This is a genomic window from Rhodoplanes elegans (assembly GCF_016653355.1).
Classification (GTDB): domain Bacteria; phylum Pseudomonadota; class Alphaproteobacteria; order Rhizobiales; family Xanthobacteraceae; genus Rhodoplanes; species Rhodoplanes elegans.
The window spans coordinates 1-57,346 of the sequence record NZ_NHSK01000106.1; the positions used below are offsets into that span (position 1 = coordinate 1).

At 67.7% G+C, this 57,346-nt stretch carries 48 protein-coding genes, 1 tRNA gene and 1 pseudogene; 34 read left to right on the forward strand and 16 right to left on the reverse strand.

The genetic code is table 11. The annotated features are described in order from the left end of the window. Nucleotides 1–831: 831 nt before the first annotated feature. The 7 genes from CCR97_RS13955 (at nt 832) to CCR97_RS13985 (ending at nt 10,015) form a co-directional block, all read left to right on the forward strand. Nucleotides 832–1,758: an HlyD family secretion protein gene (locus CCR97_RS13955; RefSeq protein ID WP_420826076.1), complete on the forward strand. Its 927-nt coding sequence runs from the start codon at nt 832–834 to the stop codon at nt 1,756–1,758. Further along, nucleotides 1,755–4,484 (forward strand): ribosome-associated ATPase/putative transporter RbbA, encoded by a 2,730-nt coding sequence (rbbA, locus tag CCR97_RS13960; RefSeq protein WP_111355103.1) that lies wholly within the window; start codon nt 1,755–1,757, stop codon nt 4,482–4,484. The genes CCR97_RS13955 and rbbA overlap by 4 nt, the downstream gene beginning before the upstream one ends. 1 nt (nt 4,485) lies before the next feature. Then, complete coding sequence (locus CCR97_RS13965; RefSeq protein WP_201159580.1) at nt 4,486–5,667, forward strand: ABC transporter permease; 1,182 nt, start codon at nt 4,486–4,488, stop codon at nt 5,665–5,667. A 555-nt stretch (nt 5,668–6,222) separates the two neighbouring features. Further along, nucleotides 6,223–6,516 carry a hypothetical protein gene (locus tag CCR97_RS13970; RefSeq protein WP_111355104.1) on the forward strand — a complete coding sequence of 98 codons (294 nt, stop codon included), beginning with the start codon at nt 6,223–6,225 and terminating at the stop codon, nt 6,514–6,516. Nucleotides 6,517–6,842: 326 nt separating this feature from the next. Then, nucleotides 6,843–8,036, forward strand: a complete 1,194-nt coding sequence (locus CCR97_RS13975; RefSeq protein ID WP_111355105.1) for an MFS transporter — start codon at nt 6,843–6,845, stop codon at nt 8,034–8,036. 129 nt (nt 8,037–8,165) lie between these two features. Then, nucleotides 8,166–8,966 carry an SDR family NAD(P)-dependent oxidoreductase gene (locus CCR97_RS13980; RefSeq protein ID WP_111355106.1) on the forward strand — a complete coding sequence of 267 codons (801 nt, stop codon included), beginning with the start codon at nt 8,166–8,168 and terminating at the stop codon, nt 8,964–8,966. Nucleotides 8,967–9,061: 95 nt separating this feature from the next. Then, nucleotides 9,062–10,015 (forward strand): GlxA family transcriptional regulator, encoded by a 954-nt coding sequence (locus CCR97_RS13985; protein WP_111355107.1) that lies wholly within the window; start codon nt 9,062–9,064, stop codon nt 10,013–10,015. A 79-nt stretch (nt 10,016–10,094) separates the two neighbouring features. On the opposite strand, the gene tehA is transcribed toward CCR97_RS13985, so the two are convergent. From tehA to CCR97_RS14000, 3 genes are all read right to left on the reverse strand, one after another. Next, nucleotides 10,095–11,105 (reverse strand): dicarboxylate transporter/tellurite-resistance protein TehA, encoded by a 1,011-nt coding sequence (gene tehA / locus CCR97_RS13990; RefSeq protein ID WP_111355108.1) that lies wholly within the window; start codon nt 11,103–11,105, stop codon nt 10,095–10,097. Between the two features lie 109 nt (nt 11,106–11,214). Continuing rightward, nucleotides 11,215–13,407: a xanthine dehydrogenase family protein molybdopterin-binding subunit gene (locus CCR97_RS13995; protein ID WP_111355141.1), complete on the reverse strand. Its 2,193-nt coding sequence runs from the start codon at nt 13,405–13,407 to the stop codon at nt 11,215–11,217. Nucleotides 13,408–13,485: 78 nt separating this feature from the next. Further along, entirely contained in the window at nt 13,486–13,932 is a 447-nt protein-coding gene (locus tag CCR97_RS14000; protein WP_111355109.1) for a (2Fe-2S)-binding protein, read from the reverse strand. Between the two features lie 859 nt (nt 13,933–14,791). On the opposite strand from CCR97_RS14000, the gene CCR97_RS32525 reads away from it, so the two are divergent. Further along, nucleotides 14,792–14,983 (forward strand): DUF5681 domain-containing protein, encoded by a 192-nt coding sequence (locus tag CCR97_RS32525; RefSeq protein WP_420826077.1) that lies wholly within the window; start codon nt 14,792–14,794, stop codon nt 14,981–14,983. 97 nt (nt 14,984–15,080) lie between these two features. Here the strand turns inward: CCR97_RS32525 and CCR97_RS14005 are convergent, their stop codons facing one another. Beyond that, complete coding sequence (locus CCR97_RS14005; RefSeq protein ID WP_111355112.1) at nt 15,081–15,986, reverse strand: LysR family transcriptional regulator; 906 nt, start codon at nt 15,984–15,986, stop codon at nt 15,081–15,083. Between the two features lie 116 nt (nt 15,987–16,102). Here CCR97_RS14005 and CCR97_RS14010 point away from each other — a divergent pair, with 116 nt between their 5' ends. After that, on the forward strand, nt 16,103–16,474 hold the full coding sequence (locus tag CCR97_RS14010; RefSeq protein ID WP_111355113.1) for a nuclear transport factor 2 family protein: 372 nt from the start codon (nt 16,103–16,105) through the stop codon (nt 16,472–16,474). Nucleotides 16,475–16,579: 105 nt separating this feature from the next. Here the strand turns inward: CCR97_RS14010 and CCR97_RS14015 are convergent, their stop codons facing one another. Next, nucleotides 16,580–17,056: an Lrp/AsnC ligand binding domain-containing protein gene (locus CCR97_RS14015; RefSeq protein ID WP_111355114.1), complete on the reverse strand. Its 477-nt coding sequence runs from the start codon at nt 17,054–17,056 to the stop codon at nt 16,580–16,582. A gap of 143 nt (nt 17,057–17,199) precedes the next feature. On the opposite strand from CCR97_RS14015, the gene CCR97_RS14020 reads away from it, so the two are divergent. The 10 genes from CCR97_RS14020 to CCR97_RS14065 all read left to right on the forward strand — a co-directional run bounded on the left by CCR97_RS14020 (nt 17,200) and on the right by CCR97_RS14065 (nt 28,108). After that, nucleotides 17,200–17,961 (forward strand): alpha/beta fold hydrolase, encoded by a 762-nt coding sequence (locus tag CCR97_RS14020; protein WP_111355115.1) that lies wholly within the window; start codon nt 17,200–17,202, stop codon nt 17,959–17,961. A 162-nt stretch (nt 17,962–18,123) separates the two neighbouring features. Further along, nucleotides 18,124–19,806, forward strand: a complete 1,683-nt coding sequence (locus tag CCR97_RS14025; protein ID WP_111355142.1) for a GMC family oxidoreductase — start codon at nt 18,124–18,126, stop codon at nt 19,804–19,806. Nucleotides 19,807–20,152: 346 nt separating this feature from the next. Continuing rightward, nucleotides 20,153–20,971: a response regulator gene (locus CCR97_RS14030; RefSeq protein ID WP_111355116.1), complete on the forward strand. Its 819-nt coding sequence runs from the start codon at nt 20,153–20,155 to the stop codon at nt 20,969–20,971. Between the two features lie 226 nt (nt 20,972–21,197). Continuing rightward, a complete protein-coding gene (locus CCR97_RS14035) occupies nt 21,198–21,632 on the forward strand; it encodes a c-type cytochrome (RefSeq protein ID WP_111355143.1) in 435 nt (144 codons plus the stop codon). A 97-nt stretch (nt 21,633–21,729) separates the two neighbouring features. After that, nucleotides 21,730–22,707, forward strand: a complete 978-nt coding sequence (locus CCR97_RS14040) for a cytochrome-c peroxidase (protein WP_244670451.1) — start codon at nt 21,730–21,732, stop codon at nt 22,705–22,707. After that, nucleotides 22,704–25,202 carry a two-component system VirA-like sensor kinase gene (locus CCR97_RS14045; protein WP_111355117.1) on the forward strand — a complete coding sequence of 833 codons (2,499 nt, stop codon included), beginning with the start codon at nt 22,704–22,706 and terminating at the stop codon, nt 25,200–25,202. The genes CCR97_RS14040 and CCR97_RS14045 overlap by 4 nt, the downstream gene beginning before the upstream one ends. A gap of 319 nt (nt 25,203–25,521) precedes the next feature. Then, nucleotides 25,522–25,785: a hypothetical protein gene (locus CCR97_RS14050; protein WP_111355118.1), complete on the forward strand. Its 264-nt coding sequence runs from the start codon at nt 25,522–25,524 to the stop codon at nt 25,783–25,785. A 584-nt stretch (nt 25,786–26,369) separates the two neighbouring features. Next, nucleotides 26,370–27,251 carry a DNA-methyltransferase gene (locus tag CCR97_RS14055; RefSeq protein WP_245428675.1) on the forward strand — a complete coding sequence of 294 codons (882 nt, stop codon included), beginning with the start codon at nt 26,370–26,372 and terminating at the stop codon, nt 27,249–27,251. Continuing rightward, on the forward strand, nt 27,248–27,607 hold the full coding sequence (locus tag CCR97_RS31710) for a DUF5681 domain-containing protein (RefSeq protein WP_111355120.1): 360 nt from the start codon (nt 27,248–27,250) through the stop codon (nt 27,605–27,607). The genes CCR97_RS14055 and CCR97_RS31710 overlap by 4 nt, the downstream gene beginning before the upstream one ends. Nucleotides 27,608–27,685: 78 nt before the next feature. Continuing rightward, the gene (locus tag CCR97_RS14065; protein WP_111355121.1) at nt 27,686–28,108 is read left to right on the forward strand and encodes a hypothetical protein; all 423 of its coding nucleotides are present in this window, start codon (nt 27,686–27,688) and stop codon (nt 28,106–28,108) included. A 190-nt stretch (nt 28,109–28,298) separates the two neighbouring features. Here the strand turns inward: CCR97_RS14065 and CCR97_RS14070 are convergent, their stop codons facing one another. The 5 genes from CCR97_RS14070 to CCR97_RS14090 all read right to left on the reverse strand — a co-directional run bounded on the left by CCR97_RS14070 (nt 28,299) and on the right by CCR97_RS14090 (nt 36,662). Continuing rightward, nucleotides 28,299–29,303, reverse strand: a complete 1,005-nt coding sequence (locus tag CCR97_RS14070) for a helix-turn-helix domain-containing protein (protein ID WP_244670453.1) — start codon at nt 29,301–29,303, stop codon at nt 28,299–28,301. Between the two features lie 137 nt (nt 29,304–29,440). Further along, nucleotides 29,441–31,201 (reverse strand): hypothetical protein, encoded by a 1,761-nt coding sequence (locus CCR97_RS14075; protein ID WP_111355123.1) that lies wholly within the window; start codon nt 31,199–31,201, stop codon nt 29,441–29,443. A gap of 8 nt (nt 31,202–31,209) precedes the next feature. Beyond that, the gene (gene flgK / locus CCR97_RS14080) at nt 31,210–33,045 is read right to left on the reverse strand and encodes a flagellar hook-associated protein FlgK (protein ID WP_111355124.1); all 1,836 of its coding nucleotides are present in this window, start codon (nt 33,043–33,045) and stop codon (nt 31,210–31,212) included. A 31-nt stretch (nt 33,046–33,076) separates the two neighbouring features. Next, complete coding sequence (locus CCR97_RS14085) at nt 33,077–34,477, reverse strand: flagellar hook protein FlgE (protein ID WP_111355125.1); 1,401 nt, start codon at nt 34,475–34,477, stop codon at nt 33,077–33,079. A 220-nt stretch (nt 34,478–34,697) separates the two neighbouring features. Next, a complete protein-coding gene (locus CCR97_RS14090) occupies nt 34,698–36,662 on the reverse strand; it encodes a hypothetical protein (RefSeq protein WP_245428672.1) in 1,965 nt (654 codons plus the stop codon). A gap of 256 nt (nt 36,663–36,918) precedes the next feature. Here CCR97_RS14090 and CCR97_RS14095 point away from each other — a divergent pair, with 256 nt between their 5' ends. From CCR97_RS14095 to CCR97_RS14115, 5 genes are all read left to right on the forward strand, one after another. Next, nucleotides 36,919–37,605, forward strand: coding sequence for an outer membrane protein (locus CCR97_RS14095; protein ID WP_111355127.1), 687 nt, complete (start codon nt 36,919–36,921; stop codon nt 37,603–37,605). 363 nt (nt 37,606–37,968) lie between these two features. After that, nucleotides 37,969–38,643, forward strand: coding sequence for a response regulator (locus CCR97_RS14100; RefSeq protein ID WP_111355128.1), 675 nt, complete (start codon nt 37,969–37,971; stop codon nt 38,641–38,643). Beyond that, nucleotides 38,640–40,004, forward strand: a complete 1,365-nt coding sequence (locus CCR97_RS14105) for a sensor histidine kinase (RefSeq protein ID WP_111355129.1) — start codon at nt 38,640–38,642, stop codon at nt 40,002–40,004. The genes CCR97_RS14100 and CCR97_RS14105 overlap by 4 nt, the downstream gene beginning before the upstream one ends. Nucleotides 40,005–40,297: 293 nt before the next feature. Continuing rightward, nucleotides 40,298–40,639 carry a hypothetical protein gene (locus CCR97_RS14110; protein ID WP_111355130.1) on the forward strand — a complete coding sequence of 114 codons (342 nt, stop codon included), beginning with the start codon at nt 40,298–40,300 and terminating at the stop codon, nt 40,637–40,639. Between the two features lie 358 nt (nt 40,640–40,997). Next, nucleotides 40,998–42,467, forward strand: coding sequence for a glycosyltransferase family 39 protein (locus CCR97_RS14115; protein WP_245428673.1), 1,470 nt, complete (start codon nt 40,998–41,000; stop codon nt 42,465–42,467). Between the two features lie 200 nt (nt 42,468–42,667). On the opposite strand, the gene CCR97_RS14120 is transcribed toward CCR97_RS14115, so the two are convergent. From CCR97_RS14120 to CCR97_RS14130, 3 genes are all read right to left on the reverse strand, one after another. Then, nucleotides 42,668–43,252 carry a GNAT family N-acetyltransferase gene (locus CCR97_RS14120; protein ID WP_338049081.1) on the reverse strand — a complete coding sequence of 195 codons (585 nt, stop codon included), beginning with the start codon at nt 43,250–43,252 and terminating at the stop codon, nt 42,668–42,670. Between the two features lie 327 nt (nt 43,253–43,579). After that, a complete protein-coding gene (locus CCR97_RS14125) occupies nt 43,580–46,747 on the reverse strand; it encodes an efflux RND transporter permease subunit (RefSeq protein ID WP_244670454.1) in 3,168 nt (1,055 codons plus the stop codon). Next, on the reverse strand, nt 46,744–47,961 hold the full coding sequence (locus CCR97_RS14130) for an efflux RND transporter periplasmic adaptor subunit (protein WP_111355132.1): 1,218 nt from the start codon (nt 47,959–47,961) through the stop codon (nt 46,744–46,746). The genes CCR97_RS14125 and CCR97_RS14130 overlap by 4 nt, the downstream gene beginning before the upstream one ends. A gap of 314 nt (nt 47,962–48,275) precedes the next feature. Here CCR97_RS14130 and CCR97_RS14135 point away from each other — a divergent pair, with 314 nt between their 5' ends. From CCR97_RS14135 to CCR97_RS14145, 3 genes are all read left to right on the forward strand, one after another. Then, a complete protein-coding gene (locus CCR97_RS14135) occupies nt 48,276–48,461 on the forward strand; it encodes a hypothetical protein (protein ID WP_244670455.1) in 186 nt (61 codons plus the stop codon). A 210-nt stretch (nt 48,462–48,671) separates the two neighbouring features. Further along, on the forward strand, nt 48,672–49,358 hold the full coding sequence (locus tag CCR97_RS14140) for a response regulator (RefSeq protein ID WP_111355133.1): 687 nt from the start codon (nt 48,672–48,674) through the stop codon (nt 49,356–49,358). Then, entirely contained in the window at nt 49,355–50,485 is a 1,131-nt protein-coding gene (locus tag CCR97_RS14145; RefSeq protein ID WP_111355134.1) for an ATP-binding protein, read from the forward strand. Before CCR97_RS14140 ends, CCR97_RS14145 begins: the two co-directional genes overlap by 4 nt. A gap of 62 nt (nt 50,486–50,547) precedes the next feature. Here the strand turns inward: CCR97_RS14145 and CCR97_RS14150 are convergent, their stop codons facing one another. Then, nucleotides 50,548–52,017, reverse strand: a complete 1,470-nt coding sequence (locus CCR97_RS14150) for an amidohydrolase family protein (RefSeq protein WP_201159582.1) — start codon at nt 52,015–52,017, stop codon at nt 50,548–50,550. 175 nt (nt 52,018–52,192) lie between these two features. Here CCR97_RS14150 and CCR97_RS32530 point away from each other — a divergent pair. Both CCR97_RS32530 and CCR97_RS32085 read left to right on the forward strand, forming a co-directional pair. Continuing rightward, a pseudogene (locus CCR97_RS32530) lies at nt 52,193–52,399 on the forward strand (DUF892 family protein); the annotation flags it as partial. Nucleotides 52,400–52,449: 50 nt separating this feature from the next. Beyond that, nucleotides 52,450–52,659, forward strand: a complete 210-nt coding sequence (locus CCR97_RS32085) for a DUF892 family protein (protein WP_111355135.1) — start codon at nt 52,450–52,452, stop codon at nt 52,657–52,659. A 102-nt stretch (nt 52,660–52,761) separates the two neighbouring features. Here the strand turns inward: CCR97_RS32085 and CCR97_RS14165 are convergent, their stop codons facing one another. Then, complete coding sequence (locus CCR97_RS14165; protein WP_146618605.1) at nt 52,762–53,001, reverse strand: hypothetical protein; 240 nt, start codon at nt 52,999–53,001, stop codon at nt 52,762–52,764. A 133-nt stretch (nt 53,002–53,134) separates the two neighbouring features. Between CCR97_RS14165 and CCR97_RS14170 the strand changes: the two genes are divergently transcribed. The 4 genes from CCR97_RS14170 to CCR97_RS14185 all read left to right on the forward strand — a co-directional run bounded on the left by CCR97_RS14170 (nt 53,135) and on the right by CCR97_RS14185 (nt 56,401). Next, nucleotides 53,135–53,326, forward strand: coding sequence for a hypothetical protein (locus CCR97_RS14170; protein ID WP_111355137.1), 192 nt, complete (start codon nt 53,135–53,137; stop codon nt 53,324–53,326). Nucleotides 53,327–53,640: 314 nt separating this feature from the next. Then, complete coding sequence (locus CCR97_RS32090) at nt 53,641–54,282, forward strand: DUF3489 domain-containing protein (RefSeq protein ID WP_111355138.1); 642 nt, start codon at nt 53,641–53,643, stop codon at nt 54,280–54,282. Between the two features lie 2 nt (nt 54,283–54,284). Next, on the forward strand, nt 54,285–54,758 hold the full coding sequence (locus CCR97_RS14180) for a DUF2924 domain-containing protein (protein WP_111355139.1): 474 nt from the start codon (nt 54,285–54,287) through the stop codon (nt 54,756–54,758). Nucleotides 54,759–54,778: 20 nt separating this feature from the next. Further along, nucleotides 54,779–56,401 carry a recombinase family protein gene (locus CCR97_RS14185; RefSeq protein WP_111355147.1) on the forward strand — a complete coding sequence of 541 codons (1,623 nt, stop codon included), beginning with the start codon at nt 54,779–54,781 and terminating at the stop codon, nt 56,399–56,401. A gap of 237 nt (nt 56,402–56,638) precedes the next feature. Here the strand turns inward: CCR97_RS14185 and CCR97_RS14190 are convergent. Next, nucleotides 56,639–56,714 (reverse strand) — tRNA-Ile (locus tag CCR97_RS14190). Between the two features lie 407 nt (nt 56,715–57,121). Here CCR97_RS14190 and CCR97_RS14195 point away from each other — a divergent pair. Then, the coding region (locus CCR97_RS14195) for a hypothetical protein (RefSeq protein ID WP_201159583.1) at nt 57,122–57,346 on the forward strand (225 nt) is incomplete at its 3' end.

Here is a 57,346-nt window from a genome sequence, read left to right on the forward strand (position 1 = left end):
GCCGTGGCCAAGGCCGCGGCGCCGGCCGCGCCGCGCGGCTGAGGCGCGGTTCGGCGAGCCGAGACGGTCGCGGCGCTGAACGGCCAGCACCCCGGTGGATGTGATCGTCGGGCCGAGCAGGCCGGTGAGGTTCCGGTACGTGCGGCGAGGCTTGCGGAGCGACCGATGCCGAGATCGCCGTAGGTCTCCCAGACGCGCCGCGTGCTCAACTGGCTCGCCAGCGTCCGCATCTGCGCCGTGAGGGCGACGTGGCAAGGCGCCACGCGTCTGCAACGCAACATTGCCCGTCCGGCCGGGCAAAACATGCGTTCCGCCGGGTGAGCGTCGACCCAGGGGGGCGGTCTTCATGCGGGCAAGGCATCGCGACACCTCCCTGCGCCGGCGGATCGCTGATCGATGGATGCTGCGGCGTCGGGTGAGCCGCGGCAGGTGCGGCTTGTGGAGCGAGCTCTCCCGCCTGGCTGGATCGACAGCAAGACCGTGCCATGCGTGCAGGGTCGAGAGCGAGGTCGCGCCCCGCCAATACCTGCGGCGCGCTGGTCGTCGGGAGCTCACGTCGCGCGAGCAGCACAAGCCGCATCTGTCGGGACACCGGCGTCGTAACGGCGTATGATCCGGTCCGGGACGGTGTCGCGAACCGTGGTGGGCGTCGGGACGCGATCGTCCCTGGAGGCCCCGATGTCCGTTCGTGTTGCCGTTATCGTCCTTGCCGTGCTCGTGCTCTTCGACGCCCTCCCGACAGCCGGGCCGGCCCTGGCCCAATCGGCTCAACCGAGCCCCACCTCGCCGAGCTCTGCACAACCCGGTCCGGCGGCTCGCGCCGAGGCCGCCGTGCGCGCCCTGATCGCGCGACTGCGCGGCAACACCTTGCCAGACGGCATCGTCAAGTCGAACGGCCGGATCGAGGCCACTCAGGTCGACGTCGCGGCGAAGTACGGTGGCCGGCTGGCGTCCGTGACGGTGGAAGAGGGCGACGAGGTGACGGCCGGTCAGGTGGTCGCCACCATCTCGGCGCCGGAATACGAGGCGCAGCTCCGCGCCGCCCAGGCGCAGGTGCTGCGCGCCAAGCAGGCGCTGGCCGAGGCCGTCGCGCTCATCGCCCAGCGGACCAGCGATCTGACTTTCGCGCGGACCGAGCTGGAGCGTGGGAGGAGTCTGCTCGAGAAGGGCAGCATCACCGAACAGGCCGTCGACCAGCGTCGGAACAAGTTCGAGGCGGCCGATGCCGCCTTGCGGGCGGTGACGGCCCAGCGCGAGCAGGCGCATTTCGCCATCAACATCGCCGAGGCGGATGTCGAGCGCCTGCAGTCGGTGCTGATCGATCTCGTGCTGGTGTCGCCACGCAGCGGCCGCGTCCAGTACCGGCTCGCCCGCGCCGGCGAGGTGGTCGCGGCCGGCCAACGGGTTCTCACGATTCTGGATCTCAAGGACGTGTACCTGACCATCTATCTTCCGGCCGAGGACGCCGGCAAGCTGACGCTCGGCGACGAGGCCCGGATCGTCGCCGACCCGATTCCCGAATACGTTATCCCGGCCACCGTCGCGTTTGTCGCCACCGAGGCGCAGTTCACGCCGAAGAGTGTCGAGACCGCCGAGGAGCGCCAGAAGCTGATGTTTCGGGTCAAGCTGCAGGTCGATCCGGACGTGCTTCAGAAGTACCATCGCCAGGTGAAGACCGGCGTGCGCGGTGTCGGCTTCGTGCGCACCAGCACGCGCATCGCCTGGCCGGACGAGCTCGCGGTGAAGCTGCCGCAATGACGGACACGGTCGCCCGCTTCGCCGCCGTCACGCACCGCTACAGGGCGAGGAACGCCCTCGACGACGTCAGCCTCGACATCCCGGCACACCGCATGGTCGGGATCATCGGGCCGGACGGCGTCGGCAAGTCGACGCTCCTCGCGCTTCTCGCCGGAGTGCGAAAGCTCCAGGTCGGGTCGGTCACGGTGTTCGACGGCGACATGGCTGATGCGGAGCACCGACGGGCCAGCTGCGGCCGCATCGCCTACATGCCACAGGGCCTCGGCCGCAATCTCTATCCGACGCTCAGCGTCTACGAGAACGTCGATTTCTTCGGCCGCTTGTTCGGACAGTCGGCGGACGAGCGCCGCGCCCGGATCGCCGACCTCACCCGCGCCACCGGCCTCGATCCGTTCGTCGGGCGTCCGGCCGGCAAGCTCTCGGGCGGCATGAAGCAGAAGCTCAGCCTGTGCTGCGCGCTGATGCATGACCCCGACCTTCTGGTGCTCGACGAGCCGACGACCGGCGTCGACCCGCTGTCGCGCCGGCAGTTCTGGGAGCTGATCGACACGATCCGGGCGCGGCGTCCGCAGATGAGCGTGGTGGTCGCCACCGCCTACATGGAGGAGGCGGCGCGCTTCGACTGGCTCGCCGCCATGGACGAGGGTCGCGTGATCGCGCGCGGCACCCCGTCCGAGATCCTGGCGCAGGCGCACGAGACTTCGCTGGAGAGCGCCTTCATCGCGCTGCTGCCGGAGGAGAAGCGCGCCCGCCACGCGGGCGTGGTGGTGCGCCCGCGGGTCACCGGCGATGACGACGTCCCGGCGATCGAGGCCGAGGGGCTGACGCGACAGTTCGGCGATTTCGTCGCCGTCGATCATGTCAGCTTCCGCATCGGCCGCGGCGAGATCTTCGGCTTCCTCGGCTCCAACGGCTGCGGCAAGACCACCACCATGAAGATACTCACCGGCCTGCTGCCGGCGAGCGAGGGGCGGGCCGCGCTGTTCGGCGAGCCGATCGGCGGCGACGACATGGGGATGCGCCGCAAGGTCGGTTACATGTCGCAGGCGTTCTCGCTCTACACCGAGCTGACGGTCCGCCAGAATCTCGATCTGCACGCCCGGCTCTATCATCTGCCGCCGGCCGAGATCGCGCCGCGGATCGCCGAGCTGCTCGCCCGCTACGACCTCAACGACGTCGCCGACGCCCGGCCGGATCAGTTGCCGCTCGGCATCAAGCAACGGCTGCAGCTCGCCGTCGCGGTGCTGCACCGTCCGGCCGTCCTGATTCTCGACGAGCCGACCTCGGGCGTCGACCCGATCGCGCGCGATGCGTTCTGGCGCACCCTGATCGACCTGTCGCGCGACGACGGCGTGACCATCTTCCTGTCGACCCACTTCATGAACGAGGCCGAGCGCTGCGATCGCATCTCGCTGATGCACGCCGGCAAGGTGCTCGCCGTCGGAGCGCCGGCCGAGCTGACCCGCGAGCGCGGCAGCGAGACCCTCGAGGGCGCGTTCGTGTCCTATCTGGCCGAGGCCGGTGGCGTCGGCGAGGTCGCGACGGATTCGGCGGTGAAAGCTGCACCGGCGGCGGACTCGTCGATGTCCGCGCCGAAGCGGTTCGATCCGGGGCGCCTGTGGGCCTATGCAAGGCGCGAGGCGACGGAGCTCCTGCGCGACCCGATCCGCCTGATCTTCGCCTTCGTCGGCCCGCTCGTGCTGATGCTGGCGTTCGGCTACGGCATCTCCTTCGATGTCGAGAACCTGAGCTGGGCGGCGTTCGATCAGGACCGGACTCCGGAAAGCCGCGCGCTGCTCGAAACCTTCTCCGGCTCCCGCTACTTCACCGAGCGGCCGCCGGTCCGCACCACGGCCGAGATGGATGCACGGTTCAGGAGCGGCGAGCTGGCGCTGGTCGTCGAGGTGCCGCCCGGCTTCGGCCGCGACCTGCAGAGCGGACGCGTGCCGCAGGTCGGCGTCTGGATCGACGGCGCCATGCCGTTCCGCGGCGAGACCACCCGCAGCTACGTCTCGGGCCTCGCCCTGCAATACGCCAAGCAGCGCGCCGTCGAGACGGTCGGGCCGAACGCCGCCGTCGTTCCGGTGAGCATCGAGACCCGCTTCCGCTACAATCAGTCGTTCAAGAGCGTCAACGCGATGGTGCCGAGCATCATCGTGCTGATGCTGATCCTGATCCCGGCCGTCATGTCGGCGGTCGCCGTGGTGCGCGAGATCGAGACCGGCTCGATCGCCAATTTCCATTCGACGCCGACCAGCAAGGTCGAGTTCCTGGTCGGCAAGCAGCTCCCCTATGTGGCGGTCTCGATGGTGAGCTTCGTGCTGCTGGTGCTGCTGGCCATCATCGTGTTCGGTGTGTCGATCGCCGGGTCCTTCGCCACGCTCGCATTCGGTACGTTGCTTTACTGCTTCGCGACGACCGGCTTCGGCCAGCTCGTGTCGACCTTCACGCGCACCCAGGTCGCGGCCGTGTTCGCCACGGCCATTCTGGCCGTGGTGCCGGCCGTGAACTTTTCGGGCCTGCTGGTTCCGGTGTCGTCCCTGTCGGGCGGCGCGCGGTTTCTCGGCCTGACCTTTCCGGCCGCCTGGTATCAGCCGATCAGCGTCGGGACCTTCGCCAAGGCGCTCGGTCTGTTCGCCTTGTGGCCGGAGATGCTGATGCTCGCGTTGTTCGCGGTCGTCTATCTTCTCGCCGCGCGCCTGTTCTTACGCAAGCAGGAGGCGTGAGGTGGCGGCGCAGAGGGCGGATGCGACGCGCAAGCCGGCGATCGACCGCCTCGGGATCGGTCGTCACCTCGCGAACATCTGGCGACTGACCATCAAGGAGTTGCGCAGCATCCGGGCCGACCCGGTGATGCTGATCCTGGTCGTCTACGCCTTCAGCATCAACGTCTACACGGTCGCGACCGGAGCCTCCGTCGAGGCGAACAACCTCGCGGTCGCCATTGTCGACGAGGACCGCTCGGCGCTGTCGCGGCGCATCGCCGACGGCCTCACGCCGCCCTTGTTCAGGCCGGCCGTGGAGATCTCGGCGCGTGACATCGACGGCGAGATGGGCGCCGGGCGCTACGTCTTCGTCATCGAGATTCCACCGCGGTTCGAGGCGGATGTGCTGGCCGGCCGCAGCACCTCGGTGCAGCTGAATGTCGACGCCACCGCCATCACCCAGGCCGGCAACGGTTCGGCCTACATCCAGACCATCATCCTGAACGAGGTCGCCGCCTTCAGGGCGGGACGCGACGGCGTCTCGACGAACCCGGTGGACGTGGTGATCCGCGCCAACTCCAATCCCAACCTGAAATCGAGCTGGTTCACCTCGGTGATGCAGGTGATCAACAGCATCACCATGCTGACCGTGATCCTCACCGGCGCGGCGCTGATCCGCGAGCGCGAGCAGGGCACGGTCGAGCATCTGCTCGTCATGCCGGTGGTGGCGAGCGAGATCATGCTCGCGAAGATCCTGGCCAACGGCGCCGTGACGCTGGCCGCGGCCGGGCTGTCGCTGGTGCTGGTCGTCGAGTGGTGGCTGCAGGTGCCGATCGTCGGATCGATCCTGCTGTTCCTCACGGGCGCCGCCGTCTACGTGTTCACGGTCGCGGCGCTCGGCATCCTGCTCGGCACCATCGCCAACACGATGGGCCAGTTCGGCCTGCTGGCCATTCCGGTGCTGCTGGTGACGCAGCTCCTGTCGGGCAGCGCCACCCCGCTCGAAAGCATGCCGATCTGGCTGCGGTGGATCGTGTGGATCGTCAGCCCGACGCCGCATTTCGTGACCTTCGCGCAGGCCGTGCTGTATCGCGGCGCCGGCTTTGCTGCGGCGACGCCGCCGCTGCTCGCCGTCGCCGCCATCGGCGGCGTCTATCTGGCCGTCGCCTTACGGCGCTTTCGTCGTGTCGTCCTCGGCGGCTGAGGAACCCCGCGCGAGGGGAAGCCTCCTGCTCCGCCGCATCCGCCATTGAGCCGAGTTCCTAAACGAATGGACCTGAACCGGAGCCGCACGTGTGAGTCTCGGGCTCGATCGTCAAGCGCAGCGACCGAAAGGCAGTTGCCGAGACATGGAGTTGGTCACCCGTGACCGGTCCGTCCGGTGGTTCTCTTCGGCTGGGTGGTGGTGCAGGCAGTCCCTATCGGACACCTCTCACCTGATATTCGCTGTTCCTGCCGGCAAAACTCCTGCTCGGCCGGAATGGCGGGTGGATGTGCCGAAAACCCTCGGAATTACGAGAAGGAACTCGCCGAGGAGATCGAGACGCCGCAAGCGTCGTGGCGACGATATATCGAGCGGTACAGCTTGCCTGGTGCGATCATCCCGAGAGGTCTCCCTCACCCGGAGGACGTGATCATCGCGCCGGGGCAAGCCGGCGCGGTTCCGGTTCGGCGTCGAACCGGAGGAGGCGGAGAAGCACTGTCGAACTTTTTGTCGGTTCCGAGATGCGTTCCTGGTCCAGGCAGAGATCGACGATCGATGTCACAGGAAAAGAAGGACGCCTGGATACGATCACAAGGTTCCGGTGTCCTGGTTCTCGCGATCTGCGCGAACTTGATGCTGCCGAACCGGCACAGGTACGACCAAGATGTCTTCGGCGCGGTGCAACTGACCCATATGAACCTGCGGCAGAGCGAACTCGAGAAGCGGCATCAGGAAGCGTTTCGTGCGATCGGGCTGAACGGGGCGAGGATGTTCATCATGCCTCTGATCAGCAAGCAGGAGGTCGAGCAGATGACCAACGAGATCAAAAGCAGACACGGCGTCGAGTAGCGCGCCGTCTACGGTCCGATCGTTCCGGGTCGGCTCCGCGGCGCCGTCTTGAACCTTTCGGAACGGGTGAAGTAGACGAACGTCTCCGCTGCCGGCTCCAGAGCGGCTCGCACCTCGGGGGCATCGTCGAAATAGCGCGCCAAGCCGATCCGGAGGGCGGTGCCGTTTTGGCGATGGCGGTCTCGTAATCCCTGATCGGAAAAGTAGCGGTCGAGACATGAAGGCAAATGGCACGAAGTGACGTGTCGATGACATTCAAGACATGAGCCTTCGTCCCTAGAGTCCCGTTCGACGCGCCCACGGCGGCGCAACAGGACTCCCCAGCCATGTCTTCGAAAGCCCCCCTCTACTGGATGGCACTCGGCGCCTTCGCGGTCGGCACCGAGAGCTTCATGATCGCCGCGGTCCTGCCCGACATCGCCGCCGACCTGGCGGTGAGTGGCCAGGCCGCCGGCCAGCTCGTCACCATCTTCGCGCTGACCTACGCCCTGACCTCCCCGGTCCTGACAGTGGCGACCGGCGCGGTGTCGCGCCGGCTGTTGCTGGTCGGCACCATGGCGGCTTTCGCGGTCGCCAACCTCGTCGCCGCGGTGGTACCGAGCTTCGCCGGCCTGATGGCGGCGCGGGTGCTGCTCGCCCTCGGCGCCGGCCTGTTCGTGCCGAACGCCAGCGCGGTCGCCGGCAGCCTCGTGCCGCCGGCGGAGCGCGGACGGGCGCTGTCGATCGTCACCAGCGGGCTGAGCCTCGCCATCGTGTTCGGAGTGCCGCTCGGCGCCGTCGTTGGCGCGTCTCTCGGCTGGCGCGCAACCTTCGTCGGCGTCGCGGCGCTCGCCGTCGTCGCGACCATCGGCCTGCTTGTCGGGTTGCCGCGCTCGCTCGGGACCGCGGCGCCGGTGGTCGGCCTCGGCGCCCGCCTCGTCGCCTTCAAGAATCCGGCGGTGCGGCGGCCGCTCGCCGTCATGCTGCTGTGGGCGATCGGGCCGTTCACGGTCTACCCGTATCTCGCCATCCTGGTCCGCGACGTGACCGGGCTCGACGGCGCGGCGATCGGCATCGTGCTGCTGGTGTGGGGCTTTTCCGCCTTCGTGGGTCTCACGGTCGGCGGCCGCCTGACCGACCGGGTGGGACCCGGCCGGGTGGTGCGGGCGAGCCTGCCGCTGCTGGCGCTCGCCCTGGCGGCCCTGTCGGTCGCTGCCCACGCCCTGCACGGCGTCGCCGCCCTTGCCCTGCTGCTCGCCGGCATCGTCGTCTGGGGCTTCACGGCGTGGAGCTTTTTCCCCGGTCAGCAGGCCCGCCTGATCGCCATCGCCGGGGTCGCCAACGCGCCGGCGATTCTCTCGGCGAACGCCTCCGTCCACTACTTCGGGTTTTCGCTCGGGGCGGCGCTCGGGTCGGCGGTCATCGCCTGGGGCTCGATCCGCGAGGTCGGCTGGGTCGGGGCCGTGTGTGTGGCGCTCGCCGTGATCCTGGAGCTCTCGGCGGCCCGCGACCGCTGTCCGGCCCTCGCACCGGCGGCCTGATCGGCCGCCGCCCGGCTCGGGGCCGGCATGTCCGAAAACGCCGGTTATTCGACATTAAAGACAGACACCTGCGCGACTATCGTTCGTCTCACCCCCGCCGACTCGGCGGTCGACCAAGAGGACATCATCATGGGTACCAAAGGAACCGCCGTCGTCACCGGAGCCTCGTCCGGCATCGGCGCCGTCTACGCCGACCGGCTCGCCGGTCGCGGCTACGACCTCGTCGTCGTCGCACGCAACGCCGCGCGGCTGGAGAGCCAAGCCGAGGCGCTGCGTCGCCGTCACGGCGTGACGGTGCGGGCCGTCGCCGCCGACCTCACCGACCGGGCGGATCTTCGCCGTGTCGAGGATCTGCTGCGCACCGACGCGAGCGTCACGCTGTTGGTCAACAATGCGGGTTTCGGTGGCGCCGGCGAGTTGCTGCAGTCCGATGTCGACCGGATGGAGGAGATGGTCGACGTCAACGTCACCGCCGTGATGCGACTGACCTACGCGGCCGTGCCGGGCTTCGTCGCGCGCCGCGGCGGAACGATCGTCAACATCGCCTCGATCGTGGCGATCGGGCCGGAGATTCTCAACGGCGTCTACGGCGGCTCGAAGGCCTTCGTGCTCGCCTTCAGCCAGTCGCTCAGGAAGGAACTCGCCGACAAGGGCGTGCGCGTCCAGGTGGTGTTGCCCGGCGCGACCGCGACCGAGTTCTGGACGCATGCCGGCCTGCCGGTCGACAACCTGCCGACCGCGTGGGTGATGACGCCGGAAAATCTCGTCGATGCGGCTTTGGCCGGGCTGGACCGCGGCGAGTTCGCCACCATCCCGTCGCTGCAGGACGGCGCCGAGTGGGACGCCTACGAGGCCGCCCGCCAGGTGATGCTGCCGCATCTCTCCAACACCGGGGTCGCGCCGCGCTATCGCACGATCGCTGCGGTGTGACGTTCGGTGCCGGGGCGGCCGGCGCGTCGCACTGGCGCGCGGAGCCGCCCATAGGCCAAAATCAGCGTCGGTGCCGCCAGGAGAGGATCGAGATCATGCCGGCGATCGGCCTCGTCGTGTTCGACGGTTTTCAGGTGATGGGGCTCGCCCCGCTGTCGGCGTTCGAGCTCGCCAATGCGGTCGCCGGCCGGAAGGTCTACGACGTGCACGTGCTGTCGGAGGCCGGCGGACCCGTGCACAGCTCGCTCGGCTTTGCGATCGACACGGTGCGGTTCGGGAGCAAGATCTACGACACGACGTTGGCGATCGGCTCGCTGATTCCGCGGCCCTCGTCCCCGGCGCTCCTGCGTTATCTCGTGAAGGCGGCGGAAAAGTCGCGTCGCCTCGCCGGTGTCTGCACCGGTGCCTTCGTTCTCGCCGAAGCGGGGCTGCTGGACGGACGACGCGTGACGACGCATTGGGCGCACGCCCGCAATCTGCAGAAGCTCCATCCCGGAATTCTCGTCGATCAGGATCGGATCTTCATCCGCGACGGGCGGATCTGGACGTCGGCCGGCATGACCGCGGGCATCGATCTCGCGCTCGCGCTGGTCGAGGACGATCTCGGGCGCGAGGTCGCCAAGACGGTGGCGCAGAAGCTGGTGGTGTATCTCCGGCGCCCCGGCGGACAGTCGCAGTTTTCGGCACTGCTCGCGCTGGAGCCGAAGTCCGACCGGATTCGTCGCGCCCTCGTCCACGCCCGCGAGAACCTCACCAACGCGCTGAGCGTGGAGGAGCTTGCGGAGCAGGCGAGCCTCAGCCCGCGGCAGTTCAGCCGCGTGTTCCGGCAGGAGACCGGACAGTCGCCGGCCAAGGCGGTCGAGCAACTGCGGCTCGAGGCGGCGCGGACCTTCATGGAGGAGGGGCGCCTGTCGATGGAGGAGATCGCGCGCGAGACCGGCTTCGCCGATCGCGACCGGATGCGTCGCGCCTTCGTGCGCGCCTTCGGCCAGCCGCCGCAGGTGCTCAAGCGGGCGACCGAGACGCAGCGGCCCGCCGTCCTGCAGTGATGCCGCCACACGGTGCGGCCGGACACGCCGTCTGCGACGGACGCCGCGTTCCTGCCGAGCGTTCTACGCATCCGGGCGATCATCTCGTGCCGGCGAGCGGAACGGCTGCCGCGGCCGGCACCGTCGGTGTCGCGGGCGGCAGCAGACGACCCGCAACCAGTAGCCACAGCGTGCGGAGTGCGAGCCCGGCGATCGCGATCGTCACCAGCGTCAGCACACCGGGCGCCAGCACCGCCATTGGTCCGGTGTCGCCGCGGCCGACCAGCCTCACCATGGTGCCGGCCAGTGCCGTCAGGCCGAACGTGACGCCCCAGGCCGACGCCCCGACGCCCCCGGCGAAGATCCAGCGCGACAGGCGCACGAGCAGCAGGAGCTGCACGAGGCCGTAGCCGACCAGCACGAAGGCGATCAGGTCCGGCGGACCTGACGTGACACTCAGATAGGCCGTCGCGCCGACCGTCGGCGGCGCGAGCTGGATGCCGAGCGTCGGCCGCAGCGGGACCGGCATCTCGGGCGCTGTGTAGAGCCGAAACAACAACACCGACTCGATCGCGAGCCAGGAGAGCACGCCGGCGCCGAAGCACAGCCGACCCCACTCGGGATGACCGAGCGCGGACAGGCCGATCGCCATCACGGAGGAGCCCGCGACCGTCGGCAGATAGAGCACCGGCGTGCTCGCGGCGGGATCGCGGGCGCCCTGCCACAGCACACCGGTGCGCCACAGGCCGAAGGCGAGCGTGAAGGCGGCGCCGACCGTGAACATGGCGAGCGCGGCCGGGCGGGCATAGGGCTCCAGCGCGATCCCCACCAGCATGGTCGCGACTCCGGCGAGGCCGATGAAGCAACACTGGACGGGGTGGCGCGCCTCGGCTGCCGCATCGTCGGGGGTGACGAGCCACTTGGCCGCGAACAGCACGACCAGCACGGCCCAGACGAGGCCGCCCGCGAGCATCAGCGCTTCGCCGACCACAGCCGGCAGGCCCCACACCTGATGCGCAGCCCGCCACGCGCTGCCGAGGCCGACGAGGCCGAGGACCATGCCGAAGAACGAGGCGGGGACACGTGAGACCAACGATCGAGGGCCACTCATCAGGAGTCTCCGCGTGCGGCCGTGAGGCTCGGCGGGACGCCGACGGCGCAGTCGAGGCGCCGCCGCGTCGCCGTGGCCGGCGTTGGAATCGGAACCGCCGGTCCGGACGTCAAACGCCGAACTTCGTCTTGGCGAGCGGCAGGCTGCACACGCGGCGCCGGGTCAGCGCCGCAACGGCGTTGACCACAGCCGGCGGCACGCCGGGAAGTCCCGGCTCACCGACGCCGCCCATGGGCTCGCCGCTCTCGACGATCTCGACATGGACCTGCGGCATCGCGGTGCGCGACAGAACCGGATAGTCGTCGAAATTGTGCGACTGCCGGACGCCGTCCTTGTAGACGAGCTCCTCGAACAGTGTGGCCGAGACGCCGAGCGCGGCTGCGGATTCCACCTGCGCCTTCACGATCGCCGGATTGACGACGCGGCCGGGGTCGAAGGCGATCCACAGATGGTGGACCTTAACCTCGCCGCCTTCGATCGACACCTCCGCGATGGTCGCGGTCTCCGAGCCGAACGGTGACGCCATGGCGACGCCGCGGGCCCGCTTGCCGCCGTCCGCGTCGTACGGACCGCGCTTCCAGCCGCCCGACATCGCCGCGACGGTCTCCAGCAGCTTCAGGTGACGCGGCTTGCCGCGGAGCAGCTCCACGCGCAGGCGGAACGGGTCCTGCCGGCCCGCATCGGCCATCTCGTCGAAGAAGCTCTCGTAGAAGAAGTCGTTCATCGAGTGCCCGACGGAGCGCCAGAACGCGATCGTCACCGGGTGGCGGACCTTCACGTAATCCATGCTGCGGTTGGGGATGGCGTAGGGCTTCTCGACGATGCCCTCGACGGCGGAGCTGTCGACGCCGGCGTCTCCTCCGGCGCCGAAGTAGCGTCCCAGCGGCCCTTCGCCCGCCGTCCGCACCGCGATCGCGGTCGGCCTGCCGTCGGCGCCGATCGCCGCGCGGAAGCGGCTGAAGCTCAGGGGCCGCAGCGCGTCGCGCTTGAACTCCTCCTCGCGGGACCACAGCACCTTGACGGGCCGGCCGGTGGCCTTGGCGAGCAGGATCGCCTGCTGGAACGGATTGCCCGGCCCGTAGACGAAGTGCCGGCCGAAGAAGCCGCCGAGCATCGGCGAGTGAACCATCACCTTCTCGGGCGGCAGGCCGGCCGTCTGCGCCGCGACCGACTGGAACAGCTCCGGCATCTGGTTGGGGATCCACAGTTCCAGCGTACCGTCCGAGTTGAAGCGGGCGATCGAGGAGGGCGGCTCGAGCTGGCCGTGCGCCAGATAGGGCGCGTCGTACTCCGCCTCGATCACCTTGGCGGCCACCGCGAAGGCGGCGGCGGTGTCGCCCGCCTGCTCGGCCGGGACGCCGGGCCCGGCGTGGCCGGCGAGGGCGGCGCGCAGCCCCACCGACGAGAAGTCGGCAGCGACCGCGTCGAGCCCGGTGGCCGGCGGCTCGGACCAGGTCACCTCGGCGCTCTCGACCGCCTTGCGGGCGCGGTACCAGGTGTCCGCCGTGACGGCGACGGCGCCCGGCAGGCGGTGCACGCCATGCACCCCCGGCATGGCCGCGACGGCGGCCTCGTTGGCGATGCGCACCGGCTCGGTTCCGAGCACCGGCGCGTGCTGGACGGCGGCATGGAGCATGCCGCCGACCTTCAGGTCGATGGCGTAGACGGCCTTGCCGGTCGCCTTGGCGCGGATGTCGATGCGAGCCACCGGCTTGCCGAGCCAGCGAAACGTCGCCGGGTCGCGGAGCGCCACCTCGGTCGCGGGCTCCAGCGCGAGCGCCGCCGCGGCGAGGTCGCCGTAGGGAACTGCGCGCCCGGACGGCGGGTGGATCACCCGGCCGTCCTGTGTCGTCAGGCTCGCTTGAGGCACCTTCAGACGAGCGGCGGCGGCGCGGATCATCATCTCGCGGGCGGTCGCGCCGAGCCTGCGCATCGGCTCGTAGCTGGAGCGCGTCGAGTAGCTGCCGCCCGTCATCCGCAGTCCGTCGATCAGGGCGTAGTCGGGACCGGGCGGCGCGCACTCGACCTCGAAGCGGGCCGGGTCGACGTCGAGCTCTTCGCCGATCGTCTGGGCGATGCCGGTGGCGATACCCTGGCCACCTTCGACGAACGGGCTGAGAATCTTGAAGCGGCCATCCGGGCCGATCACCAGAAAAGCGCCCACGCGCGTGCCCGGTTTCACGGCGGCGGCAGCCTGTGCCCGCGCCGGGACCGACGGGAGCAGCGCGCCGAGCACCAGGGTCGCCGCGCCGAGCCCGAGCAGGCGGCGGCGGGACAGGTTGGTAACGCCCTCGTGGCGCATGTGCGGAAGCGCGACGGTGGCGAGGTCGAATGCGCCGGGCTTGAACGAGGCGAATGCGCTCACGACGATGTCCTCCCGTCAGCCCGCGGCGTGCCGGATCGCGGCCGCGATCCGGTTGTAGGTGCCGCAGCGGCACAGGTTGGTCATCGCGTCGGCGATGTCGGCGTCACTCGGCGCGGGCGTCTGCTCGAGCAGCGCGGTTGCGGCCATCACCTGGCCGGACTGGCAGTAGCCGCATTGCGGCACCTGCTGGGCGACCCACGCATCCACGACTTTGCGGCCGACCGGGCTCTCCTCGATCGCTTCGATGGTGCGGATCTCGGCGCTGCCGACGCTGTCGAGGGGGAGCTGGCACGAGCGGGTGGCCTGGCCGTCCATCAGCACCGTGCAGGCGCCGCACGCCGCGATGCCGCAGCCGTATTTGGTGCCGGTGAGCCCGAGCACGTCGCGCAGCACCCACAGCAACGGCGTGTCAGGCTCGGTGGCGACGTCGTAGGCGCGTCCGTTGACGGTGATCGATGTCATGGGCAAATCCTGGTCGGTCGGAGGTGGAGATCAGGGCGACACGCGGTTTCGGCGGCGACTGCGCGCGGACGGGTGATCACACCCGATGCGGGTGATCCGTTCGCTGACCCTGAAGAGATGAAGGCGTGCTCGACTGTCCCGCGCGCGAGAGCCTAGCGCCCCGCTCGCGGCGCGCTAGGGCGTCGCGTGGCGCTGCTGGCAGGGGCGGTTACCTGGGGGAGGGGCATCATGGTCGGGTCCATCTGCTCGCCGGGGGAACAAGCGGACCGATGATAGAACGTCGCGTTCGACAGAAAAAAGTCGTTCACGCGGCGATTCAGGACAAGCAGGGGAGCGCGGAGAGGACCGCGTCGACGATCGTCTCGATCGCACGCCCGAGCGCCATCCGAAACAGGGGAGCCATCACACCGACAAGCTGATCGAGAGTCAGGCGCGCGAACTCGAGTGGAGCGACAGCGAACTGAAGGCCGCAAGGCCGAGGCGCACCGTCTCGCTCCGCGCCGCCGCGGCGCCTGAGCAGCGATAACCCGACCGCGGGCACCGGGGTCTTGCTGTTGCGCAAACAAGCTCGCACTTCGGTCGGGCGTGGTGCGCCGTGTTCCACGTCTCCGAGGTGGCGGCCGTCAGGACGTCGGAGTGCCGCCCGTGAGCGGCCGCCTGAACGTGCGGTCGTCAGGTCGAGAACACCCGAGCCTGGAACGGGGCCAAGGCGAGCGACGCGGTCGTCGCCTAGACCCAGCCCGGCAAGGCGCCGCCCCACGCCGGGGCGCCGTGCTCCTGGGTGCCGGCGCCGGTCGCGGCCCATGGCCAGGGCAGGTCGGAGCGGGGGTACGGGAAGCCGCCCGTGAGCGGCCGGTTCGTGAAAGGCGTCTCAGGGAACCCGCGTGGTCGGCCGAGAAAGACGCTCCGAGTGCAGCTGCCGCCGGGCACGCCGGTGCGCGACAGATTCCTCGAAGAGGCCCAGCGCATCATTCAGCTTCGGGAAGGCGACGAGGTTCTCCAGAGACCGTGGCGGACGCGATTCGGCGCGCCGAGGCGGTCGCGGCGCTGACCCAGTCGGTCCTCGAAGCTCGTCGCGCTCGCGCTCCTGCGGGGCGACCGGGACGGGCTTGCGAGCGTCGTCGATCATCCGAGCCGTCGGCTGGCTGTCACGCGCCCGGCGTTCCACTCAGTTCGCGAGCGAGCCCGATGAACGCCTTGAGCGCGGCGGAAGCGTTGCGCCGCGCGGGGTAGTAGAGGCAGAGCCCCCCGAACGGCGGCGTCCAATCCTCCAGCACGCGGACGAGCCGCCCCGCCTCGATGTCGGCCCGCACGTCCTGTTCCATGAAGAAGCCGAGACCGATGCCGTCGAGCACGGCCGTTCGTGCCAGCGAGGCCTCGTCCAACGTGATCGGACCGTTCACGTCGATCTGGGCCGTCTGTCCCTCCTTCTCGAACTGCCATCGATACAGAGCACCGTTGGGCAAGCGCACGCGGACGCATGGGTGATCGAGCAGATCCGGCGGGACGCGCGGCCTCTCGTGTCTTTCGAAATAGGCCGGCGATCCTACGACGGCGAACTGCTGCGATCGACCGAGGGAGACCGAAATCATGTCGCTGGGCACGAGATCCGCGACGCGCACGCCGAGGTCGAATCCCTCGGCGACGATGTCGACCAATCGTCCTTCCGTGACGAGATCGACATGCACCTGCGGATAGCGGCGGAGGAACTCGAGAACCAGGGGCGAGAGAATCTCACGGGCCGCCATCGGAAAGGTGTTGATGCGGAATGTGCCCGATGGAGTCGTCTGTCGCGACCGCACCGTCTCCATCGCGCCGTGGATGTCCTGAAGCGCCGGTCCGATCTGCTTCACGAAGGCTCCGCCGGCATCGGTCAACGAGACGCTGCGGGTCGTGCGATGGAACAGGCGGACGCCGAGACCCGCCTCGAGCTTGCCGACGGCGTTGCTGAGCGCGGTCGTCGACATGCCGAGATCGAGCGCGGCGGCCCGAAACGAGCCCCTGCGCGCAATGGCGATGACGGCATCGAGCTCGTTCAGGCCGGGTCGGTACATTGTCCCGCTTTTCTCAACACTCCATCCCGCTTCATCCCACTTATCGCAACGAAGGTCTACGGCTAAATGGGGCTGACTGACGCGGCGCATGTCCACCCGTTCCGCAGGAGGTCCCCATGTCCAAGCTCCAGCCGTCCACGTTCAGCGCGCACGACACGAGCAGGCCTCTCGACCTGCCAGCCCCGATCGCCGCCTACTTCAATACCGACATGCGTGACAGTGCGGCCGCGGCCGGCTGCTTCGCTCCGGACGCCGTCGTCGAGGACGAGGGGCACACCTACGCCGGGATCGCCGAGATCCGACGTTGGAAGGACGAGAGCTCCGCGAAGTACGACTACACGAGCGAGCCGATCCGCTCCGAAAGCAAGGACGGGCTGACCGTCGTGACGAGCCGCGTGACCGGCAACTTCCCCGGCAGCCCGATCGACCTCCGATACGTCTTCAGGGTGGAGGGCGACAGGATCACGTCCCTGGAGATCGTCCCGTGAGCCCGAGGCGAGCGACATTCGGAGCGGCGTCGCCGCGATGGTGCGTTCGCCCACCGAGCCGACCGCGAGGTTCGACATCGCCGTATCGGTCGGCCGGGCTGGACGTCAGAACGCTAACCGCGCGTTCTCCTTGACCACCTTCATGACGAAGAAAGTCCGCGTCTGCCTGACGCCCGGGAGAGCGATCAGCTTCTCGCCGTGCAGCTTGTTGAAGTCGCTCATGTCGCGGACGCGGATCTTCAACAGGTAGTCGAAGTCGCCGGCCACCAGGGTGCAGTCCAGAACGTCCTTCATCTTGTGAACGGCGCTCTCGAATGCCGCGAAGCTTTCCGGCGTCGATCGGTCGAGCACGACGCCGATCATCACGAGAGTCCCCAGGCCGACCTTGGCCGGGGCGAGCTCCGCCCGGACTCCCGTGATGAAGCCCTCGTCGAAGAGGCGTTGTGTCCGGCGGTGACACGTCGCCGGGCTGACGTTCACCCGGGCCGCGAGCTCGGCATTGGTCAGCCTCCCCTCGGCGTGAAGGCTGCGGAGAATCCTGACGTCGATGCGATCGAGGCGACGGCCGGGAGAATCTTTCATCGTGCTGCTCCGAGATGAAAGGAAATATCGATCGTCCGAGCTTACGTGCGCCGACCGACAAATTGAAGAATGTATTCGAGAGCACCTTCCGGACGTGTTTCGCTAACATCCGAACCGAACGATGCAACGGAGGAGACCAGGCTATGGGACTGACGCAACTCACGCTCGCCGTCGCCGGCAGCACGCTGCTCGCGCTCGCCGCGTTCACGCCGGCCTACGCGGCACCGATCAAGAACGTCGTCATCGTTCACGGCGCTCTCGCCGACGGGTCCGGCTGGCGCAAGGTGCACGATCTGCTGAAGCAGAAGGGCTACAAGGTCACGATCGTGCAGCCGCCGATGACCTCTCTGCAGGACGACGTTCGTGCCACGCGCCGCATCCTCGATCTGCAGCAGGGTCCCTCGCTCCTGGTCGGCCACAGCTATGGTGGCATGATCGTGACGGAGGCGGGCAACGCCGACAACGTGGCCGGCCTGGTCTACATCGCGGCCTTCCAGCCCGACGCCGGCGAGACCCTCCTCGATCTCGCCGGCAAGATCCCCGCGGCCACGAAAGGCATCATGGCGACCTCGGACGAGTATCTGTATCTGGACCCGAAGGTCTACGCCGCGGATTTCGCGGCCGATGTCCCGGCGGCCGAGGCCGAGTTCATGGCCGCCTCGCAGGTCTTCCCGTCCAAGGCGGCGTTCGAGACCAAGGTGACGACGCCCGCATGGAAGAGCAAGAAGAGCTGGGCGCTCGTCGCGACCGACGATCGTGCGATCAGCCCCGACCTCATGCGGATGATGGCGCGGCGCGCCGAGAGCGAGACCGTCGAGGTGAAGGCGAGCCACGCCGTGTTCATGTCGAAGCCCGACGCGGTCGCGACTCTCATCGAGGACGCCGCGAAGGCGCTCACGAAGTGACGGCATGCTGAAGAGGCGGCACGTCGTTCGCGGCGTGCTCCTCGCCCCACTCCTCCTTCATGGGCAGGTCGGCGCGGTCACAGGCTGCGCGCATGCCCGAGATCAACCCGAAGAGCGACTCGGTGGCGCAGCGCGGATCATATGCCGCGCGAGGAGCATGCCATGCAATCGGATTCCGAAGGCCTCGACCACGCATCTCCGAACGCTGGTCGTCGGTCGCATCGCGATGCGAATGATCGACGGAGCTTCGACTTCATCGTCTGCGGTGCCGGCTCTGCCGGATGCGTGGTCGCGGCGAGGTTGGCGGAGCAGCACGATGCCCAGGTGCTGCTGCTCGAAGCCGGCGGCGGCGACACGTCGCCGACCATCGTGGACCCCGCGCAATGGGCGTTGAACCTCGGTTCGGAGCGTGACTGGGCGTTCGAGAGCGAGCCCAATGCGGGCCTGAACGGACGTCGGCTGCAGCTGAACATGGGCAAAGGCCTGGGCGGCGGCTCCAGCATCAACGTCATGGTCTGGGCGCGGGGCCACCAGGCGGACTGGGATCATTTCGCGGCGGAGGCCGGCGATCCGGCCTGGGGTTATCGATCCGTGCTCGGCTATTTTCGCCGCATCGAGAACTGGCAGGGCAAGGCCGACACGTTGCGCCGCGGATCCGGCGGTCCCGTGCATGTGGCGCAGCCGGATTCACCGAAGCCGGTCGCCTGTGCGATGGTCGAGGCCGCGGCCCTCGTCGGCATCCCGCGGTTCGACAGCCCGAACGGCGAGATGATGGAAGCTCCCGGCGGCGTCGCGATCGCCGATCTGCGCATTCGCGACGGACAGCGCGAGTCGGTGCATCAGTCTTATACGGCTCCACGCATGCACCAGGGGAACCTGACGGTGCTGACCGGCGCGCTCGTGTGCCGCCTCCGCCTCGACGGTCGCAGGGTGACCGCAGTGGAGGCCCTCGTCGGCGGGCAATTGCTGACGTTCGAGACACGCTGCGAGGTCGTCCTGTCGCTCGGCGCCGTCCACACGCCGAAGGTGCTGATGCAATCCGGGATCGGCCCTCGGGACGAGCTGCACGCTCACGGGCTCGACGTCGTCCAGCATCTGCCGGGCGTGGGCCGGAATCACCAGGATCACGTGGCCTTCGGCTGCACGTGGCAGTACGTCGAGCCGCAGGAGATCGGCAGCGGCGGCTGCGAAGCGACCTTGCATTGGAAGAGCGACGCGCGCCACGACGCGCCCGACATCTTGCAGTGCCAGCTCGGGTTCGCGGTGCCGTCGCCAGCCGAGGTCGGTGTGGCGCCCCCCGAGCATGGCTGGACCATGTTCGCCGGGCTGGCTCAGCCGAAGAGCCGCGGCCGCCTTCGTCTGTCCGGACCCCATCCGAGCGACCCGATGCTGATCGAGCCGAACCTTCTCAGCGAGCCCGAGGACATGACTGCGGCGCTCGCGGCCGTCGCGCTGTGCCGGGAGATCGGCAACCATCCGGTCTTCGGCCGAATCGTGCAGCGGGAGGTCGTGCCACGACAGCACGACCGCGCCGGCATGGAGCAGTTCATCAGGAACTCGGCGGTGACGTACTGGCACCAGTCCGGCACCGCCAAGATGGGCCGTGACGCCATGGCTGTCGTCGATCATCAGCTTCGGGTCTACGGCATCGACAATCTCCGTATCGCCGACGCGTCGATCATGCCGCGGATCACGTCGGGCAACACGATGGCCCCTTGCGTGGTCATCGGCGAGCGCGCGGCGGACATGATCCGCGCCGCGCACGGCCTGCAGGACGAAAGCCGCGAACCTGACCTGGCCGTCCACCATCCGAACGTCGCCGTCCGAAACGAGGCAGAGTTGTAGGCTACCGGCGCGACAGTCGGGTCTGGGCCTCTGGCGAATGCGCCGAGGCCGAACCGTATCGACGGGTGTAGCGGCCGCTCACGTTCCACCGAGCGGCTGCTCATCACCTGAGTGTGACCGCAACCGGGAACAAGTTGCAGAGACCCGCAGCCACGATTCGAGCTACTTCGTGCACGGCACAGCGCGACGATCCACTCACTCCGGATCGTCTGCGCCGGCATCGGATCCTTCGCGACGACGACGGCGAGGACGTGTGGCGAGCAGCGGAGAGACACGTGACCATGTGCGACATGGAGACATGGGAGGGCGTCCTGATGTGGATCGAGCAGCTGGCGTGGTTGGTTCGATGAGCGATCATCCCGCGGATTCGGAGCGGACCGTCGCGTCGGGACCCGCTTCGAGCCGCGACGACAGTACCGGCGAGGGCGCTGGCTCCGCGGCCGATCTCGCGGTGGACCGGATCTTGGTCGTCGACGACGACCCCACGCTCCGCCGCATGATCACGAGCTACTTCGAGGAGCACGACATCCCCTCGGTCGCGGTCGGCGGGCGATCGGAATTCGGCCGTCACTTCGGCGCGAGCGAGCCGGGGCTGGTCATTCTCGACCTGCGGCTCGGAACTGACGACGGCCTCGATCTGCTCCGCGAGATTCGATCGCGGTCCGATGTGCCGGTGATCATCACCACCGGCCACCGCCGCGACGAGATCGACCGGGTGCTCGGCCTCGAGCTCGGGGCGGACGACTACGTCACCAAGCCGTTCAGCTTGCGCGAGTTGCTCGCCCGGGTGAAGGCGGTGTTGCGCCGGCAGGAGTTCGGGCGTCAGGCGCGCAGCCGCAATCCGGAACGCGGCGGCTACCGGTTCGGCGGCTGGCGGCTCGAGCGGCGCAATCGCCGGCTGATCGATCCCGCCGGTGAGCCCGTCGCGTTGACCAAGGGCGAGTACGCGCTGCTGCTCGCCTTCCTCGAAGCGCCGCGGCGGCCGCTCTCACGCGAGCATCTTCTGCAAGCGACCCGGGTGCACGAGGACATCTACGACCGCAGCATCGACGTCCAGGTGCTCCGTCTCAGGCGCAAGTTGGAGGTCGATTCGAGCGCGCCACGGGTGATCCGCACCGAGCGCGGCGTCGGTTACGTGTTCGATCTGTCGGTCGAGCCGTTCTGATTACGGATGTAGCCGAATTCTCCCATGGCGAAACCGTGCCGTAGTCTCGCGCCTCCACGTTCGTTTCCTTCGGAAGCACCCGCAGGAGAGCGATGTGGAGAGTACCCGAGATACCGACTCGCGCCACCGAGCGCAGCGCCGACTCGGCCTGGCGCGCTCCATTTGGCTCGGGCTCGTCGTCGCGGCTCTCGCGCTCGGCGCGCTGGTCCTGAACGGTCGGTCGGGGATGACGGCCGTCGAGCGCGGCGCGTATCTGGTGACTTTGGGCGGATGCGCGGATTGTCACACGCCGGGGCACTTTCTCGGCCGTCCGGATGCGACCCGGCATCTCGGCGGGTCCGATGTCGGCTTCGAAATTCCCTCGCTCGGCGTTTTCTACGGTCCGAACATCACGCCCGACGACGACACCGGCATCGGGTCCTGGAGCGAGGCGGAGATCGTGACGGCGTTGCAGACCGGGTTCCGCCCCGACGGCCGCGGGCTCGCACCGGTGATGCCGTGGCGCGCCTTCGCGCAGCTCACGCCGGAGGACGCGCGGGCGATCGCCGCTTATCTGAAACACGTCCCGGCCGTGAAGAACAAGGTTCCGGGCCCGCTCGGTCCCGGCGAGCAAGCCCCCGCTTTCGTGATGCGGATCGTGCCGCCGACGGCGCCGCCATGACGTGAGCGGCGGAACCAGAAAGCCGAGTGTCATGGGGGTCCTCCGGAACGCAGAGACTTCATCGGGGCTGCGCAGGCTCGGGTGGCGCGACCGCGCGATGCGCCGATCGCTCGTCGCCGTCGTCTCCGGCGCGCTGACGGTCGTGATACTCACCTTCGGCATGCTCGCGGCCGCTTCGGACCACGATCCGGCGGCGCCGGATCGCGACGCGGCGGCGCGCGCATCGCCGCTTCGGGAGCCCATCACCCCGATCGGGCCCGCGCCGGACGCCGATCCGGCGAAGCTCGCGCTCGGCGAGCGGCTGTTCGCGGATCCGCGGCTGTCGGGGAACGGCCGTCGAAGCTGCATGTCGTGTCACGACCTCTCCACCAACGGCGCGACCGGCAATCGCCTGGATACGGCCCTCGACGGGACGACCACGCTCCCGCTCAACACCGGGACGGTGTTCAATGCGGCGCTCGCCTTTCGCCTGAACTGGGAGGGCGCTTATCGCACCTTCGAGTCTCAGGTCGAGGCGTCCTTCGTCAATCCGCTGGTGATGGGAACCACGATGGACGCGGTCGTCGCGAGGCTCGACGCGGACCCCGACATGGTCGGCCGCTTCCGCGCCGCCTATGGCCGCGGGCCGGACGCCGCGAGCCTTCTCGACGCTCTCGCGACCTTTCTGCGCTCGCTGGTCACGCCCGGAAGCCGGTTCGATCGCTGGCTCGCAGGAGAGTCGGGCGTCCTCACGGCACGCGAGGTCGAAGGCTACCGTCTGTTCAAGCAGCTCGGCTGCATCGCGTGCCATCAAGGCGCAGCGGTCGGCGCCAACATGTTCCAGCGGCACGGCATCTTTCGACCGCTCGCCTCGCCCGAGCCGGCCGTGGTGCGGGTGCCGAGCCTGCGCAACGTCGTCGCGACGGCGCCGTATTTCCACGACGGCAGCGCCCCGACACTCGCCGACGCGGTCCGACGAATGGGAGTGGCCCAGCTCGATCACCGCCTCGACGATGGACAGGTGTCCGCCATCGTCGACTTTCTAGGCACCCTCACCGGTGAGTATCGGAACCGGCGCGTCGAGCCCCCGCCATGAAAGCCACCGCAGCCGTCACGGCCGTCCTGCTTCTGCTTCTGCTGCTCACCGGACTGTGGCTGCGTGGCCTCGACCTCGACACCTCCCGGTACGGCACCTCGTTGCGTACGCTCGACGAGGTCGCGATGGCAGAGAGGGCGTTGCAGCGTGACGTGGTGACGGCGCGCGCCGGCCTGCTGCGCAACTACGATTCGCTGTCCGCAGCGGTGAGCAGGCTCGATGACGCGGTCGCCAAACTGCGGGATGCCGCGATCGACGATTCCGAGCGGATGGCTGCGATCGACGATCTCGAGAGGCTGATCGCAAGGCAGGGGACTTTGGTCGAGCGGTTCAAGAGCAGCAATGCACTGCTGCAGAACTCGCTGTCGTATTTCGGCCTGTTCAGCGCTCGTCTCGCCGCATCCGATCGGAATGGTCCGGTGATCGCCGCGACGACCAGCCTGGCCGCCGCCATGCTGAACCTCACGCTCGACACCTCCCCGGATGCCGCCGCAGCCGTCAAGCAACGCCTCGATGCGCTCCGCGCCCTGAGAAGCCCCGACAACGAAGACGCGATCCATGCCGTCTCGGCGCACGGCGAGATGCTTCACGCCACCCTGCCGGCGACCGACGCTTTGGTGAAGGAGGTCGTGTCTCTGCCGGTCGATCGCGCCCGCGAGGCGCTGGCGGCGATCGTGGTGCGCCGGCAGGACGAGGCGAGGGCGTCGGCGAACCGGTCGCGCGCGCTGCTGTTCGCGATCTCGGTCCTGCTGGTGGCCGCCCTGGTCCAGCTCGGGCGCCTGCTGCACCGGCGCGCGAGCGAGCTGCGGTCCCTCGCCGCGGCCGAGCATGTGATCGCCGGCGTGTCGACCCGTCTCGTCGGTTCGCGGCCGGACGAGATCGACGATGGGATCGTCGGCGCGCTCGAGGCCTTCGCCGGCATCTTCGGGGCGGACCGCGCCTATGTGGTGACGGCGGGCTCGCCGCCCGAGATCCATCGGTGGGCGCGGCCCGGCCTGGACTTTCCGTCTGGATGGCCGGAGCAGGCGATCGGTCTCGGAGCCTGGCTGAACGCCGGCGCGGCCCGGTCGATCAGTCTCCCGCAATTCGATCGTCTGCCGCCCGGGCCGGACCGGACACTGCTGTCGGCCGTGGCGCCGAAGGGCTGGTTCTGCACGCCGAGCACCAACGGATGGAGCCGTCTTCTCGGCTACGACGCCGTTCGATCGGAAAGCCTGAGCGAATCCGTCGACGGTGTGTTGGGCCGGATGGCGTTCGACGTCGTGGCGAACGCGCTCGATCGGCAGCAGGCGGAGCAGGAGCGCGTGCGCCTCGAGGCGATCCTGCAACGGGCCCGCCGGATGGAGACCCTCGGTGCGTTCGCGAGCGGGATCGCGCACAACTTCAACAACATCGTCGCCGCCATTCTGGGCTACGCGGAGATCGCCGGGGCGCAGGCGGAGCGCGGAACGCGCCTCGCCCGCAGCCTGGCCGAGATCCAGCGGGCGAGCGAGCGGGCACGTGATCTCGTCGACCAGATCCTCACCTTCGGCCGCCGCGGCGAGATGCCGAGAACGTGGGTTTCGGTCACGACGCTGGTCGACGAGGCGAGGTCGCTCCTCGCGGCCTCTCTGCCGGCTCACGTCCGGCTCGATGTCCGGATCACAGAGAGCGCCGGGGCCGTGCTCGGTGATCCGGTGCAGCTCCAGCAGGTGGTGCTGAACCTGTGCAACAACGCCGCCCAGGCGATGGACGGCGATGGCCGGATCGTGCTCGAGGCCGGCCTGCAGGTGCGCATGACGTCGCTGCGCGACGACGGCATCGCGCTCGCGCCGGGTCCTTGGGTGCTGCTCTCCGTGAGTGATACCGGGCGCGGAATGAGCGCGGCGACACTGGAACGGATCTTCGAGCCGTTCTTCACCACGCGGCCGGAGGGCAACGGCCTCGGGCTCGCGACCGTGCGGGAGATTGTGCGGGAGCATGGCGGCACGGTGATCGCCAGCAGCACGCGCGGCGTCGGAAGCCGGTTCGAGGTCTGGCTTCCGTCCGCCGGGCAGGAGGACTGCGACGCTGTTTCCTCGCGAACGCCCGTCGGGCACGGGGAGGGCGAGACCGTGCTGCTGATCTCGCCGGAGCGCGAGCATCTGCTCCACGACGAGGAGATGCTGGCGGCGCTCGGCTACGAGCCGGTCGGATTCGCCGACCCGACCGCAGCGGTCGCCGGCGACGGAGCGGTGCCGTCACGCTTCGACCTCGCCCTGGTGTGCCAACCCGACGGCTCGCGCACCGCGGCGGATGCCGCAGCGATGCTGCATCGCCTCGCGCCCGAGCTGCCGATCGTCGTCGCGATCCATTCAGCGATCGAGTCCGGCTCTGCATCGGTCACCCGTGCCGGCATTTGCGACATCGTTCATTATCCTCTCGTGTCCGACGAGCTCGCCGAGACCCTGGCGCGATGCATCCCAAACCCGCGCAGTCGCCGACACCGGACTTCGGACGTCGAGACCGTCGATTGACCCGAGATCGGTCTTCCGGGCCGGCCGTTCCACGTCAGCGAGTTCGACCCGTCTGCAAGTCTCGGCCGCCGAATAACAGTGTCGCACACGGCCGCGCACCAGCCGGCGATCGGCTCACGCCTCCACGCTTCGCGCCCACGTGACAGGCTCTGGTGGCCGTCCCGTGCGATCCGTGCGTGTCGAACTAATCACGGACCCGGTTGACACCTCGCCATTGTTACTGACGTAGCCCTGTTCTGCGTCGCCGAAACAAATCGGTAGCGGCGGGTCGCCAGATTGCTTGGGCCGGCACGAAGGCCGGAGCAGAAGGAGAACCGAGATGAAGACCACGATGACCATCGCTTTCGCTCTCGTGTCGCTGGTGGCGGTGGGCGCCGGCGCGATCGCGCAGCCGGCGCACCACGGGAACGGCGACCGCATCCGCCACGAGGCCGGGCCCATGTTCCGGGCCTACGCGCCCGCGGCCGGCGATCCGCGTCAGGCCTATGCGTCCGAGCCGTCCTATCGGCAGGACGCACCCGCCTTCGGACGTTCGAGCTCGCAGGAGCGCTGGTTCGATCAGGCGAAGGGGCACATCGATTGACGCACGCCCGGAACTCCGACGAGCAGAGCGACTCAGGTCGTTCCTTCGCGATCGCTTCTCTTCTGCTTGCGGATTCGAGCGAAGGTGGCGTCATGCTGGACATCGGCCGGTGAGCCGGCCGACCTGATCACGAAACTCCTGGCTTCGATGGACGGACAGACAGCCCGTTCATCTGCCGCCGGACAGTGCCGGGCCGGGGTTCATCGGCCGGACCGCGCAATGGACGCATCGCGTGACGTCAGTCCGGGAACCGGCCGCCGATTTTCGACCTTCGGGCTCGGGCTCGGCGGCCGATACGAACGAACCGAGCATGATCCACAAGGAGAATGCCTATTCGGCTGGGTGGTGGTGCAGGCAGTCCCTATCGGACGGCTCTCACCTGATATTCGCTGTTCCCGCCGGGAAAACTCCTGCTCGGCCCCGGAATGGCGGGTGGGTGTGCCCAAAACCCTCGTTATTCCGTGGCCTTGGCGGAATTTCCCTGTTCCTGGAAATCAGGGAAATGCCCCCAGGCCTTCAGGGGCTTTACTTTCAATACGCTCGCCCGCGAAAGCGCACCCGACGCCGCGGAGGCGCCGGACTTGGTGCCGGAGCCGCCCGAGGTCCCGGCCACACGCCACGGCGGCCTCTGGCTGCTCGGTCGCCACCGGCTGCTGTGTGGTGACGCCCGGGAGGCAGCCGATCACGCTCGGCTGCTCGGCGACGAACGGGCCGACTTGGTCTTCACCGATCCGCCCTACAACGTGCCGGTCGATGGCCATGTCTGCGGCCTCGGAGCGATCCGCCATCGGGAGTTCGCGATGGCGTCCGGGGAGGTGTCGCGGGAGGCGTTCACCGCCTTCCTGACCGTGACCCTGTCCAACGCAGCCTCGGTGTGTCGCGATGGCGCGATCGGCTTCGTGTGCATGGACTGGCGCCACATGCGCGAGCTGCTGCAGGCCGGCGACGCCGCCTTCACCGAGTTGAAGAACCTGTGCGTCTCGAACAAGACCTACGGCGGGATGGGGACGTTCTACCGCTCGAAGCACGAGCTGGTCTTCGTCTACAAGGTCGGGGCGGGGCCTCACACGAACAGCTTCGGGCTGGGAGACTCGGGGCGCTATCGAACGAATGTGTGGGACTATCCGGGGATCAGCAGCATCGGGGCGGACCGCGAGGAAGCCCTCGCGATGCATCCGACCGTCAAGCCCACCGCCTTGGTGGCCGACGCTATCCGTGATTGCTCGCGGCGCGGCGAGGTCGTTCTCGACGGCTTCGGCGGGTCTGGTACGACCCTGATCGCCGCGGAACTCTCGGGCCGCCGCGCACGTCTGATCGAGTACGACCCGGCCTATTGCGACGTCATCGTCATGCGATGGGAGCAACTGACCGGAAAGCGCGCGACATTAGCCGACACCGGCGACGCGTTCGAGGATGTCAGGGAGCAGCGCCATAGTTTGCAGGTCGGGCCGGAGGCGGGCCGATGACGAGAGATACGAAAAAGCCGCCCTCGAACCGCACCTACGAGGTCGGATACGGGAAGCCGCCGGTGAGCGGCCGGTTCGTGAAGGGCGTCTCGGGCAACCCGCGTGGTCGGCCGAGAAAGACGCCCCGTGTACCGCCGCCGGCGGACACGTCGGTGCGCGACAGCTTCCTGGAAGAGGCCGAGCGCGTCATCCAGCTTCGGGAAGGCGACAAGGTTCTTCAGATGACCGTGGCGGACGCGGTTCGCCGCGCCGAGGCGGTCGCGGCGTTGAAGGGCAACACTCACGCTCAGAGGAACTTTCTGGAGCGCGAAGCACGGTACAAGAAGAAATTTGCCGACGAGGTCGAGGCCCAGTAAGCGTCGTGGCGACGATACATCGATCGGTACGGTGCGCCTGGCGCCGCCATCCCGAAAGGCCTCCCGCATCCGGAGGACGTGATCATCGCGCCGGGCAAGCCGGTGTGGTTCCGGTTCGGCGTCGACCCGGAGGAGGCGGAGAGGCACTGTCTGACTTCTTGTCGGTTCCGAGATGCGTTCCTGCTCCAGGCAGAGATCGACGATCGATGTCACAGGAGAAAGCGGACGCCCGGATACGATCGCAAGGTCCCGGTGTCGCTGGTTCTCGCGATCTGCGCGAACTTGATGCTGCCGAACCGGCACAGATACGACCAAGACACGTTCGGCGCGGTTCAGCTGACCCATATGAACCTGCGGCAGAGCGAGCTCGAGAAGCGGCGTCACGAGGCGCTTTGCGCGATCGGGCTGAATGGGGCGAGGATGTTCATCATGCCCCTGATCAGCAAGCAACAGGTCGTGCAGATGACCAACCAGATCAAACGCAAACACGGCATAGAGTAGCGCGCCGTCTACGTCAGACGCTCCGAGTCAGCTTTCGGGCATCTTGTCGAACGTTCCGGACTCCGGTTGATGCACGTGAGTTAGTGCTCCGATTGGCGCAACGAAGCATGGTAGGGGAAGTTGCGATCCTGGCCGCTTCACGAAGCCGTTGTGCGAGCCCGGTGACTTTCATAAGGGCGGGGCTTCGCCGTCACAGATCGTGAATCCAAGATGTCAGTAAAATGCTGCGTTCCTGTACCGGGCCACCTCCACCCCCTCGGGTGACATCGCGCGGATTGACCCCATAGCGTCGACGGAAAGCGCGACTGAACACCTTCTCTGATTCATATCCGCACGCATAGGCGACCGACGACACCCGCTGGCGCGGACCGCCTTCGACTCCGGCCAGGAGCCGCATCGCGCGAACGAGACGGCGATTGCGGATGTAACTCGCGATCCCGCCGTCGTTCTCGAACAGCTTGTAGAGCGGTGTGCGAGAGAGTCCGAACCGTGCACGGACGAGATCGATCCCGAGATCGGAATTCTGGATATTGTCCTCGATGAACTGCTTGATCTCGATCGCCGTGGCGACCGGAAGGGACGACGGCGCGGCGTAGCCCGGCATGAACGCGGCATTGCAGATGGCGAGCGCTGCCGAGGTCAGCAGGTTCCGCTGCTCCGATCCGGCCCGGCTCAGACACCCCCGCATGTTCAGCAGGTGGTCGGCCAGCAGCTTGAACAGGGGGCTGCTCTGCGAGGGCAGAATTTGCATGTGCCGCAGGCCGGAGCGCCTCGTTTGGTCGTCGAACCGCCGTCGAGGAATGCAGATCTGAACGGCGGACGTTCCGTCGGTCGCGAGCTTGATGCTCTGGGCGAGGTCCAGGACGAAGACATCGCCGGGCCTGATCACGCCAGTTCCGCTGCCTGGGCGCGTGAGTTGCATCATTCCGGATATCTGCAGACCGATCAGGATGTGATCGACGCCCTGTGTCACGATCTGTGCGAGATTCCGTTCGGCATCATAGGCGCACGTACAGTGGTCGAAGAACAGTGCGCGCTCGAGATTGAAGCATCGGAAGACCAGATTCGGACGCGCAACCGCCGGCTTCGCTCTGGAAGCCACGAACAAGCTCGAGGTGAGCGCCTGCCATGTGCGCAATCTCGCCTGTTCGTCGTCGATCTCCGAAAGCTTCGGATCTATGACGTTGGCGTTCATCGCTTCTGCAGCCACCCCCCTTGTGGCTGCGATGTTACGCCTGCTCATTACCGCTGGATTACCAGTGCGCGCTCCCGAGAAAAATGAGGGAAGCGCTCCGGTTGTCCGATGCTTCTGATTCGCCGACGCCACGTCGGTTACCGGAGGTAGTTCACCAGCGACAGCTTGGAGAGCGTCGCGGTCACCTGGTAGCTGGCCTGCAGTCTCGCCTGGACGTCGAGGAGCTTCACCATCACCTCTTCGGTCGGGATGGTCTCGAGCTGATCGAGATGCGTCTGAATGATCGCCCGGGCCGACGTGTTCTGGGTCTTGGCGTCTGCCAGCGCGCCCGAGGCGAGGGCGAACTCGTTGGACAGTGCATCGAGCGTCTCGCCGGGCGGAAGCTGCGAGCGCGACCGGGTGACGAGTGCCTTCCACCGCTCCGTGGCTTCGGGCGTCGTCGCGCTCGGATCGGTCACGGCGAGGGCGGCGAAAACGGACAGCGCGCCGCGGAGAGGCGCTTCGTCGGCCCGCGCACCGACCGCGACCGTTCGGGTAGCGCCGGCACGAACGACGAAGGACGAGCGGGGATCCGAGGGCGATGCCTCGCCTTTGTACCAGATCACCGTCGATGCGGACGCCGACTGGAAATAGGTCGGCGCCGGCCCGGTGAAGTCGATTCGCCGCGGCGCGAGACCCGGTGCGGTCGAGCCGGCGAAGAAGTCCTGGGTCGCCCGCAGGGTCGCGCTCGCCGCGAGGTCCGTGCCGGCCGCCCGACCCAAGGCGCGCTGGAGCGTCGCGGACAGGTTGCGAGCCGTCTCGGAAGCCGTCGTGCCGATCGCGAAGCTCGTGGTCGATTGCGGATCGGCTTCGGATTGCGCTCGCAGGGTGAGGGTCGTCGTCGTGCCGTCGTGCAGGCTCAGGCGAATCGACAGCCGGTCGCCCTCCTTCGGCAGAGCCGTGACGTCGATGTCGAACGACGCGCGCGTCCCCGCATTCGCGAACGAGGCGGTGAGACCGGGCGGCGTTCCGCTCTGGACGCTGGCGATCTTTCCGTCGCCGACGAGCGTCACGAGGGACGCGGCTGCCTTCGCCGGGGAGCTGACGTCGGCGAGGTCGGCTCCCGAGAGGTCGTAGGTCTTCTGCCCGCCGCTCGCCTGGTTGACCACCACCCTGAAGCGGTCCGTCGCGAGCGGTGCCTGGGCGAAGCGGGGGGCAGCACCGTCCGCAATTCCCGGGGTGTAGTTGATCACGAACGGCCCGGTCGCCGTGGGCTTGCCGGAGATATTGAAGCCGAAATTCGCTCGCACGCCGGCATCGCTGCTCTCCTCCACGAGGACCCGGGTCGGCGAGGGGGTCGACACACTCAGATGGCCGGTCCCGCTTCCCTGGTCCGCCCTGATCTGTTCGGCCACCATGGTCCGGAGACCGGCCAGCGGTCTCGTCGCATCGGTCACATCGTCCTCGAGAAACGCATTCGCGGTGAGGACCGGCGGAACGCGGCTTTCCCTGCCACCGAACAGGTACTGGCCGTTGAACGTCTGATTCAGCGCAGCGAGCGTCCGTTCGAGACCCGCCTTGGCGATTTCTCGAGTGCCGAGGTTGTCGGCGGACGGATTGGTGAGCCCGCCGCCGAGGGTCGCGGCGGACTTCGCGATCTGTGCGAGGCTGAGCGAGGTCAGCTCCACGCGCGGTCGAGAGCCGTCGATGGCCATGTCGTAGCCGGCCAGGCCGGCGAGTTGCGCACGTGCGGCGAGGCTTGCGGAGCGACCGATGCCGAGATCGCCGTAGGTCTCCCCGACGCGCCGCGTGCTCAACTGGCTCGCCAGCGTCCGCATCTGCGCCGTGAGGGCGAGGAGATCGTACGTGTTGCGATCGGCGGTGAAATGGCCCGCGGCGAAGCTCGTGATGGTGTTCATGTCCGAACTCAGCTCCGCAGCAGGGTGTCTAGCATCTCGCGCGCGGCCGTCAGCACGCGCGCATTGGCGGCGTAGGCGGTCTGCAGCGTGATCAGGCGCGACATCTCTTCGTCGAGGTTGACACCCGCGCTCCTCGAATACGCGCCTTGAGCAGCCGCGAGCGCGACGCGCTGTCGTTCGTCGCCGGTCTTCGCTCTCGTGGCCGCGTCGCCCTCGGCGGCGATCACGTCCTGGGCAAAGGAGACGATGGTCGTCTCGTGCGGGGCCGACGTGCCGCCGATTCCGGAGGCGGACGAGAACGTCTGTGTACTCTTGGTCAGTGCATCGAAGACGAAGCCCATGCGGGCCGGATCGGGTGTGCCGTCGCTGCGGACCGCCAGCGGCGACGGGTTCTCGATCAGCAGTGGGTTGACGGCCAGGCGTCGGGCGAGGCCGAGCCGCTGCGCTCCGTCGTCGAGCGAGCCGGTGATCAGCGTCCCCGCGGCGCCGTCGACGAAAAGCGGAAGTTGGAGGCGTGAGGCCGAAAAGTCGCGAGCGGACGTCGGCTGGGTGATGGTCGCGACGACACTTCGAACGCCGGCGCCCGAGACGAGTACGGTGCCGTCGGCGTTTGACGTGGCCGCCAGTCCCGGCGCCACCATTCCGAGCGCGGCAGTGATCGAAGACGCGAAGTCCTGCGTAGACGCGGGCGCCGTCGGAATCCTGAACGTCTGCGCGCGTGCGTTCGAGTCGATGGTGAGCGACGGGTCCACGGCCCGCGACGCCTGGGCCGACGCGACGAGAATGACGTTGCTCCGGGCGCCGGCCGTCTCGATCGAGATCACGATGGAGTTGCCGGGCTTGAGGTCGGTCAGGTCGCTCGCCGTCAGCTCGAAGCCCGTGCCACTCGCCTTGGCCGACACACGCTTGTCGGTCAGAGACTGGGACAGCCCGAAAGCGAGATCGTCGAGACGACGCTGAGCCCGTGGCAACGCGCGGTTGCCCAGGTCGAGCGCGGCCGCAATCGATCCCGAACGAACGCCCCGCTGGTCCAGCTCGATCTCGCTTCCGCCCGGCAGGACCGCCGTCAGCCTGTTGCCGAGCCGCGTCTGGGGCGATGCCGCGATCGCCGTGTCGGACCCGCGGGCCGCCACCGCGAGCCTGGCCGCGGTGCCGCGGTCGACCAGGAGGACTCCCGACGGCGTCATCAGGGACGCACTGCCGTCGGCAAGCGTGGACGGTGTCACGTCGAGAAGGGATGCGAGCTGCGTGATCTGGTGGTCGCGCCGATCGAGCAGGTCGGCTCGTGAGGATGTGTCGGTCGCCGTGGCCACCTTGACGTTCAAGCTCGCGATCGAGGTCAACAAGCCGTTCGCGACCGAGACATCGGAGGCGAGGCGACCGTCGACGCCTTTGCGGAACGACTCCATGGAGTCGGCGATGGAGCGTACCTGATCAGCGAGAACGCAAGCGGCGCCGACGGTCGACCGGCGGACGGGCGCGGAGCCGGGATTCGACGCCAAGCCTTGACAGGCCTGCGTCAGAGCGTTGAGGCGGCCGTCGAGAGAGGTCGACTGTCCCGGCGCGCCGAAGAGCTTGTCGATCTGCGACGACAGGGCGAGCTCGGCCGATGCGAATGCGGCGCGCGACGTCTCCAGACGCATCTGCGTCAGAGCCGACATCTCGAAGGATCGAGCGATCTCGCTCGTCGCTACGCCCGCGTTGCCGGGACCGGATACGGTCGTCACCGTTCGCTTGACGTACCCGGCGACGCCGGCGTTCGCGATGTTCCGGGAGACGGAGCCCATGGCGAACTGCGTCGCCTTGAGACCGGCCGTCGCGGTGTCGAAGGCTCTCGTCAGCATTGAGGCACCCCGGTGTTGCGATCGGACCGGATCACCGGATCGCGTTCAGCAGTTCCGTCATCATCTGCTGTGAGGAGGTCATCACCTTCACGTTCGCGGAGTAGGCCTGCTGTGTCGCGATCAACTTCGAGAACTCGCCGGCGATGTCGCTGTTGGAGCCCTCGATGTTTCCACCGACGATCGACGCGGTCTGAAGGCCGGCCATCGGCGCGCCGGACTCGCGCGTCTGTACGTAATGGCCGCCCGCGACGGCCTTCAGACCGTTGGGATTGGCGAAGCTCGCGAGCCCCGCCGTGGCGAGCGGCGCGGTCATCTCGTTCGAGAAAGTTCCGACGATCGTGCCTTCCGGCGTCACCGACACGCTCTTCAGGGAGCCTGCGGCGTAGCCGTCCTGCGACAGCGTGTTGGTCGTCACACCGGGTGAGGATGTCGACCCGTTCGTCAATCGACCCACACCGAGATTGAGAGTGATGTCGCCCAGGTTCATGCCGTCGATCACGACCTGAGGAATCTTCAGGGAGGTGTTGCCGTCGGCCGCGACCGTGGCGGTGGCGGGCGGGATGAAACGGCCCGACGAATCGAAGGCGAACGCCGATCCGGTGTTGATCCAGTCGCCGGTCTTGGACGTTGTCGCGGTGGACGAATAGAACAGGTTCCAAGTCGTGTTCTTCGGCGGTGTCGCAGCCGGGTCCGCGTCCTGCACCCTCGCCCAGCGGGTCGAAAGCGGCACCGCCCCGCCGCCGGCCGCGTAGACGGTGAGAGACGGGCCGACCAGGGACTTGTTCAGAAAGCCGGACACCTGCGCGGCCGTGACCCGCTTCGTCATGTCCGGCGACGTCAACGTCGGATCGGTCACGATCGCGCTGCTCACGGTGTAGGGAGACGTGTCCTGCCCCTCCGATCCGCTCCCCGGCGACGGCTTCGGCAGATTGGCGCCGTAGTCGATGCGCGTCGTCTGGCGCCCGGGCATCGTCGCGTTCGCGATCTTGATCGGTCCGGACGACACGATCCCGCCGGTCGCCGGGTCGAGGTTGGTGCCGAACAGATAGGCGTCGGCGCCGTTGACCAGATAGCCGTCCTTCTTCAAGGTGAAATCGCCGCGCCGGGTGAACATCGTCGTCCCCGAGAACTTCGCGTCGCCGGTTCTTTGCTGGACCGTGAAGAAGCCCTCGCCGCTGATCGCCATGTTGGTCGGCACGCCGGTCGCCTTCAGCGGGCCCTGCAGCGAAATGGTCTGGCGCGCGGCGCCGACGACGCTTCCCGCCATGGTCTGCTCGGACGATTGCGCCGCGATCAGTTCGGAGAAGCTCGTTTCGATCGCCTTGTACCCGGGGGTGTGTGCATTCGCGATGTTCCCCGAGATGTTGCCGATGGCGTAGGATTGGGCCTTGATCCCGCTGAACGCCGTCTGTAGCGCGGTGGAGATGCTCATACCGTCCCCCTTGTCGAGGTCGAGTTGGTCGACCGACCGGCGCGACGCTTCGTCGTGGGCGCGCGGACCCGGTCGGTTTGGCCTCGATCGCACCTCGCCCGATGTGTCGGCCGATGGAGAGCGATCGAGGTCGTCGGTTCGAGTTCGTCGCACCGGGCCGGTGGGCCCGGTGTGGGGCGACGAACGACGGCGCCGGGCTCCGATCGCCGGGTCCGCCGCGTCAGCGCAGGAGCTGCAGAATGCCCTGCTGGGCCTGGTTGGCCAGCGACAGCGCCGAGATCGCCAGCGAGTTGCGCAGTTCGAGAGCCTTCTGGTTGGCCGTCTCCTCGTTCAGATCGGCGATCGTGAGGTTGTTGGCGCCGACATCGAGGACGTTGATGATGCCTTTGGTGAGCGCCTGGCGGTTCTGCACGACGGTCAGGCTCGAGCCGAAGGTCGATGCCTGGCTGCGCAGGGTCGACGCGGCGTTCGTCAGCTGGCTCAGCGCGGTCTTCACCTCGTCGTTGGTGGCGAAGTTGCCGGTGATCTTGCTGATCCCGAGCCCGATGAAGTCGAACTTCACGCCCTTGATGTCGAGGAAGCTCGTGTCCTTCTCGTTGAAGGTCAGGTGCAGCGTGTTCTCCTTCGAATCGGCACCCGAGCGGTGGAGCAGGTTGACGCCCTGGAAGCGGGCGTCCTGAGCGACCATCGAGATCTGATCCAGAAGGTCGTTGAACTGCTGCGCCAGGGCGGAGCGCTGCCCGGTGCTGTTGGCGCCCGTGGAGCCGGCACCGGTTCCGGAGCGGGCCTTGCTCACGTCGCCCGCGGTGCCGAACCCGATGTCCTTGGTGCTCGTCGCGGCCGACGTCACCGTCAGCTTCTGGTCGCCCCCCGACGCGGTGGAGCGCAGGGAGACCGTGCCGGCCCCGTTGTCGGCGACGGCGACGACCTTGCCCGAGATGCCGGTATCGGAATTGAGCTGCTTGTTGATCGCCGCAGCGATGTCCGACGCCTTCAGGGTGGAGACGCCGAGGGTCGCATCGGCGGCCTTGTTGAGATTGATGGTCTTCGTCAGGCCGCTTCCGAGCTGAACCGTGATCGAGGCGTCACCCGCGGTCAGATCGAAGGTGCCGCCGCTGAGCGTCGAGACGGCGATGCCGGTGGCGTTCGCCTTGGCCGATCCGTCGGTCGAGTCGATGCCGCTGGCCGTCACCGCCGCGAAGGCGCCGGTGCCGAAGCCGATGTCGATGGTGCCGCTCGTGCCGGTGACCGTGAGCTTCGCGTCGGTTCCCGTCGAGGTCGAGGTGAAGGTCAGTCGGCCATCGTTCGTCAGCGAGGCGGTGGCGATCCGCCCCTGAGCGGTAAGCTGCTGGTTGGCCTGAGCGACGATCTCGTCGGACGTCACCTTGGTGATGTCCTTCACGTTCGGCGTCAGCTTCGCGCGATCCAGGGTCACGCTCGCCGAGTTCCCGAAGGCGTCGGTCACGGAGAAGACCGAGGCGTTTGCGCTGAAGTCGTGCGTCCCGTCGGCGGCGGCGGCCGTACCGCTGCCCAGAAGCGACTTCCCGTTCGCAGCGGCGACCACGGCGCCGGTCGCGCCGGCACCACTCGACGAATTCTGGATCGCGAGCGCCTGTTGCGCCGTGCTCTTGGCCGAGTCGACCAGGCCCTGGATCCGAGTGATGCCCTGGTTGGCGGCCTGGATGGTCTGGATGCCGTTGGAGATTCCGTCGAGCAGCGAAAGCAGGTCGGACGACCGCGCCGTCATGGCCTGTGCGGCGAAGAAGTTGACGGGATTGTCGAGCGCGGAATTGACCTTCTTCTGAGTCGAGAGTCGGGACTGCGTGGTCGCGAGCAAAGACGCGGTGTCCTGCAACGAAAGCAGGTTCTGGCGCGTTGCGGCGGACAGGGTGATTTCGGACGGCATGACTGAGATCCTTCTGTTTCTCGTCACTTCATCGAGCGACCCCGAAAGACTGCCGGTCGGCGATTTCCGTGAGTGTAAAGATGCGGTAAGGGGTCGAGGTTTGAAGGGATCAGACGTGCTGAAGAAGGAACGTTTCGTACTTCGCGCGCGACGAGACGAATCCGCGACGCGTCTTCGACGAGCGATCGGGTCGAAGGCTGTTCTTCGCCGTCGTGCAGAAGCACGAAGCGACGTTCTCTCGTCCCGAGCGCGGAACGCGTTCTGGTCGAGGCAGATCACGACAGCGACCGGACCGAAGGCGAGCGCCGGTCCATCGCGTGAGCGGGTCCATCGAACGGGGTCGATCGCCGAGTCCCGTAGGCGGGTCGATTCGAAGGACGAAAAGCAGCCCGCACGTCTGCAGGCGTGCTCAGGCCTGCCACATCTCTTTCAGATGACGTAATTCTCTTGCAATCTTCGAGAGGCTCTTGAGGTCGGGTCGACATTGCGGCGGCCGGCGCAGAAGGCCGGCGGCTCGAAAGGATCGAGAAGCACGATGAAGAAGATGATGTTGGGTGTGGTCGCGCTCGCGATGCTGAGCACGACGTCCGCGATTGCCGCGGACCTCGGTCGGCCGAACCTGAAGGCGGCTCCTGTGAGCTATCTTCCGGCCGAGCCGATCTACAACTGGACCGGCTTCTACGTCGGCGGCCATCTCGGTGGCGCGTTCGGCGGAGGATCGACGTTCGGAAAAGATGCCCGCTTCGGTGGTGGCGCTCAGGTCGGGTACGACTATCAGTTCGCGCCCAACTGGGTCGTCGGTCTCGAAGGACAGTACAGCTGGTTGGCCGGCGGCGAGAAGACGGCCCAGTTCAGCACGTTCGGTCTGACGCGAGACCGTAATGGCCTCGGCTCGGTCACCGGTCGGCTCGGGTATGCCTCGGGTCCGGGACTTCTCTACGTCAAGGGCGGATACGCCTATCAGGATACGAAGTATGGCGCCACATCGGTCGCCTGGCCGGGCCGTGTGGCGTTCGACGGGAACAAGAAGAACGGTTACACGGTCGGTGCCGGTGTCGAGTATCAGCTCACGCCGAGCTGGTCGACCAAGCTCGAGTATCAGTACTATGGGTTCGGTGCCACGGACTTCCGTGCGGTGTCGCCGAACGGGACCGTGACGACCGGCTCGTTCGACAACAAAGAGCACTCTGTGATGGTGGGCCTGAACTACCGCTTCCGGTAAGCGACCGAAGTCCCAGACGGTCACGGAACGGAGGTGGCGAAAAGTCGGCGTGAGCCGGCTTTTCGTCGTCCGGCCGTGCATGTCGTCGAGATCATCGGACGACGATCGTCGCGGCATCGATGGTGAGTCACGTCTGGATGTCGTGGCGGACACGGCTTCGGTTGGTCGTCGTGCGCCGGGCGACGGCGTCCACCTCGCACTCGCCTGTCGAGCGCGGTGCAATCGGAGGCGGTGAGACCCGCCGGGTGCAGCGACAAGAACGCTTTTTTAAGGGCGGCAGGCGTAGGTACGGCTCGACCGTAATCCTGCTGCAATGAGTCATGCTTTCTCCTCTCGGCGGTCAGGGCCGACAAGGAGACGGCATTGCGACTACTCATCATCGAGGACGACAGTCAGCTCGGCCCATGGTTGCAGTCGGAGCTCGCGAGCGCCATGGGCGGCGCCGACTTGGTCGGCACGCTGGACGAGGCCTCGGCTGCGATCGCGGTGCGTCAGTTCGACTTGATCGTTCTCGATCGAGGCTTGCCCGACGGCGACGGGGTCGATCTGCTCGCGCGAATTCGACAGCAGCATCCCCGGCCGGGTGTGCTTGTTCTGACGGCACTCGACGATCCGAACGAGATCGCGCAGGCGCTCGATGCCGGTGCGGACGATTATCTTGCCAAGCCGTTCGAGCCGATCGAACTCGTGGCTCGCGTCAAGGCGGTCATCCGCCGCCTTCAGCTCGACCAGAGAGGACGGGTGACGATCGCCAATCTCACGTTCGAGCCGGCGTCGCGCATGGTCTACGTCGATGACGAGCCGCTGGTCATCCCGCGGCGCGAGCTCGCCTTGCTCGAAGCGCTCGTCCGCCGCAGCGGGCAGGTCGTCCTGTGCGACACGCTGGAGGCCGCAGCCTACGGGTTCGACGACGAAATTCAGTCGAATGCGATCGATGCGCATATCTCGCGGTTGCGCAAGCGCCTGCGTGAGAACGGTTGCTCGGCGACCATCAAGCCGCTTCGCGGCCTCGGCTATCTGCTCAGCGACGCGCGATGAGGCGCATTCGCAAGTCGATCGCGCTGATCGCTGCGACGCTGTTGAGCGTCGTCATCGTTCTCATACTTCTGTGCGTCGTGGTGCTGCAGCGCGTCCTGATGGGCGACGACTTCTCGGCCGCCCATTACGATGCGGCGGCTGCCGTCAAGGCGGCCTTGGATCGCGACGACCGCGGTATGCTGGTCGTCGACGAGACCAGCGCCAAGGCGAACACCGCGACGCCGGCGCTGCCGGCGATCAAGAGCATGTTTCCGGACTTCTGGTTCGTCGCCTCCGACGGACGCAGCATGGTCCGCTACGGGCCCGTTCCGGATCGCATCCTGGCGACCCTCCCGCACGGCGATCTCGGGGCCTCGTTCTCGGAGTTCGCCGTGAAGGACGATTCGTCGATGCGGATCCTCCGCTCGGCGATCGTCACGACGAGCCCGACGGGGACGATCCTGATCGATCTCGGCGGCGCGACCTACAGCCAGTGGCAGATGCTCACCGGCACGTTTCAGGACATGGTGATGTTCGTCATTCCGACAGCCGTCATGCTCGTCGGCACGATCGTCGCCGGGATCATCATCGTCCCGATTCTTATCGCGCGGCCCGTCCGGCGCGTCGCCGCCGCCGCCGAATACATCGACGGAACGCGCGAGGGGGCCCGGCTGCCCGAGGCGAGCGCGCCGGTCGAATTGATTCCGATGGTCGCCGCCTTCAACCGTGCGTTGGAACGAATCGACGCGACGGCTGCGGAGCAACGCCGTTTCCTGTCCAGCGCCGCGCATGAATTGCGAACGCCTTTGGCGCGCGCGCGCACGCGACTCGAGGGGCTCGACGACGGAGCATTGAAGAGTGCGCTCGTCGCCGACGTGCAGACGCTTTCTTCCATCGTGACGATGTTGCTCCAGTTGGCGCGGTTGTCGTCGAGCCCGGTTGCCTACGCCGACATCGACCTCGTCAAGGTCGCGCAGCGGGTCGCCGCCGAACATGCTCCGGCGGCGTTGAAGTCCGGCATCGAAATCGAGTTCAGCGCGCCGCCCACGTCGATCGAGATCACCGGCTCCGAACAGGCCATCGATATCGCGCTCTCCAACGTGTTCAGGAATGCGCTTCAGCACGCTCGGCGGGGACAGCGGGTCTTGGCCGAGGTGCTGGCGCCCGCGACTGTGAGGATCATCGATCACGGGCCGGGAATCGCCATCGAGGACCGGTCGGCCGTGCTGGAGCCCTATGTTCGCCGACGTAACGACAACGACGGGACTGGACTGGGTCTCGCGATCGTGGCGCAGGTGATGGCGCTTCACAATGGTCGGGTCGTGATCGACGAGACACCCGGCGGCGGCACCACCGTGAGCCTGGTTTTTCCGCCTCGCTGATGCCCGGCGGATATCAGCTCCGCGAGATGCGATGCATCCGGAGACGATGTCGACGCGTCGACGACCTGAACCGGTCTGCACGTTCGATCCGACCTCGAGGCTCGGCTCGCCGCCGGGATCCGGCCGGCGATGTCACGACGCCGACGCGAAACGCTATCGAACGTGACTTCAGAGCTACAGAGCGCAGGTCCGGCGGCTTGTCGGCCGACGAAATCGGACGGGCGGCCTCTCGTAATGCTGCGGCAATGCCTCGGGCTCAACTGGTTGCCTCGAACATCGCCAAGGAGGCACCCATGAAGAAGCCACTCGCGATTGCAGTCGCGGCTCTCATCGCGACCACGTCGTTCGCGCCGTCGAAGGCATCCGCCGGCGACCGAGGGGGCGCTGTGGCGGCAGGCGTCATCGGCGGACTTGCGATCGGTGCGCTGGCCGGCGCCTCCATCGCGCACCAGAATCGGACCTACGTGTACGACGAGTATCTCGTCACCCGTCGGCCGAAGGTTCATGTCTACCGGTACTACGGGGCTCCTTATTACCCGAGCCACTATTACGACCCGGACGTCGAGCACCACTCGGAACACGACTACGTGTCCGGTTATCACGACGGCTATCGTGACGCCGCCGAAGAGTGGTGAGCCGGGTCGGACCGTATTGGTGACGAGGATTGCCGCGGCGGCGCGTTGAAGCGTATCCGAGCGCCGACGGCAGAGCGAGAGGTCGTGCCCGACGGGAGTCCCCGTCGCAGTCGGGCGCGACCTCTTTGCGTTCGGCTTCGGCGAGCACCGAAGCCGCCTCCGAAGATGCTCGGCCTCGCGTTCTCTCCACACTCCCTAGTCTTCCATGAACCTCGCGAACCTCGACGCTGTTCGTCGCGATCCGGACGCGGCACCGTCCGTCGGCGTGTCGGTTGCCACGATACGCGTCGCCGTCCGTCGTGGGGCGGCGTTGCTTCTGCATCCGCGGGTCGGGCCGCCGTTGCTCGCGGCGATTATCGTGGGCTACGTGGCCCTGTGGACCGCCGTGCTCACGATCCTGAAGTCCGCCCAGACCTTGCATTCCGACAGCACGGAGGCGTTCGCCTGGGGCCAGACGCTCGCCTGGGGCTCCGGCAAGCATCCGCCCATGGTGGGATGGGTGGCGCGTGCGTGGTTCAGCGTCTTTCCGACCGCGGATTGGGCCTTCTATGCGCTCGCCATGGCGGTCACCGGTGCGACGATCGCGCTCATTCGGCTGCTGGCCGGCGAGGTGGTCGATCGCCGGCGCGCCGTCCTCGCCACCCTCCTGGCGATGATCTACCCGATCCTCAACGTCAAGGGGTACAAGTTCAATCCCGACCTTCTGCAGTTGCCGTTCGTCGTGCTGGTCGTCTGGGCCTATCTGATGGCGGCTGCGCGGCGCACGATCCTGTGGGGCGTCGTGCTCGGCCTCGCCGGTGCCGCAGCAGTGATGACGAAATACTGGGGCGCATGGTCGCTGATCGCGATCGCGGTCGCAGCGCTGGTGCGACCGGACCGCGTCCGCCTGTTCCGCTCGCCGGTGCCCTATGTCGCGGTCGCGGTCCTTGCGTTGGCGCTCGCGCCGCATGTCGCCTGGCTCGTCGAGGTCGACTTCACGCCGTTCCGCTACGCCTCCCACTATGTCGGGCTCGAGCGCCTCGCCGCGGCTCGGCAGGCGCAGTCGGCGACCCTGCACGCCTGTGCGCTGCTGCTGCCCGTGCTCGTCGCCGGGACCGTGGCGGTCTTCCTGCCGCGGTTGTCACGCGTGACGGCGGTGACCGGCGAATCGTGGGCGCGGGTGCGCCAGCTCTGGGTGATCGTCGCGGTGCTGGCGGTCGGTCCCATCGTGGCGGCCGTCGCGTTGCCGGTCTGGATGAAGAGCGACTGGACCATCCCGCTGTTCTCGATGGTGCCGCTCGCCGTCGTGGCGCTGCCGCGACTGGCCGTGCCGCTTCGTGCCGTGGCGCGGGCTGCCGCGATCGTGATGATCGTCGGTCTCGGGGCGCTGATGGTGGCGCCCGGCCTGGCGACCATCAAGGTGCTGCGCGAGCCGGACAGCATGTCGCCGCGGCTCGATCGTCTCGCCGTCATTGCCACCACACTCTGGCACGACCGTACCGGGACGCCGCTCCGCGTCGTGGTCGGCGACGTCGAGGAGGTGGCGACCGTGTCGTTCTACAGCGCCGACCACCCGACGATCCTGTCCGCCGGCGAGCCCGCCCTGACGCCGTGGATCGCGGTCGAGATGCTGGATCGCTCCGGCTTCGTCGGCATCTGCTCGGCGGCCGCGGCGGCCTGCCTGGACCGGATCATGGCGCTACGGCCCTCGGCCGAGCAGATCGTCGTGACCACCGAGCGCGCCGCGTTCGGGCAGACCCAGCCGCCGGACCGCTGGGTGGTGGTGCTCGCCTTGCCGGAGTCCGACACCGGCAACGACACCCGCAAGGGCGGCGTCGACGCCCGGTGACGCCGGCGCCGCCATCCCGATCGCGTCCCGGGTGATTGCGGGTCCTGCCAGTGCAGCGGCGAGACGGCGGGCCGAAACCGATCATGCCGACAGCCAGCAGAGCGGTCTCCTCGTCGTCATCGGATGGAGGCTATCCTGCTTGCGCGAGTCGGCTCGGGAACAGTGGAGCGGGTGACGGACCGATCAACTGCTTCCGTGAATCAACCCGCCGTGTGAGAACATATCTTTTCGAACCGGAACGACTCCCCGTCCGGGACGCCCTCTCGCGCTTCCGGATGCGGGTCCGGGTGATGCGCGTTGTAGAACTCGACGATCTTGAAGCCGCATCTGTTGACATAGAAATGGATGTTGCGCTTCTCGAAATACGGCGTGTGCGTTTCCCACGCCACCGTCTCGGGATACATCCTTTCGACCGCGCGCCACGCGCTGGAGCCGATGCCACGACCGTGCTGATCGGGGGAGACGAAGAACAGGTCCAGCGAATTGCGATGCGTGACGGAGTCGATCGTCAACACGACTCCGCCGACCCGTACCCCGTCGAGCAGCACGTGATACGTGACCGCGCCGGGGGCGTGGAAGAAGCCCTCGAGCTCTTCGTCCGACGGGATCGGTCCGTCGGGCGCTGTCCCGAATGCCGCCGTGAAGCCGGCCGCGAACGCGTTCTGCAGCCCGATCCGGAACTCGGTCAGGTCCGCTTCCTGCGCCGGCTTGAGAATGACACGCTCGTCTCCGTCGTCAGGCTTCATCGTTTCGTCTCCTGTGGTCTCGATTTGCTTTTCGGCCATGGCCATGCTCGCAACACGACATCCTGAGATGGATCGCGCCCGTCGATGCAGGCAGGTGTTGACGTCGATCAGCCGCGCAGCCTCGCGGCTGCGAGGACTGTCAGCGTAGCGAGGTCGACGTGACCGCACGTTTCGAAGGCGCCGGCGGGGGCGGAGCCGCCGGGCGCACCTGCGGTGCATTCAACGGAATCTCGATGGCACATCCGCTCACCATCGCGGCCGCGGACGCCAATGCCGCGATCGCGAAACAGTGCGCTCCGAAATGCCTGCAGCGCGCGAGCCATGGGCGCGCCGGCGTCCCTCTCTGCGTTCTCATGAATCGACCTTTCACAACTCGCTCGCGCTCGGCGCGCCGGCGGTGCGCGGCGGCGCGCCGTTGGCGGACACCTCGTCGCGGGATGGACCCTTGAAGACGCGCCGGACCACGACGAACAGCAGGGGCACCAGGAAGATGCCCAGCAGGGTCGACGCCAGCATGCCGCCCATCACGCCGATGCCGATCGAATTCTGCGCCGCCGAGCCGGCGCCGCTGGCCATGACCAGCGGCGCGACGCCGAGAATGAATGCGAACGACGTCATCAGGATCGGCCGCAGCCGTTGCCGTGCGGCGAGCAAGGTGGCGCGATACAATCCCAGCCCCGCCTGCTGCCGCGCGATGGCGAACTCGATGATCAGGATGGCGTTCTTGGCCGCGAGACCGATCGTCGTCAGGAGACCGACCTTGAAGTACACGTCGTTGGTCTGACCGAACATCAGCGCGGCTCCCAGCGCGCCGAACACGCCGACCGGCACCGACAGCATCACGGCGAACGGGATCGACCAGCTCTCGTAGAGCGCCGCCAGACACAGGAACACCACGAGGATGGAGATCGCGTACAGCGACGTCGCCTGGCTGCCAGAGAGCTGTTCCTGCCGCGACAGCGCGGTCCATTCGTGCCCGAAGCCGGCCGGCAGCCCGGCGACGAGGCGATCGATCTCCGCCATCGCGGCACCGGAGCTGACGGACGGCGCAGCGTCGCCCTGGATCTGGACCGCGGCTGCCCCGTTGTAGCGCTCGAGCCGCGGCGAGCCGAAGGTCCAGCGGCCGGATGCGAAGGCCGAGAACGGGACCATCGTGCCCGAGCTGTTGCGGACATACCAGAGATTCAGATCCTCCGGCTGCATCCGGAAGTCCGGCGCCGACTGCAGATAGACCCGCTTGACGCGACCACGGTCGATGAAGTCGTTGACGTAGCTGCTGCCCCACGCGATCGACAGCGTCGAATTGACGTCGGCGAGATTGAGCCCGAGAGCGCTCGCCTTCTCCTGATCGATGTCGATCGAAAATTGCGGCGTATCGTCCTGCCCATTGGGCCGGGTCCCGCTCAGGAGCCGGCTCCGACCGGCGGCGCCGAGCAGCTGATCGCGTACGGCCATCAGCTTGTCGTGCCCGGCGCCGTTGATGTCCTTCAGATAGAAATCGAAACCGTTGCTGGTTCCGAGCCCTTCGATCGCCGGCGGCGCCAGCGCGAACACCTTTGCGTCGCGAATGCCGGCGAACACCGCCATGGTCCGTTCGGCCACGGCTCTGGCGGACAGGTGGGCGTCTTTGCGTTCGGCGAAGTCCCTCAGACGCACGAAGGCCATGCCGACATTCTGGCCGGACCCGGAGAACGAAAAGCCCGTCACCGTCATGAGGCCATCCACCGCCTTGGTCTCGTGATCGAGGAAATGGCGGGTGACCTTGTCGAGCACGCGCTCCGTGCGGTCCGTGGTGGCGCCGACCGGCAACTGCACTGACACCATCAGCAGGCCTTGGTCCTCTTCCGGTAGGAACGAAGTCGGCAGGCGAATGAACAGCGCGCCGGCGGCGACGATGACGAGCACGAAGGCGGCGAGCCCGTACGGTGGGCGCCGCAGCATGGCGCGCGTGCCGGCGTGATACGCGCGCGTGCCGCGGTCCAGCGCACGGTCGAACCATCGGAAGGGGCCGATCTTCTCGTCGTGCGGCCTCGGCGGCCGAAGAACCGTCGCGCACAAGGCCGGGGTCAACACCAGCGCGACGATCATCGACAGCACCATCGCGGAGACGATCGTCACCGCAAACTGCCGGTAGATCACCCCGACCGAACCGCCGAAGAACGCCATCGGCACGAACACCGCCGACAACACCGTGGTGATGCCGATCAGCGCGCCGGTGATCTCCGTCATCGATCGGAGCGTGGCCTCGCGCGGCGACAACCCCTCGTCATGCATGACGCGTTCGACGTTCTCGACGACCACGATCGCGTCGTCGACCAGAAGGCCGATCGCCAGCACCATGGCGAACATGGTGAGCGTGTTGATCGAATAGCCGGCCAGCGCGAGCACGCCGAAGGTTCCGAGCAGCACGACCGGCACCGCCAGCGTCGGAATCAGCGTGGCGCGGAAGTTCTGCAGGAACACCAGCATCACGACGAAGACGAGGACGATCGCCTCGACCAGGGTGCGGGTGACGTCGCTGATGGAGATCTCGACGAAGGGCGTGGTGTCGTAAGGATAGACGACTTTCAGCCCTCGCGGCAATGTCGGCGCGAGCCGGTCGATGGTCTCCTTGACGGCGGCGGCCGTCCGGATCGCGTTGGCGCCGGTTGCGAGATTGATGGCCAATCCGGTCGCCGGCAGGCCGTTGTAGGTCGACGAGCTCGTGTAGTCCTCCGCGCCGAGCTCGACGGTGGCGACATCGTTGATGCGGACCATCGACCCGTCGGCGTCGCTCTTGACGACGATGGCGCGGAACTGCGCCGGTGTCTGCAGCCGGCCCTGCGCGGTGACGGTCGCGTTGAGCTGCTGCCCCTTGCGCGCCGGCAGGCCGCCGAGCTGACCGGCCGACACCTGGGTGTTCTGGGCCTGAATCGCCGCCGCGATATCGGCCGGCGTCAGCGCGTATTTCAGCAGCTTTTCCGGATCGAGCCAGATCCGCATCGCGTAGCCGCCGCCGAACAATTGCGTGTTGCCGACCCCGTCGACGCGCTTGAGCGCGTCGTTGAGCGAGCTCTTCACATAGTCGGCGATGTCGGTCTCGCTCGACTTGCCGTCGGTCGAGACGAAGCCGACGATCATCAGAAAGCCGTTGGTCGATTTGGTGACCGAGAGTCCGGTGGTCTGGACGATCGACGGCAGCAGCGCGGTGACGAGCTGCAGCTTGTTCTGCACCTGCATCTGCGCGACATCCGGATTGGCCCTGTTCGTGAAGGTGATCGTGATCTCGGCCTGGCCGCTCGAGGTCGACGACGCCGTCATGTAGTCAAGGTTGTCGAGGCCGGTCATGCCTTGCTCGATGACCTTGGTCACCGAGCTCTCGACCGTCTGCGCGTCAGCGCCCGGATAGCTCGCGCTGATCTGGATCGTCGGCGGCGCGATCTCGGGATACTGCGACACCGGCAGCATGATCAGCGCCAGCAGCCCGCCGAGCATGATCACGATCGCGATCACCCAGGCGAAGATCGGCCTCTTGATGAAGAACGCGGAGATCATGGCTCCGCTCCCGGACGGGCGGCGCGTCGCTGCGGCGGCAGCCGTCCGAGCACCTCGCCGGTCTTGTCGTCGACCACGACTTCGGCGCCGGTGGCCGTCTGCCCGGGACGCACATGCTGCGTGCCTTCGACGATCACCCGATCGCCGTCGCGAACGCCGGCCCCGATCAGCCAGTTGTTGCCAACGCTGCGGATCACGGACAGAACGCGCTCCTCGGCCTTGCCGTCCTGGTCGAGGAACATCGCGATCGCCTCCCCCTTCGTGTTCCGGGTGACGGCGCGCTGCGGCACCAGGAAGCTGTCCGGCGCCACGCCTTCTTCGACGATGGCGCGTACATACATGCCCGGCAGCAGCAGTCGCTGCGGATTGGGAAACACGGCTCGCAACGTCACCGTCCCGGTGCTGGTGCTGACATTGGCCTCGGAGAACCCGAGCTTGCCGGCCAGCGGATAGATCGTGCCGTTTTCCAGCTTGAGCTTCACCGCGACATGCGAGCCGCTCACTTTCAGGCGCCCGGAATCGATCGCCTGCCGCAGGTTCAGCAGGTTGGTGCTGGACTGAATGACGTCGACGAAGATCGGATCGAGCGTACGGATCGTGGTCAGCAATCCGGTCTGGCCGGCCGTGACCAGCGCGCCGGGCGTCAAGGACGAGCGGTCGGTCCGGCCGCCGATCGGCGCCTTGATGGTCGTGTAGTCGAGATTGATCCTGGCTGTCTCGACGGAAGCCTTGGCAGTGGCCACCTCCGCCTTCGCGTGCGCGAGCGCAGCGACCGCATCGTCGAAATCCTGCTTGCTGACGGCGCTCTGCTTGACGAGGCCCTGATAGCGCTCGGCCTTCGCCTGCGCGCTGGGCACGGTGGCCTCCGCCTTCTGCAAGGCGGCGACAGCGCTGTCATAGGCTGCCTTGTAGGGCGCGGGGTCGATCTGATAGAGCGACGCGCCCTCGGCGACCTCGCTGCCCTCCTCGAACAGACGCTGCTGAACGATGCCCGAGACTTGAGGGCGGACCTCGGCCGTCTGGGAGGCGACGACGCGGCCGGGAAGCTCCGCCGTCATCACCACCGCCTGCGAGCGCAGCGTCACGACGCCGACCTCCGGACGAACGACGTCAGCGGAATCGCTACTGCGATCGCTCGGCCGAGGCTCGCAGCCGGCAAGCGCCACGACACACGCGAGAGCCGCGATCGCGACAACCGTTGAATGGGACGACACGCGTTTTCAGTCTCGAGGCAGTGCGACGGGGGACACCCAGCCGGAGCGTCGGGCGATGCGATGACGTGAGGCTTATCCGCAGCGCATTGGCCGCGTGTGGAGGCTTTGTGCAGATTTGATGGAGACGGCCCCCCGGCAGCCGCCCGAAACGCCTCGTCGGTCGCTGGATCGTATGACAATTCAATACTTTACAACAGGCTCCGGAAACTGGGTGGCGGGCCCGGCGAGGCGTCCCCGCCTTGGGAATTTGGACGCGATCTGCGCTAAGACGAGACAGGTAGCCGATCGCGACGTGTGAGGACCTCTGTGATCCGATGGGAAAGCTGCTTCTGAATGCTGCAGTGCTGATGAGCGCGCTGACCCTGTGGAATGGCAATGCGGTAACGATGCCATCTGACCATGGGCTGCACGCGCCGGATGTGATCCGAGCGGACTGGCAATGCGGCCCGCGGCTGGCATGCCACGTTCTCGGGATGCTGCTGGCCCAACCGGCGGCTTGACTACAGGTTGTCTTTCGGTCGTACCACTATGATCGCGGCCGTGCCTACGATTTGAACGAGGAACCTGGCTGGCGCCATGACCGGCCACTCGCACGATGACGATGTTCCCTACGCATGCAACCGGTCGTGGACGATCGAACGGGATGCGCTCCAGGCTCTGCCGATCCGGAAGCTTGCGAGGATCGGGGCGGTTCTGATGGACGACGAAACATGAACGAACTCATTCTCATCGCTGAAGATGAGCCGGAAATCGCAAAGATACTCGACGCCTATCTGGTACGTGAGGGATTCCGCACCGTGAATGCGGCCGATGGCCAGACTGCACTCGATCAGCACGCGATCCTGAAACCGAATCTCGTTCTTCTCGATGTGAAGATGCCCAAGATCGACGGCTGGGACGTCCTCGCCGAATTGCGTCGTCGGGGCGAAACGCCGATCATCATGATCACGGCGCTCGATCAGGATCTCGATCGCCTGCAAGGGCTACGTCTCGGTGCCGACGACTATGTGGTCAAGCCGTTCAACCCGCTCGAGATCGTCGCCCGCGCCAAGGCAGTTCTGCGACGGTCGGGGCACGCGGCCAGTCGAGCGATTCTTCGCATCGGCAAGCTCGAGGTCGACCTCGAGAGCCATCTGGCGAAGGTGCACGGCGATGACGTCTCGGTGCCGCTGCAATTGACCCTGACGGAGTTCCGACTGCTGGCGCACATGGCAAAGGCACCGATGCGGGCCTTCGGGCGGCACGAGCTGATCGACGCCTGCCTCCCGGGCGGCGATGCGCTGGAGCGGACGGTTGACAGTCACGTCAGCAATCTGCGCCGCAAGCTCGACCAGGCCGGCGCGACGGGCATGATGTCGGTGGTGCGCGGGATCGGCTATCGGCTGACGACTGCATGAGACGCGATCGCCTCAGCCGACAGATCACGCTGTCGATGAGCATCGTCGCCGCCATCGCGGTGCTGATGGCTTTCGTCGGCACGTTCATTTTCTACGGCATCTATCTCACCTGGTTCCCACCGCCTCCGGGCCCGCCGTCGCTGTTGCCGGAAGCACCCGACTTCGTGCTGATCGCGGTTTTCCTCTTGCTCGGCCTCGCCATCGCGATCCACGCTGCGCTTCGGCTGACGCGGCGAATTCTTGCACCGCTCAACTCGCTGGCCGAAGGCGCGCGCAAGATCGCGGCCGGCGATCTGACCGCGCGGGCGGTGGCCGGCGATCGCTCGCTCGGCGAGACCGCCCAGCTGGTCGACGACTTCAATGTGATGGCTCAACGGCTGCAGGACGTGGCGAAATCGATGACGTCGTGGAACGCTACGATCGCGCACGAGCTCCGTACGCCGCTGACGATCCTGCGCGGCCGCCTGCAGGGCCTCACCGATGGCGTGTTCGAACCGAGCGACGAGCTGTTCAGGAGCTTGCTGGCCCAGGTGGAGAGCCTGTCGCGTCTCGTCGATGATCTGCGGATCGTGACCCTCTCGGACACCCTGCGCCTGGACGTGCGTATCGAGCCGGTGGATCTCGTGGCGGAAGTGTCGCAGGCGGTCGATGCGATGCGCCCGGCCTTGATCGATGCAGGGTTCTCCGTCCAGCTGACGACCTCGCCAGTGACGCTGTCGTGCGACGGCGTGCGGATCCGGCAGGCGCTGCTCGCGCTTCTGGAGAACGCGCGCCGCTACGCGAGGCCCGGGCGACTCGAGGTCGTGCTGCATCCGGAGGACGCGGCCGTCGTGCTGTCCGTCGAGGACGAGGGGCCGGGGTTGAGCGTCGAATTCGCCGCGCGAGCGTTCGATGCGTTCGCACGAGCCGAACCGTCCCGTTCCCGACAATTCGGCGGGTCCGGCCTCGGCTTGTCGGTGGTCCGCGCGATCGCCGAAGCGCATGGGGGACAAGCGCAATATCGTAGATCGAGCACCGGCGGCTCGGTTTTCGAGATCGTTCTTCCGGTTCGCAACCCCGATGTAGGATCGGTGCGAGTTTCGTCGAGTGTCGGATACACGAGTCGGATTGGGCCGACCCCGTCCTGAGCCGTCATCCGGGTCTGCTCCAGGCGCTTCGAACAGATCGAAGGAAATCAACGGCCTGCGGCTCACGTCGGCCACTTGGCTTTCTCGCGCAGGCCCAGGGCCGCGTCGCGTGCCTCGGTGACGACCTTACCGTGATCCAGCGCCGTGTAGGCGCCGGCTCGGCGCAGGATGCGGCCGTCGACCATCACGGTATCGACATTGGTCGGCAACGCGCGTGCGACGACCGTCTCGTAGGGATCGCTCATCGGCGCCAAATTCGGGTCGCCGACGCGGATCAGCACCAGGTCGGCGCGCTTGCCGGGTGTGATGGAGCCGGTCCGGTCGGCGATGCCGAGATCGACGGCGCCGTCGATGGTGGCGAGCTGCAACAGACGTTTCAGGGTGAGCGGGACCTTGGCGCCGATGCGATGCTGGTGGAGGGCGAACAGCAGGCGCATGGACGCGAACGGATCGACGCTCGCCGAGGCGACATGGTCGGTCGACAGGCTCACCTTGACGCCCGCCTCCAGGAGCTCGCCGAGCTGGATGACGCCGAGCTGCGAGGCGCGGCGGGCCTCGAGCTGTGGCGACATCGAGTAGCTCACGCCGCGCTCCTTCAGGATGGCGCGCTCCTCCGGCGTGGTCAGCAGCGGGTGGACGAGCTGCACGTCGGGGCCGAGCAGGCCGGCCTTCTCCAGCTCGGTGATCGGGCTCGCACCGGACGTGTGCATGGTGATCGGGACGCCGAGCGCACGGGCGCCGTCCCAGTCACGCTTGATGTTCTCGATGGTCAGGATGCCGCGCGACGCGGTGGCGGCGGAGCCGCCGATGGTCATGGCGCCGAGATTGCGCGAGCAGATGCCGAGCGTGAGCAAGCCCGCCGGGTCCGGCATCCAGTCCTTCTTCACACGCGCGAGGCCGGCGAAGTCCATCGGCGCGTCGTCCGCAAGGCCGACCGGGGTCCCGTAGGCCAGTCGGCCCCGGATGCCGACGTCACGCATCGCGGAGAGCTCGGCGTCGGCGTGGTCGGGACTGCGGGTGTTGTGCGCCCAGTTGTGGACCGTGGTGACGCCGGCGGCGAGCGCCTCGGCGGCGCCGAGCCGGGCCGATCGATAGGCATCCTCTGGCGCCATCAGCGGACCGAGGCGCGCCGTCACCGGGAAGTAGCCGAGGGCCGGGACGTCGGCCCGGACGAACAGCCGGAACATGCTGTTCCACAGATGGAAGTGGGTGTCGATGAAGCCCGGGAGGCAGATCGTGCCGGTGCCGTCGATCACCTGGGCGGCCGGCGCGTCGATCCTTTCGGCGACCGCCACGATGGCGCCGTCGCGCACGTGGACGTCGCCGGCGGCGAGATCCGGCACGGCCGGGTCCATGGTCAGGACGGTGGCGCCGCGGATCACGACCTCGCCTCGGGGTGGCAGCGGCGCGGGCGGGGCACTCGCCGACCGCGACGGCTGTTGCGCCAGGAGCCGGCGCGGCATCAGGGCCGCGCCGCCCAATGCGGATGCCCCCAGCAACAGCCGGCGTCGGCTGAACGACGTGTCGATCATGACGGTCCTCCCATGGGTGATCCCGAGTCGCGCCCCCCACCGTCGGCCGTTCGGCAGGGCGAGGCGCTCCGGCGATTCGGATTTTTGACTATGGGAAAGTGGCACGGGCCGTCGACCTACGGCAAGATCGCCGGCGCGCCGAATCCGCGGCGGCGCGAGCGCTGCCGGGCTTCCGGTGGCGGCGACGCGAGCAGATCATGAAGGAGATCGGCGTCCAGGATGTTCAGAACTGCGCTCGAAGATCGAGACGCATCTGGAGCAGACGAGGAGCCAGGCGGATCGCCTGCGCAGCTGCATCGAACGGCAAGCGGGCAGCACATCCACCTTCACGGACACGACCGCTCGGGTTCTCGGTCTCGGTCAGGCGCTCACCGGTGTGTTGACGAGCGACGGGTGGTTAAGGCATCGGTCGCCAGCTTCGCCTTCGAGTAGATGGAAATCGCGATCTACAAAGCGCTCGTCGCTGCGGCGGAGAGCGTCGGCGATCTCGCAAGGAGCAAGGAGGTCTGCCAGCAGATTCTCACGGAAGAGCAGGAACTGGCTGCCTGGTTGGACGAGAACCTGCCGGGCATTACCCGCGCCTTTCTGGCCCGGGATGCATCGGCAACACGAGCCGGAGGCTCATTGGTTGGAGCATCTTGATCGACGGCGTGGCGGTCGAAATCGAACCACCACGCCGCTCATCATCGTTCTGATGCCAATGCCTCGATCCCGGACGGGGAGCGCTCGCCGCCTGTGGAGGTGTCAGAACGACTTGAAGTTGCACTTCATGGCCGGGACCACGATGATCTTGCCAGTAGCCGGATTGAACCGCGTGTCCTTGCCGAAGACGCACGCCTTGCCGTCGAGCTTCCCGTCATCGTGGAGGGTCTTGCCGGTCTCCTGATCGAAGACCTTGAAACGCTGTGGGCGGGCGTCGGCCGAATCGGCGACAGTGGTCAGCACCAGGGCGGCGGCGGCGAAAGCGAGCACGGCACGGGTCATCGGAGCCTCCGAGGGGTTGGGCTTCATGTCGAAGCATGTTCGTATTGATGCCTTGTGCCGGACCTCCGGACCGTGACCTTCCTCACATTGCCTCCGACCATCAGCAGCGGTTTCGACGATCGGGCGCTGCCCGATGTTGACGGTAATTCGAAGGGGTTTCCTGAGCGACTGGAAGCAGCCCAGTGTCGAGGCCGAGGTTCGGGCCACCATTGCCGTAGTTTTTCAGGCTACCGCGGACGGCCATGCGCTGAATGCGTCGCTGCGGGTGCGGCTCGCCAGCGCATCTGATCAGATCGAGGACGCCGCGAAGGCGCTCACGAAGTGACGGCACGCTGGAGAGGAGGCACGTCGTTCGCGGCGTGCTCCTCGCCCCATGCATCCTTCATGGACAGGTCGGCGCGGTCACAGGCTGCGCGCATGGGCGCCGGCCAGTGGACGCCGATGACGATCCCGCAGGCCCGGGACACACCATGACGGCGGTGGTGCCCGCGAAAAGCGGCTGGGGTTCCCGCCGCCCCAGCCACTCGATTTGCGGACCGCGACGGCAAGCTCACCGACTCCCAGCTCGTCTTATTGTCCACGGCCGCCCGGCGTACCGACCTCGGCGTGGCGCCTCCCTCGCCCGCGAAGCGGGCGGCCATGCAGAAGACCGCCGCAAAGCTCCTGGATGCAGGGCTTCTCGAGGAAATCCGGGCGCGCGGCACGCTCCCGATCTGGCGTCGCGACGAGGCGAAGGGACCGCTCGCGTTGCGCATCACCCGGCGCGGCCTGAAGGCCATCTGGGTCGAAGACGAGCCGCAACGAAGTGGGACCGCATCTCATAAGAAAGCTGGTCCCGGGCCCCGCCGAGGCGCCCCAGCTACAGAGCGCGGAGACCGCGACAAGACCGCCCGAGGCCGTAGCCGTGCGCAGGCGGTCCGCTCACGTGCCGAGCCACGAAAGGCCCCGGCCGAGCCGAGCAGTCCCGTCGAACGTGAGACGCCGCGGACCGGAGCTGCCCAAGCACATCGGGTTCCGGCTCCTCGTCGCAGCCGGGCGGACTCGAAGCAGGCTCACGTGATCACGATGCTGGCCCGACCGGAGGGCGCGACCATCGCCGCGATCATCGAGACGACCGGCTGGCAGCCGCATTCGGTGCGCGGGTTCCTCTCGGCAGTGGTGCGCAAGTCGCTCGGGCTGACGCTGGCCTCGGACAAGGGCGAGCACGGCCGGGTCTATCGCATCGTATGCGATGGCGCAGCCGTGCCGAACGCGGCATCGCGCGAGCAGGGTACCGCCTAGCCATGGTGGCCCGCTCGATCGATCGAATCAGCATCGAGACCGAGATCGTGCATCTTCGCGGTCTCGATCTCGACGGCCTGCGGGCGCGGTGGCACTCGACGACCGGGCGGCGGCCGCCGCCCCATCTGCCGCGCCATCTGCTGTTCCGCATCCTGGCCTATCGACTGCAGGCCGAAGCCTTCGGGGACCTCGACCGCGGGACCGAGCGTCTCCTCGGGCGCGCCGGTGCCACATCTGCAGGAACGCCGGGGGGCGCGACGGACGGGCCGCAGCGGCGCGACAGGACGTTGCGACCCGGCACCATTCTGGTGCGGGAGTGGAACGGGGCGCTGGAGCGGGTGACGGTGCTCGACGCCGGCTTCGCCTGGAACGGGACGACCTATCACAGCCTGTCCGGCGTCGCCTTCGCGATCACGGGCACCCGGTGGAACGGGCCGCGGTTCTTCGGCCTGCGCGGCGCGGCCGCCTCGTCGTGAGCAAGACGATGTCGAAGCCCATGTCCAAGCCGAAGGCGGTTCGCTGCGCCATCTACACCCGGGTCTCGACCGATCACGGTCTGGAGCAGGACTTCAACTCGCTCGATGCGCAGTACGACGCGGCGCAGGCCTATATCCGCAGCCAGGCTCATGCCGGTTGGACTCTCGTCCGAGCACGCTACGACGACGGCGGCTTTTCGGGCGGCTCGATGGAGCGGCCCGCGTTGCAGGCGCTGCTCGCCGACGTGGCGGCCCGCAAGATCGACATCGTGGTCGTGTACAAGGTGGATCGGCTGACCCGCTCGCTTGCCGACTTCGCCAAGCTGGTCGAGCTGTTCGATGCCCACGGCGTGTCGTTCGTCTCGGTCACCCAGCAGTTCAACACGACGACCTCGATGGGGCGACTCACCCTGAACGTCCTCCTGTCCTTCGCCCAGTTCGAGCGCGAGGTCACGGCGGAGCGGATCCGCGACAAGATCGCGGCCTCCAAACGCAAGGGGCTGTGGGTCGGCGGCATGGTCCCGCTCGGCTACACCAGCAAGGGCCGGAAGATCGAGGTGGTGGACGCCGAGGCCGAGCACGTCCGCACCATCTTCCGTCGGTACTTGGAGTGCGGCAGCCTGAATGCGCTGATGGTCGACCTGCGGTCACGCGGGATCGTGACGAAGCACCGCGTCCTCTCGACCGGCCGGACGATCGGCGGAATCCCGTTCACACGGGGGCCGCTGCTTCACCTGCTTCGCAACCGGTTCTACATCGGGGAGTTGGCGTTCAAGGGCGAGGTCCTGCCCGGAGAGCAGGCGGCCATCGTCGGCCGGGACCTGTTCGATGCCGTGCAGGCGAGACTGGACGCCCAGCGCAATGGCAGCTCATCCCGACGCGGGCGCTCGCAGGCGCCGCTCACGGGCCGCATCTTCGACAGTCGAGGCAATAGGATGACGCCGAGCACCGGCCGGCGGCATGGGGTCGGCTATCGCTACTACGTCTCGTGCGCCCTGCTGCACGGGAGGGCGGAGGAGGCCGGTGTCGTCGCGCGCGTCCCGGCCGCCGAGATCGAGGCCGTCGTGGCGGCGACCCTTCGCGAGCACGGTGTCGGCGACATGACGTCCGTCGACGATCGGCATCTGATCACGACGGCGGTCGCGCGTGTGGAGGTTCGTGCCGACGGGCTCGCCGTGACGGTCGGTGGGCCTCGACCGAACCGTGCATCGGATGGGCATGACGATGCCGGTCAGGATCAGGCGGACGGTGACCGGCCCGATCCGGAGACCATCTGGGTGCCGTGGCGGAAGGCGTCGTCGCGCCGCCGCCGCGAGATCCTGCTTCCGACCGGTGCGGCCGGTGCCGACGATCGACCCATCCGCGCCGAGACGCGCGCGACCCTCGTGGCGGCGATCGCCCGCGGTCGACATTGGCTCGCCGAGATCGTCAGGGGCGGCGTCGACACCGCCGACGCGATCGCGGTCCGCGAGGGCTGCAGCGTGCGCCACGTGAACAAGATCATCTCGCTCGCCTTCCTGGCCCCGGATCTGGTCGAGGCCGCCGTCGCCGGCCGGCTGCCGCGTGGCATCGGGGTGGCGCGGCTCTCCGATCCGCCCGCCGAGTGGTCGCGCCAGCGCCACATGCTCGGGCTGCCCGGGTAACGCGACGCGCCCGACGAACCGGTCTCGACGTCTGTTCGAAACGGTCTCCGACGTGGGTCGCGCTCGCCCGCCGGGAACGGGTTTGGAAAGCCCAGAGACGGACCTCCCGAAAGGGCCGGAACCGTCGCGAACCGGGCACCAGAGACCGTGGGTTCCTCCGAACGGAGCCCAGGAAGTCCGCAGAACACGGGGGTTTTCGGGTGTGGCCGGCGTGTCCGGTGGTTCTATTCGGCTGGGTGGTGGGCCCGGCAGGACTCGAACCTGCAACCAAGCGGTTATGAGCCGCCGGCTCTGACCATTGAGCTACGGGCCCGGGGCCGGAGATCCGGCGCGGCCTGAGGGCTGCGGACCGTACCAGTGGTGGGCGCCGAGAACAACGGGCGCCGTGGTGCCTCGGCACCGCACGCCCGCGGCGACGACCACTCCTCCGCCCGCCGGGACGGAGCGGTTCGTGCGGCCGATCGGGTCGTAACGGTGGTATCTCTTGCCCGCCGCCCGACCAAACTGCCGTGCAACGAGTCACGCCCGCCGGGTGGTCATCGACTGCCTAGAATCGAGTCGGCGCGGCGCCGGCTCGCGCCCGGCGATCACGCCGGAGACGATTCACGGGGAAATCCAGTTCTGCTAGCCTTGCGCGAATCGATCCGCGACCGACACGGGCGGACAGGGTGCGCCAGGACGGCGGTGGGCGGGGTCGTCATGCTTCCGACGTTTCGTTTGATGCTGGTCGCCACCGCGGTCGTGATCGTCGTGCTGATGGTCGCGGCGCGCGGTCTCGTCGCCTATCCGGAGGCGGTGACGCGGATCGGCGAGGTGCCGACCGTCAGCCGGTCGCTGCTCCAGCTCTCGACGATCCCGACCGACGCGACCCAGCACCGGCTGCGGCTCGCCGCCAACCCGCTGCCGGCGTCGGACGCCGACGAGGCGGGCGAGGTCGGTGCGATC

Coding starts and splice junctions, on each gene's coding strand:
- rbbA (WP_111355103.1), top strand. CDS start 1,755: ATGACGGACACGGTCGCCCGCTTCGCCGCCGTCACGCACCGCTACAGG.
- CCR97_RS13970 (WP_111355104.1), top strand. CDS start 6,223: ATGTCACAGGAAAAGAAGGACGCCTGGATACGATCACAAGGTTCCGGT.
- CCR97_RS13975 (WP_111355105.1), top strand. CDS start 6,843: ATGTCTTCGAAAGCCCCCCTCTACTGGATGGCACTCGGCGCCTTCGCG.
- CCR97_RS13980 (WP_111355106.1), top strand. CDS start 8,166: ATGGGTACCAAAGGAACCGCCGTCGTCACCGGAGCCTCGTCCGGCATC.
- CCR97_RS13985 (WP_111355107.1), top strand. CDS start 9,062: ATGCCGGCGATCGGCCTCGTCGTGTTCGACGGTTTTCAGGTGATGGGG.
- tehA (WP_111355108.1), bottom strand. CDS start 11,105: ATGAGTGGCCCTCGATCGTTGGTCTCACGTGTCCCCGCCTCGTTCTTC.
- CCR97_RS13995 (WP_111355141.1), bottom strand. CDS start 13,407: ATGCGCCACGAGGGCGTTACCAACCTGTCCCGCCGCCGCCTGCTCGGG.
- CCR97_RS14000 (WP_111355109.1), bottom strand. CDS start 13,932: ATGACATCGATCACCGTCAACGGACGCGCCTACGACGTCGCCACCGAG.
- CCR97_RS14005 (WP_111355112.1), bottom strand. CDS start 15,986: ATGTACCGACCCGGCCTGAACGAGCTCGATGCCGTCATCGCCATTGCG.
- CCR97_RS14010 (WP_111355113.1), top strand. CDS start 16,103: ATGTCCAAGCTCCAGCCGTCCACGTTCAGCGCGCACGACACGAGCAGG.
- CCR97_RS14015 (WP_111355114.1), bottom strand. CDS start 17,056: ATGAAAGATTCTCCCGGCCGTCGCCTCGATCGCATCGACGTCAGGATT.
- CCR97_RS14020 (WP_111355115.1), top strand. CDS start 17,200: ATGGGACTGACGCAACTCACGCTCGCCGTCGCCGGCAGCACGCTGCTC.
- CCR97_RS14025 (WP_111355142.1), top strand. CDS start 18,124: ATGCAATCGGATTCCGAAGGCCTCGACCACGCATCTCCGAACGCTGGT.
- CCR97_RS14030 (WP_111355116.1), top strand. CDS start 20,153: ATGAGCGATCATCCCGCGGATTCGGAGCGGACCGTCGCGTCGGGACCC.
- CCR97_RS14035 (WP_111355143.1), top strand. CDS start 21,198: ATGACGGCCGTCGAGCGCGGCGCGTATCTGGTGACTTTGGGCGGATGC.
- CCR97_RS14040 (WP_244670451.1), top strand. CDS start 21,730: ATGCGCCGATCGCTCGTCGCCGTCGTCTCCGGCGCGCTGACGGTCGTG.
- CCR97_RS14045 (WP_111355117.1), top strand. CDS start 22,704: ATGAAAGCCACCGCAGCCGTCACGGCCGTCCTGCTTCTGCTTCTGCTG.
- CCR97_RS14050 (WP_111355118.1), top strand. CDS start 25,522: ATGAAGACCACGATGACCATCGCTTTCGCTCTCGTGTCGCTGGTGGCG.
- CCR97_RS31710 (WP_111355120.1), top strand. CDS start 27,248: ATGACGAGAGATACGAAAAAGCCGCCCTCGAACCGCACCTACGAGGTC.
- CCR97_RS14070 (WP_244670453.1), bottom strand. CDS start 29,303: ATGAACGCCAACGTCATAGATCCGAAGCTTTCGGAGATCGACGACGAA.
- CCR97_RS14075 (WP_111355123.1), bottom strand. CDS start 31,201: ATGAACACCATCACGAGCTTCGCCGCGGGCCATTTCACCGCCGATCGC.
- flgK (WP_111355124.1), bottom strand. CDS start 33,045: ATGCTGACGAGAGCCTTCGACACCGCGACGGCCGGTCTCAAGGCGACG.
- CCR97_RS14085 (WP_111355125.1), bottom strand. CDS start 34,477: ATGAGCATCTCCACCGCGCTACAGACGGCGTTCAGCGGGATCAAGGCC.
- CCR97_RS14095 (WP_111355127.1), top strand. CDS start 36,919: ATGAAGAAGATGATGTTGGGTGTGGTCGCGCTCGCGATGCTGAGCACG.
- CCR97_RS14105 (WP_111355129.1), top strand. CDS start 38,640: ATGAGGCGCATTCGCAAGTCGATCGCGCTGATCGCTGCGACGCTGTTG.
- CCR97_RS14110 (WP_111355130.1), top strand. CDS start 40,298: ATGAAGAAGCCACTCGCGATTGCAGTCGCGGCTCTCATCGCGACCACG.
- CCR97_RS14120 (WP_338049081.1), bottom strand. CDS start 43,252: ATGGCCGAAAAGCAAATCGAGACCACAGGAGACGAAACGATGAAGCCT.
- CCR97_RS14125 (WP_244670454.1), bottom strand. CDS start 46,747: ATGATCTCCGCGTTCTTCATCAAGAGGCCGATCTTCGCCTGGGTGATC.
- CCR97_RS14135 (WP_244670455.1), top strand. CDS start 48,276: ATGGGAAAGCTGCTTCTGAATGCTGCAGTGCTGATGAGCGCGCTGACC.
- CCR97_RS14140 (WP_111355133.1), top strand. CDS start 48,672: ATGAACGAACTCATTCTCATCGCTGAAGATGAGCCGGAAATCGCAAAG.
- CCR97_RS14145 (WP_111355134.1), top strand. CDS start 49,355: ATGAGACGCGATCGCCTCAGCCGACAGATCACGCTGTCGATGAGCATC.
- CCR97_RS14150 (WP_201159582.1), bottom strand. CDS start 52,017: ATGATCGACACGTCGTTCAGCCGACGCCGGCTGTTGCTGGGGGCATCC.
- CCR97_RS32085 (WP_111355135.1), top strand. CDS start 52,450: ATGGAAATCGCGATCTACAAAGCGCTCGTCGCTGCGGCGGAGAGCGTC.
- CCR97_RS14165 (WP_146618605.1), bottom strand. CDS start 53,001: ATGACCCGTGCCGTGCTCGCTTTCGCCGCCGCCGCCCTGGTGCTGACC.
- CCR97_RS14170 (WP_111355137.1), top strand. CDS start 53,135: ATGTTGACGGTAATTCGAAGGGGTTTCCTGAGCGACTGGAAGCAGCCC.
- CCR97_RS32090 (WP_111355138.1), top strand. CDS start 53,641: ATGCAGAAGACCGCCGCAAAGCTCCTGGATGCAGGGCTTCTCGAGGAA.
- CCR97_RS14180 (WP_111355139.1), top strand. CDS start 54,285: ATGGTGGCCCGCTCGATCGATCGAATCAGCATCGAGACCGAGATCGTG.
- CCR97_RS14185 (WP_111355147.1), top strand. CDS start 54,779: ATGTCCAAGCCGAAGGCGGTTCGCTGCGCCATCTACACCCGGGTCTCG.